The 57,671-nt window shown below is 75.4% G+C and carries 24 protein-coding genes and 1 pseudogene (1 of these 25 running past the window's edge); 12 read left to right on the top strand and 13 right to left on the bottom strand.

The window, feature by feature from the left end; genetic code table 11:
- The 7 genes from ACGF5G_RS27345 to ACGF5G_RS27315 form a co-directional block, all read left to right on the top strand.
- A protein-coding gene (locus tag ACGF5G_RS27345) for a PucR family transcriptional regulator (RefSeq protein ID WP_393267822.1) crosses the window boundary here: on the top strand, positions 1-1,235 show its 3' portion. It extends 4 nt beyond the left edge of the window; 1,235 of the gene's 1,239 nt are visible here — the last part of the coding sequence; its start codon lies off the left edge, out of view; the stop codon is at positions 1,233-1,235.
- A gap of 286 nt (positions 1,236-1,521) precedes the next feature.
- Positions 1,522-2,907: a hypothetical protein gene (locus ACGF5G_RS27340; RefSeq protein WP_393267819.1), complete on the top strand. Its 1,386-nt coding sequence runs from the start codon at positions 1,522-1,524 to the stop codon at positions 2,905-2,907.
- A 50-nt stretch (positions 2,908-2,957) separates the two neighbouring features.
- Positions 2,958-3,995 (top strand): transporter substrate-binding domain-containing protein, encoded by a 1,038-nt coding sequence (locus tag ACGF5G_RS27335; RefSeq protein WP_393267817.1) that lies wholly within the window; start codon positions 2,958-2,960, stop codon positions 3,993-3,995.
- A gap of 13 nt (positions 3,996-4,008) precedes the next feature.
- Positions 4,009-4,878 carry a hypothetical protein gene (locus ACGF5G_RS27330; protein ID WP_393267816.1) on the top strand — a complete coding sequence of 290 codons (870 nt, stop codon included), beginning with the start codon at positions 4,009-4,011 and terminating at the stop codon, positions 4,876-4,878.
- Entirely contained in the window at positions 4,875-7,043 is a 2,169-nt protein-coding gene (locus tag ACGF5G_RS27325; protein WP_393267813.1) for a tetratricopeptide repeat protein, read from the top strand. Before ACGF5G_RS27330 ends, ACGF5G_RS27325 begins: the two co-directional genes overlap by 4 nt.
- Positions 7,044-7,078: 35 nt before the next feature.
- Positions 7,079-8,530 carry a VWA domain-containing protein gene (locus ACGF5G_RS27320; RefSeq protein ID WP_393267811.1) on the top strand — a complete coding sequence of 484 codons (1,452 nt, stop codon included), beginning with the start codon at positions 7,079-7,081 and terminating at the stop codon, positions 8,528-8,530.
- 5 nt (positions 8,531-8,535) lie between these two features.
- A complete protein-coding gene (locus ACGF5G_RS27315) occupies positions 8,536-10,257 on the top strand; it encodes a hypothetical protein (protein WP_393267809.1) in 1,722 nt (573 codons plus the stop codon).
- A 121-nt stretch (positions 10,258-10,378) separates the two neighbouring features.
- Here the strand turns inward: ACGF5G_RS27315 and ACGF5G_RS27310 are convergent, their stop codons facing one another.
- The 5 genes from ACGF5G_RS27310 to ACGF5G_RS27290 all read right to left on the bottom strand — a co-directional run bounded on the left by ACGF5G_RS27310 (position 10,379) and on the right by ACGF5G_RS27290 (position 13,905).
- Positions 10,379-10,750, bottom strand: coding sequence for a VOC family protein (locus tag ACGF5G_RS27310; RefSeq protein ID WP_393267806.1), 372 nt, complete (start codon positions 10,748-10,750; stop codon positions 10,379-10,381).
- Positions 10,751-10,770: 20 nt separating this feature from the next.
- Positions 10,771-11,016 carry a DUF5988 family protein gene (locus ACGF5G_RS27305; protein ID WP_393267804.1) on the bottom strand — a complete coding sequence of 82 codons (246 nt, stop codon included), beginning with the start codon at positions 11,014-11,016 and terminating at the stop codon, positions 10,771-10,773.
- A gap of 260 nt (positions 11,017-11,276) precedes the next feature.
- The gene (locus ACGF5G_RS27300) at positions 11,277-12,014 is read right to left on the bottom strand and encodes an ABC transporter permease (protein ID WP_393267801.1); all 738 of its coding nucleotides are present in this window, start codon (positions 12,012-12,014) and stop codon (positions 11,277-11,279) included.
- Positions 12,011-12,952, bottom strand: coding sequence for an ATP-binding cassette domain-containing protein (locus tag ACGF5G_RS27295; RefSeq protein WP_393267799.1), 942 nt, complete (start codon positions 12,950-12,952; stop codon positions 12,011-12,013). The genes ACGF5G_RS27300 and ACGF5G_RS27295 overlap by 4 nt, the downstream gene beginning before the upstream one ends.
- A gap of 248 nt (positions 12,953-13,200) precedes the next feature.
- Complete coding sequence (locus ACGF5G_RS27290; RefSeq protein ID WP_393267796.1) at positions 13,201-13,905, bottom strand: HAD-IA family hydrolase; 705 nt, start codon at positions 13,903-13,905, stop codon at positions 13,201-13,203.
- 257 nt (positions 13,906-14,162) lie between these two features.
- Between ACGF5G_RS27290 and ACGF5G_RS27285 the strand changes: the two genes are divergently transcribed.
- A complete protein-coding gene (locus tag ACGF5G_RS27285; protein ID WP_393267794.1) occupies positions 14,163-15,572 on the top strand; it encodes an acyl-CoA synthetase in 1,410 nt (469 codons plus the stop codon).
- A 33-nt stretch (positions 15,573-15,605) separates the two neighbouring features.
- Here the strand turns inward: ACGF5G_RS27285 and ACGF5G_RS27280 are convergent, their stop codons facing one another.
- Positions 15,606-16,265, bottom strand: a complete 660-nt coding sequence (locus ACGF5G_RS27280; protein ID WP_393267791.1) for a 4'-phosphopantetheinyl transferase — start codon at positions 16,263-16,265, stop codon at positions 15,606-15,608.
- A 168-nt stretch (positions 16,266-16,433) separates the two neighbouring features.
- Between ACGF5G_RS27280 and ACGF5G_RS27275 the strand changes: the two genes are divergently transcribed.
- Entirely contained in the window at positions 16,434-16,886 is a 453-nt protein-coding gene (locus ACGF5G_RS27275; protein WP_393267790.1) for a cold-shock protein, read from the top strand.
- Positions 16,887-17,012: 126 nt separating this feature from the next.
- Here the strand turns inward: ACGF5G_RS27275 and ACGF5G_RS27270 are convergent, their stop codons facing one another.
- Entirely contained in the window at positions 17,013-18,395 is a 1,383-nt protein-coding gene (locus ACGF5G_RS27270) for an AMP-binding protein (protein ID WP_393267787.1), read from the bottom strand.
- Positions 18,396-19,816: 1,421 nt separating this feature from the next.
- On the opposite strand from ACGF5G_RS27270, the gene ACGF5G_RS27265 reads away from it, so the two are divergent.
- From ACGF5G_RS27265 to ACGF5G_RS27255, 3 genes are all read left to right on the top strand, one after another.
- Positions 19,817-22,663: an AAA family ATPase gene (locus tag ACGF5G_RS27265; RefSeq protein ID WP_393267786.1), complete on the top strand. Its 2,847-nt coding sequence runs from the start codon at positions 19,817-19,819 to the stop codon at positions 22,661-22,663.
- Positions 22,664-23,206: 543 nt separating this feature from the next.
- Positions 23,207-26,029 carry an AAA family ATPase gene (locus ACGF5G_RS27260; RefSeq protein WP_393267784.1) on the top strand — a complete coding sequence of 941 codons (2,823 nt, stop codon included), beginning with the start codon at positions 23,207-23,209 and terminating at the stop codon, positions 26,027-26,029.
- Positions 26,030-26,296: 267 nt separating this feature from the next.
- Entirely contained in the window at positions 26,297-27,379 is a 1,083-nt protein-coding gene (locus ACGF5G_RS27255; RefSeq protein ID WP_393267782.1) for a hypothetical protein, read from the top strand.
- On the opposite strand, the gene ACGF5G_RS27250 is transcribed toward ACGF5G_RS27255, so the two are convergent.
- From ACGF5G_RS27250 to ACGF5G_RS27225, 6 genes and pseudogenes are all read right to left on the bottom strand, one after another.
- On the bottom strand, positions 27,357-28,196 hold the full coding sequence (locus ACGF5G_RS27250) for an ABC transporter permease (RefSeq protein WP_393267780.1): 840 nt from the start codon (positions 28,194-28,196) through the stop codon (positions 27,357-27,359). The genes ACGF5G_RS27255 and ACGF5G_RS27250 overlap by 23 nt on opposite strands.
- Complete coding sequence (locus ACGF5G_RS27245) at positions 28,193-29,245, bottom strand: ABC transporter ATP-binding protein (RefSeq protein ID WP_393267777.1); 1,053 nt, start codon at positions 29,243-29,245, stop codon at positions 28,193-28,195. The genes ACGF5G_RS27250 and ACGF5G_RS27245 overlap by 4 nt, the downstream gene beginning before the upstream one ends.
- 85 nt (positions 29,246-29,330) lie before the next feature.
- Positions 29,331-34,796: pseudogene (locus ACGF5G_RS27240) on the bottom strand (type I polyketide synthase); the annotation flags it as partial.
- A gap of 25 nt (positions 34,797-34,821) precedes the next feature.
- Positions 34,822-44,265, bottom strand: a complete 9,444-nt coding sequence (locus ACGF5G_RS27235) for a type I polyketide synthase (RefSeq protein WP_393267774.1) — start codon at positions 44,263-44,265, stop codon at positions 34,822-34,824.
- 47 nt (positions 44,266-44,312) lie between these two features.
- Positions 44,313-49,292: a type I polyketide synthase gene (locus ACGF5G_RS27230; protein ID WP_393267772.1), complete on the bottom strand. Its 4,980-nt coding sequence runs from the start codon at positions 49,290-49,292 to the stop codon at positions 44,313-44,315.
- A gap of 36 nt (positions 49,293-49,328) precedes the next feature.
- A partial coding sequence (locus ACGF5G_RS27225; protein WP_393267771.1) for an SDR family NAD(P)-dependent oxidoreductase occupies positions 49,329-57,671 on the bottom strand: 8,343 nt, incomplete at its 5' end.

The following is a 57,671-nucleotide window of genomic DNA, read 5'->3' as shown; positions in this document are numbered from 1 at the left end:
CGGAACGCTCCGAGGCCGCCCGGCGCGTGGCCCGCCTCGAACTGGACGCGCGGGTCGCCGGCGCGCTGCGCGACCAGTTGCCGCTGCTCGCCGAGCGGACGGTGACCGCGATCACCGCCGAGGTGCCGAGCTACTCCGGCGCCCTCACCGGCCAGATGCGCGAGAAGATCGAGAACGCGGTGCAGATCGCGCTCGGCACGTTCCTCCAACTCGTCGAGCAGTCCCAGTCCGCCGACCCGAGCACGCCGCTGGTCGGCGCCCTGGAGGCCGCGTACGCCCTGGGCAGCGGCGAGGCGCGCTCCGGCCGGAGCGCGGACGCCCTGCTGGCCGCGTACCGGGTGGGTGCCCGCGTCTCGTGGCGGGAGATGTCGGCCACCACCGTGCAGGGCGGGCTGTCGGCGGCCACCGTCGCGGAGTTCGCCGAGCTGATGTTCGCGTACATCGACGAGCTCTCCGCCGCCAGCGTGGCCGGGCACGCCGACGAGCTGGCCAGCGTGGGCCGGGCCCGGCGCCGCAACCTGGAACGGCTCACCCAGCGGCTGCTCGCCGGCGAGCCCGAGGAGGTGCTGCTGCGCAGCGCCGACCGAGCCGACTGGCCGCCGCCGCAGACCCTCACCGTCGTGCTGCTGCCGCGGGCCAACCTCCGGGCGGCGCTCGCGCTGCTGCCCTCGCACACCCTCGAGAGCGGCGACGACCTGCCGGCGGCCGGGGCGGGCGAGGACCTGGCGGTGCTGCTGGTGCCCGACACGCACGGCGACCGGCGACGGCAGCTCGCCCGGGTGCTGCGCGGGCGGCGCGCGGTGCTGGGCCCCGCCCGCCCGTGGACCCGGGTCGCCGCCTCCTACCAGCGCGCGATCCGGGCCCTGTCGCTCGGCCTCCACCCGCCCCACGACGGTCCGGCGCTGGACACCGAGGAGCACCTCGCCGAGCTGGTGCTGAGCACGGACCCGGAGGGGCTCGCCGACCTGCGCGCCCGGGTCCTGGCGCCGCTGGCGTCGCTGCCGTCCGCCACCGCCGACCGCCTCGTCGAGACGCTGCGCTCCTGGCTGCTGCACCACGGCCGGCGCGACGACGTCGCCGCCGACCTCTTCGTGCACCCGCAGACCGTGCGCTACCGGATGGGCAAGCTCCGCGAGCTGTACGGCGACCGGCTGACCGATCCGGGGACCGTCCTCGACCTCACCCTCGCCCTGGCCTTCCCACCCCGCGACGGGGCCGGCGACCCACCGTCCTGATCGGACCGTCGGCCCTCGTGGACGCGGCCCCGCCCCCGCACCGTGATCGGCGACGGGACGCGCACCGAGCGCGCCGCGTGGGAACGATCAGGTCAGATACCGGACATACCCGTATCGCCGGCCGACTTCGTCTGGCACCCTGGTCCCTCCTCGCCCACGATCACCACGTCGGCCGCCGGCAAGGCCGGTGGTCGCCGCGCGGCGGGGCGGAACGGGGCTGCTTCCGACACCGCGCCACCCGCACCAGGAGGGCCGTCGGGCGGGGCCGGCGAGCGAGAGGACGTGCATGGCGCCGCACACGGGGGACGGACACGGGGCCGACCGGTCGGCCCCGGCCACCCGACGGAGACGTCGCGCGGGCCGGCTCCGCGACGCCCTGCGGACGACCCCGGCGCTGATCGTGGTCGGCGGCGCCGTGCTGGTCGCCGCGCTCGCCGCGACCGCCGCCGTCGCCGTGCAGTCCCGGGCGTCCGCCACCACGCTCGGCGAGCGGTCCGCCGAGACCGCCGTGCGCACCAGCACGACCGCCCGGGAGATCTACCAGGGCCTCGCCGACGCCGACGTCGCCGCCAGCGCCGTCTTCCTGCTCCCGCCCACCGAGGACCGGCGCGTCTCGCTCGTCGGCGCGTACGACGCGGCGGTGCACGAGGTGGAGCGCACGCTGACCGACTCGATGGGCAACGCCGTCGACGACCCCGACCGGCTGACCAGGCTGGCGACGATCGCCGCGCGGCTGAAGGTCTACCGGGACGTGGTGTGCGCCGCGCTGCGGGTGGCCGGCCCCCTCCCCACGCTTCCCGGCGCGGAGCAGCGCCGCCCCTGCATGGCGGAGACGACGGCGGAGACCGGGGCGGAGGACGCGGCGGCCCGCGCCGTACTCGCCTCGGCCTACGCCCGCGAGGCGTCGCACTACATGTCCACCGAGCTGCTCACCGCGGCGCAGGGCCTGTGGAACTACGACACCCGGCGGCTGCTCGAGGCCCGCGCCGACGCGCGGCCGTGGCTCGCCGCGTCCGTGCTGGTGCCGCTGGGCACCCTCGCCGCCCTGGTGGTGGTGCAGGTGTGGCTGCGCCGGCGGACCCGGCGCCGGCTGAACGCCGGCCTGCTGCTGGCCTCGCTGGGCACCGCGGCCGTGCTGGCCATGCTGGTCTCGTCGTGGTGGCACTGGCCGGACGCCGACCGGAGGTTCCCCGAGCTGGAACGGGCGATCGACGCGCAGAGCGCCACCCAGCAGCGACTCGGCACCCTGCTGGCCGGCCGCGCCGACGTCTACCTCGGGCTCGGGGCGAGCGTCGACCCGGCGGGGCACAAGGCCGACTTCGACCGGCGGGACCTCTGCGCCGATCCCGCCGGGCAGGAGCCCCCGAGGGACCGGATCGACTGCACCGCCCTGACGGAGGCGGTCTGGCCGGCCCGGCAGAGCCGGACGCCCAACGCGTTCCGCGACGCTGTCGACACCGTGCTCAGCGAGGGTTCGGCGGGCCGGGCGTTCGTCACCGCGGAGGGCCATCTCCTCGCCGACCTGACCGCCCGCAACGAGGAGGTCTCCCGGATGGTGGCCGACCTGCCCGAGGCGCCACGCCATCTCGGCGGCACGGCCGCCTGGGTCACGCTGCTCGCCGCCGCCGGGGTGGTCGCCGGGCTGCGCCAGCGCTACCTGGAGTACCAGTGAACGCGCCCCGGAGGGCTCCGACGACGACGCGACGCGGTGGCCGCGGGGCGATGCTCGCCGCGCTCCTGACCGCCCTGGCCGGGTGCACCGCGCCGACGGCGCCGCCCCCCGCGCCCCCGGCGCGGCCGCAGGGCGTGGCGACGGTCCCGACGACCGACGGGGCGGACGCGATCTGCCCGGTGCGCCGCAGCCTTCCCGCGAACCCGACCCCGCCGTCCCGGATCCTCGACCGGGGCGAGCTGGTGGTGGGCGTCGACCCGTCCGACGCCACGATGAGCCACTGGGACGCCCGCACCCAGCGGTTCGAGGGCTTCAACATCGAGCTGATGCTGGCGGTCGCCCGGGCCGTCTGGCCGACGGAGGACCCGCGCGAGCGGCTCACCTTCAAGGTGGTGCCGCCCGGCCAGGGCGCCTTCACCATGATCGAGAGCGGCGACATCGACGTCGTGGCCACCTCCCTGACGGCGACGTGCCAACGCGCCCGGCGGGTCGTCTTCTCCAACGACTACCTCGACTCCGGTCAGAGCGTGCTGGTCCGCGAACGCGCCGAGGGGGTGCCGGAGTACGCCGGCATGGAGCAGCTCGGGGGCAAGCGGGTCTGCGCCGGCGCGAACACGACCTCGCTCGCGATGATCTCCAGCTACCGCACCCTCGCGGGCGAGCGGCTCGTGCCGGTGCAGGCCGTCCACTCGGTCGACTGCCTCGTCATGCTGCGCCAGGGCCAGGTCGACGGCGTCAGCACCGACGAGAACATCCTGCTGGGCTTCGCCCAGATGGCCCCGGACACGATGCTGGTGACCGAGCCGCCGCGCCGCGACCGGCAGTTCTGCGCGTACCACCAGGACTCCGACTGCACCTGGTTCACCGACGAGCCGCACGCCTTCGCGTTCCACCTCGACCACGGCCGGGAGCTGGCCGCGTACGTGAACCACGTGCTGGCGTCGCCGCGCACCGCGACGGTGTGGCGGCAGGCCCACGACCGGTGGATCCCCGGGCACCGGGACAGGGGCATGCCGTCGCCCGAGCCGCCGACCACGGTGTGGCCGCCCCCCGACCCGCCGCCGGTCACGCCGCGGCCGACCGACTGACGGGCGGCACCTGATGTCCGACCGGGAACGCCTCGACGCCACCCTGGCGGCGCACGCCTGGGTGTGCGAGAGCCTGCTCGAGGTGCAGCAACTCGTCACCGACGCCTTCCGGCAGCCGACCGGCCCCGCCGCGGCGTCCGCGCAGGAGGCCCGGGACCTGCTGCACCGGCTCGGCTGCCTGTCGCTGGCCCTGGACCGCCTGGTCGACGACCTCGACGGCGTCGACCGGTCCACGCCCGCCGGTGCGGACGCGCTGGCCCGGCTGCTGGCCGGCCCCTGCCGGGTCCGATTCACCGCGGCGACCGGCGAGCCGGTCCGCCTGGAGGAGATGACCGTCGAGCAGGTCGTGGTGGCGGCCCGCGAGCACGTGGCCCGGATCCGCCGGATCGTCGACGCGCACGGCCGCGACCGGCTGGCGGTCCGGGCGCAGCGGCTGCGCTCCTCCGTGGAGCGGCTCCGGCGGCTCGCCGCGGACGCCGCCGCCGAGGGCCTGGGCGACGGGGCCGACCCCGTGGCCGGGCTCGCGGTCGACGGGCTGCTGGAGCAGGTCGCCGCCGCCGAGGCGGCGGGCCGGGGGCGGTGGCTGCGCGGCGACGCCGGGCCGGACGGGGACGACGGGACGCTGTCCGAAGCCGTCGACCGGGCGGTCGAGCTGACCGACGCCGCGCGGCGCCGGCTGCGCCGCCGGTGCCACCTGGAGCTCACGGGGCGGCTGGAGGCGTACCGGCAGAAGGCCGCCGACGTGGGCCGGGCCGAGCATCCAGACGTCGAGGAGAGCTACCGGGACGCCCGGGCCGCGCTGCGCCCCGACGTCTTCGACGTGACCGGCGCCAGCCGGGCGGTCCGGGCCTACCAGCAGGCCGTGAACGGGGGGACGCGATGACGGCGGTCAGCCGCGGCTGCGCGGAGCGCAACTGCCCCGGCAGGGTGGACTCCGACGGGTTCTGCCGGCTGTGGGGGCACGAATGCGCCGGAGCCGGGGCCGGCGCCGCCACCGGCACGGGGCCGAGCCCCGACCCCGACCTCGACCGACGCCCGGCGCGGACGGCGTCCCGGCCGTGGGAGCAGCCGGCCGTGCTGCCCACCGCCCGGCCCCACGACCCACTGTCGGCGCTGGTGTCGCAGCCGGTCGTCCCCGAGCACTCCCGCTACTGCGCGAAGACGACCTGCCGGCGCCGGCTGCCCCGGGTCGCCGGATACTGCCCGGACTGCGGCACCCGGTACTCCTTCACCCCGCCGCTGGCCAACGGCGACCTGCGGGCCAGGCGCTACCGGATCGAGGGCTGCCTGGGCAACGGCGGGGTCGGCTGGGTGTTCCTCGCCCGGGACGAGGACATGGACGGCGCGTGGCGGGTGCTGAAGGGGCAGCGCAACCCGGAGGACCGGGAGGCCGTCGCGGCGTTCGTCGCCGAACGGCAGGCGCTGATCGCGCTGAACCACCCGCACATCGTCACGATCACCCACGCGCTGCGGCCCGAGTCCGACCGGGACGCCGGCTACCTGGTGATGGAGTACGTCAACGGGGGCACCCTCGAGGAGGCGCGCAGCGCGGCCGGGCCGGGCGGCGGTTCCTGCGCCGTCGACGTGGCGCAGGCGCTCGGGTACGGCGTGCAGATCCTCGACGCCTTCGAGTACCTGCACGACCAGGGCTGGCTGTACTGCGACCTGAAGCCCGAGAACGTGATGCGGGTCGGCGGCCAGGGCGCCAACGACCCGATCAAGCTCGTCGACTTCGGTGCCGCCCGCCGGATCGACAACACGGTGAGCCCGGCCTGGGGCACCGCGGGCTTCACCGCCCCGGAGGTGGAACGCCTGGGGCCGGCCGGCCCGAGCGTACGGTCGGACCTCTACACCGTCGGCCGGACCCTCGCGGCGCTGACCCTGGTGCCCCGGTCCGTCGACGTGACCCGGATCCCGCCCGGACAGGACCTGCTGCGGTTGCCCGTGCCGGCGCGGCTCGACCCGTTCCTGCGGTTGCTGGCCCGCGCCACCGCCGCCGAGCCGGACGACCGGTTCGCCTCCGCCGCCGAGATGCGCGAGCAGGTCCGGGGGGTCCGGCGGCAGGTCGCGTCGGCGGGCGACGGTATGCCCCGGCCGACCCGGTCCACCCTGTTCAGTCCCTCCGCGTGCGCGTTCGGCCTGCACACCGACGGGGACGCGCTCGACGTCGTGGAGATCACGCTCGGTCTGCCCGCGCCCCTGGTCGACGGCGCCGACCCGGCCGCCGGTTTCCTCGCCTCGCTCGGCCCGGCCGACCCGGCGGAGCTCATCGAGCTGCTGAGGACCGCCCCGGAGCGGACGGCGCAGGTCACCTACCGCGCCGTCCGGGCACACCTCGCCGCCGGCCGGGCGGACGAGGCGGGGCCGCTGCTCGCCGAGTTCCCCGAGGAGCTGCGGGACTGGTCGCTGTGGTGGCACCGCGGCCTGGTGGCCCTGGTGGGCCGGGACTTCGGCACCGCCCGCCGCCGGTTCGCGCAGGTCTACGGGTGGCTGCCGGGCGAGGTCTCCACCCGGCTCGCGTACGCGGTGGCCTGCGAGCTCGACGGCGATGCGCGCACGGCCGCCGACCACTACCGGGGGGTGTGGGACACCGACCCGGGCGTGGTGGGCGCGGCCTTCGGGCTGGCCCGCTGCCTGCTGGCGACAGCCGACGCGCGCAGCGCCGCCGACGCCCTGCTGAAGGTGCCGGAGTCGTCCCGGGCCTCGACGGTGGCGGTGACCTGCGCGGTGCGGATCCTGCTCGACGCGCCGGACGACGGGCACCGGCTCGACGCCGCGCTCGACGCCGCGGCAATGGTCGACAAGCTGCCCCCGTTCGACGAACGCGAGCAGGTCGAGGCGCACATCCTGCGGATCGCGCTGGACTGCGACCTGGCCGCCGGGCGCCACGCCGGGCGGCGACTGTTCGGCCACCCGCTGGAGGAGGACGCCCTGCGCGGCGCGTTCGAGCGCCGCTGCCGGTCCCGCGCCCGGCGCACCGCCGACCGGCGCGAGCGGATCGCGCTCGTCGACCTTGCCAACGCGTACCGGCCGGTGACGTGGTGGTGAGCCCGGCCGCCGGCCCCGACGGAAAGAGGTCACCCGTGCCCCCCGCCAACGGTCTGCCGCTGCGCCTGAGCGTGCACCACACCGAGTACGTGCCCGCCGACGGAGCGGTCGTCGACGTCGTCGCCACCGTGCAGGGCGTGGAGCCGGAGGAGGGGGAGGTCCGCCACGACGGCCTGGCCGAGGTGATCCTGCTCGACTCCTCGGGCTCGATGGGGGCGCCGCAGGCCAAGATGCGGGCCGCCCGGCAGGCGACCGCCGCCGCCATCGACGCCCTGCCGGACGGGGTCGCGTTCGCGGTGGTGGCCGGCACCGCCAACGCGACGATGGTCTACCCGCGCGACCGGCGGCTGGCGGTCGCCGACGAGAGCACCCGCGCCTCCGCCCGCGACGCGCTGCGGCACGTGGCGCCGCACGGCGGCACCGCCATCGGCACGTGGCTGCTGCTGGCCCGCCGGCTGCTCGCCACGCGGCCCGACACGATCGGGCACGTCATCCTGCTCACCGACGGCCGCAACGAGTCCCAGCGCCCGGCCGACCTGCGGGCGGCGGTGGACGACTGCGTGGGGCGCTTCACCGTCGACTGCCGCGCCATCGGCTCCGCCGACGGCGTGCACGACTGGGACGCGGCGGAGCTGCTGGGCATCGCGGAGGCGTTGGGAGCCAACCCCGTCGTGCCGGTGGAGGACCTCGCCGGGCTCGCCGACGAGTTCCGGGCGGTGCTGACGCGCGCGATGTCCCGCCGGGTCGCCGACGTGCGGCTCCGGGTGCGCACCACCGGGCTGACCCGGGTCCGCTTCGTCAAGCAGGTACACCCGGCGATCGCCGACCTCACGGGGCGCGGCGAGCCGGCCGGCGAGCTGACCACCGACTACCCGGTCGGCGCGTGGAGCCCGCACGACCAGCGGGACTACCACGTCGCCCTGGAGGTCGACGCGATGGCGCCGGGGGCGCGGCGGCGGGTCGGCTGGGTGAGCGTCCACGCCGACGCGGACGGCGAGCCGGCCGAGGCGCCGATCACCGTGGAGTGGACCGAGGACGCCCTGCGGTACTCGGAGATCAACGAGAGCGTCGCCCACTACACCCGGCAGCAGGACTACGCGGCGGCGGTCCAGCGCGGGCTGACGGCCGCCCGGGCGGGCCGGACCACCGAGGCGGAGGAGCACCTGGGCCGCGCGGTGGCGCTCGCCCACGCCGCGGGCCGCGACGACGACGTGGTCCTGCTCGCCCGGGTGGTGGACGTCCTGGACGCCGCCGGCGGCCGGGTCCGCCTCAAGCCCGACGTGGACGCCCGGCTGACCCAGTCCTCCCTGGTCGTGTCCCACCACACCTCCCGGTGGGGGCCGCAGGAGCCGCCGGCGCAGCGGTCCGCGCCGGCCGGCCCGCCCGCGCCGTGGCGGCACTGCGGCGAGGCGCAGACCGGCGCCTACTGCGAGGGATGCGGGGCCCACCACCTGGCGGCGGACCGGCCCGGCGCCGGCCGGCCCTGACGCCGATGGACCTGGAGATCCCCAACCAGGTCGCCGGCGTCGTCAGCGGCACGCTGGCGCTCGCCGGCGCGGTCCTCGCCGTCCGCCGGTACACCCGGGACCGGGACCGGCGCGGCTGGTGGTCCGCGCTGAGCCCGGTCTGGAAGCGGGAGGCGGACGCCGGCATCGTGCACCCGCACCGGTTCGGCGGGTACGTGAAGCCGCTGTCCGAGGTGTACGTGCCGCGCCGGGTGGTGCCCCGGCTCGCCCCGGCCGGCGACGGCGTCGACGTGGCGGACCTGCTCACCGGTGCCGGCAACGTGCTGCTGATCGGTGAGCCGGGCAGCGGCAAGACGGCGCTCGTCCGCTACGAGAGCGCCCGGTCGGCGCAGCGCTGGCTCGCCGGACGCGGCCGGCGGCGACGGTCCCCGCCCGGTCCGGTGCTGGTGAGCCTGCCGGCCACCGCCCTGGTGCACCAGCCGCTGCCCGCCGCGCTCGCCGAGGCGTACCCGCGGGAGGGCGCCCCGCTCGACGTGGAGCAGCCGCCCGCTCCCGGGCGGCGGTGGCTGGTCTGCGTCGACGGGGTCGACGCCGTCGCCGACCCGGACGAGCGGGCCGTCGTGCTCAACCGCCTCGCCACCCTGGCCCGCTCCCCCGGCCCGGCCGCGGCGCCGAAGCCGTGGCGCCTCCTGGTGACCACGCGGCACCTGGCCGAGGACGAGTTGGCCGTGCTGAGCGACGGCTACGCGGCGTACCACCTGGCGCACTTCACCGACGCCGACGTCGCGCTGCTGGCCGCCCGGTGGTTCCCGGACGACGCCACGGCGCGCGGGTTCCTGGACTGGGCCCACGCCCAGCGCATCACCGGCCCGGTGCACAACCCGCTGACCGCCACCATCGCCGTGCTGGTGTGGGAGGGCGGGCAGGCGGAAACGGCCCCGCAGCCCGGCCCGGCGGCCCTGCTCGACGAGTTCGTCCGCGCCCTGCTGCGCGGCGGCCGGGACAGCCTGGACGCCGCCTGCGAGGCGCTGCTGCGCTGCCCGCCCGAGGGCGAGTCGATCGCCGCCTGGCTGGTGGCGCGGCACACCGAACTCGTCGAGGTGGCGGCGACCGCCGCGGTCATCGGGGGCGATCCGGTGGCGGCGGTCGTGGACTGGTCGGCGGCGCACGCGCCGGCTCCCCCGGCCCGGGCGCTGCCCGACTGGCCCACCCACGTACGGCAGATCCTGCTCGCCACGAACCTCTTCCGGGCCGACCGGCACACCCTGGCCTCGGTCTGGCCCAGCCTGGTGGAATACCTGGCGGCGGGGCCGCTGGCCCGGGACTGGCGGCCCGACGAGTGGGTGACGCTGATGAACACCCGCTCGACGCGGTTCGTCGCGTTGCAGGCGATCAGCCGGGCCGCCGTCGCGCCGGCCTTCCTGCGGGACCGCCTGGCGGAGCCGGACGGCGCGATCGCCGCCGGTCACCTGCTCGCCGGCCGCGCCGGGACGGGCGGGGCCGGCGCACTCCCGTTCCGGGCGGACGTGCTCGCGGCGCTGCTGACGCACTGGGCCGGCGGCGCGGACCGCCCCGCCGGCCGGGACGCCGCACGGGAGTGCTTCTCGCTGCTCATGACGCTGGCCGCGGACCGGGCCGACCGGGACCTGCTGCACGACGTCGCCACGGATCCGCGTCGGCCGGGCGACGTCCGCCGGGCCGCGGCGCTCTTCTTCGCCGTACGCAAGCGCAACGCCCGCCCCCGATGAGCGCTGGCTCCCGACCCCGGCTGCCCCGGACGCGCACGGCGGCAGCCGTGCCACCGCAGAGGCCCACGCTCGGACGAGCGTGGGCCTCCTGTCACGTCGCCCGACGGGCGGCGGTGTTCGCCTACGCCGGCTGCGGCCCGACGACGGTCCAGCACAGGCCGGCGGGATCGCGCAGGGTCGGCTGCTGCGCCGGACCCGCCGGCGGTTCGACGCGGGCACCGGCGGCCAGCGCCCGCCGCAGCACCGCGTCGGGGTCGGTCCGCTCGATGGTCAGCACGTCGTCCCGGCCCTCGGCCGGCGACCCCGCCTCGGCCCACTCGCTGACGGTCAGCCGGTGCCCATCGACGGCCAGTTCCGCCTGCAGGACGCGGCCGTCGAGCAGGCACTCCCGCTGGAGCTGGACGGCGTCGAGGACGTCCGTGTAGAAGGCGACGACCTCGGCCGTGTCGCTGACCGAGAGGTGGGGCCCCGGCCCGTCGTTCGCTGACCTCATGCGACTCGTGCCCCCTTCCGCTACTCGGCGATCCGGGTCCGACCGGTCCAGCGGAACACCACGGGCACGTCGGCCGTCTCCGGGGCGTTGCCCCGCTCGAAGTGCTCGTACCCTCCGTAGTGCCGGACCTTGATCTTCTCCGCCGCCCGCGCCACCCGGTGACTGCGCAGGTCGGCCGGCAGATCGGCCGGGCCGCCCTCCAGGACGGCATCGATGACGCCGGCGACGTCCCGGGCGACCGGATCAGCTTGCGAAAAGTCCTTCATGGCACGACCTCCGTCGCATTCCGCACACCTCGGACGGGCCCGCCGCTGGCCGGCGGACGCGTCCACACAGGTCTGACGACACCCGTTGCCGGGGTGAACGGACGCTCCGGGTCGAACGTCGTTGTTCCGGTGGCCGGCCGCCCGTTCCGCAGCGAACGTAATCCAGGTCACATCCGCCCGAACACCCTTAGCGGACCCCTAGGACCCGCCCTGGGCAGCGACGATGCTTCCGCACGCCCGGGCGCCGGCCACCGGCCGGCTCACTCCCAGCGGAAGAAGCGGGTCGCCAACACGGAGCCGAGCACGGCCGTCACGGCCAGGGCGAGCAGCTGCCCCCACTGCGGGCTGGCACCCGCCCACGCCGCGCCGATGGTGTCCACCGTGGCGCCCAGCGGCGAGTAGTCGGCGATGAGGGCCAGGGCGGCCGGCATCCGGTCCCGGGGCAGCCAGGCGCCGGCGAGGAAGAGCAGCGGGAAGAACAGCGCGGGGCCGATCGACTGCGCCGCCCGGGCGGACGGCGCCAGCGCCGCGATCAGCAGCCCGACGGCGAAGAGGCAGGCCACCCCGAGCAGGAACGCCAGCACGAAGCCGGGGATATTGGCCGGCGCCGGCTGGTCCAGCAGGAACCGTACGGCGATCGAGGTGATCACCGCGCCGAGGACGCCCGCCACAAGGTTGACCACGACCTGGGCCACCAGCAGGAGGGCGGGCTGCACCGGGGTGGTCGCCAGGCGGCGCAGGACCCGGCGCTCACGGTAGATGCCGAGTGCCATCGGCAGGGTGAAGAGCGCGAGCATACCGATAGTCAGTGACAGCGCCAGGGACGGCAGGAAGGTCTGCTCGGCGTGCTGCCCGGTGGCGGCGGCCGTGCCGCCGCGTTGCGGCAACCCGAAGACGAGCATCAGGCCGATCGGCAGGGCGAAGACGAAGAACAGCGACACCGGCTCCCGGAGGAACAGCTTCGTCTCGACGGCGACCAGCTTGGTCAGGGCGCTCACGATGACCTCCGGTCGGTCGGGGACTGCGTGGCGGTCCGGCCGGCACGGCCGGTGAGGGACACGAACGCGTCGTCGAGGCTGGGCTGCTCGACCCGGAGCGCGGTGTAGCGGATGCCGGCCCCGTTGAGCGCGGACAGGACCGACTGGAGCACGTCCGCCGTGCCGGTCACCGTCACCTCCGCGCCGTCGCGGGACACCCCGGTCACGTCGGGCAATCCGAGCAGCAGCGCGTCCTGGACCGGCTCGTCGGGCCGGAAGTGCACCCGGTGCTCGGTACCCACCCGGTTGAGCAGACCGGAGGGGCTGTCGATCGCCACCACCCGCCCCTGGTCGATGATCGCGAGCCGGTCGCAGAGGCGTTCCGCCTCCTCCATGAAGTGGGTGACCAGCACGACCGTGACGCCCCGGTCGCGGATCCGCTCGACCAGGTCCCAGGTGTCCCGGCGACCCTGCGGGTCGAGCCCCGTGGTCAGCTCGTCGAGGATGGCGACCTCGGGCCGCCCGACCAGGGACAACGCCACCGACAGCCGCTGCTTCTGCCCGCCGGAGAGCTTCTGGAAGTAGGTGTTGCGCTGCTCGGCCAGGCCGAGGCCGGTCAGCAGCTCGTCGATGTCGGCCCGGTTGCGGTAGAAGGACCGGTACAGGTCCAGCGCCTCCCACACCCGCACCTTGTCGGGCAGTTGGCTCTCCTGGAGCTGGGCGCCGACGCGCTGGCACACCTCGGCGCGGTCGCGGATCGGGTCGAGCCCGAGCACCCGGATGGTGCCGCCGTCGGGCCGGCGCAGCCCCTGCACGCACTCGACGGTGGTGGTCTTGCCCGCCCCGTTGGGGCCCAGCACGCCGAAGATCTCGCCCTGCTCGACGGTGAAGGAGACGTCCGCGACGGCGACCTTCTCCCCGTACCGTTTCTGCAGATGATCGACTTCGATGACCGGCATGGGCGTGGTCCTCCTTCACGTGCGGGCGGCCGTCAGGGCGGGCGGGACCCCCGGCTGATCGCGGCGTCGGCTGCGGTGACGTGCCAGCGCCGGCCCGCCCGCGAGGCCGGCCGACGCCCGACATCATCCGTCCAACGGAGGTACGAATCAATCGATCAGTTGACGAATCGGGGGTTTCGAACGGGATACGACCCGGGGACAGGGGTGTCGACCGGCGAGCCGGGCGCGGCGACAGGGGTGTTGGCCGGTTACCGCGCGTGTCCGTCGACACGGTGGGGTGGGCCGGGCGCCGGGCAGAGGGGCAGCAGCTCGTCCAGCCGGGTCAGCACGACGTCGGGGCCGGCGGCGCGCAGGGCCTCCTCGTCGGACTCGCCCCACAGCGCGGCCACCGCGACCACCCCGGCCGCCCGCGCGCTGAGCAGGTCGCTCGGTGCGTCACCGACCATGAGCGCCTCCGCCGGCCGGGCCCCGAGCAGCCGCAGCGCCTGCCGCACGATGTCCGGTGCGGGCTTGGGCCGGGGCACCTCGTCCGAGCCCACCACGTGGTCGACGAGCGGCAACAGGTCGAGTCGGCCGAGCAGGTCCCGGGCCCGTACGCCGCTGCGGCCGGTCGCCACGGCCAGGCCGATCCCCCTCCGCCGCAGCGTGCCGAGCAGCTCCGTCACCCCGTCGACGGGGGTGACCCGGTGCGCGAGGCGGTTGCTCTCCCGGACGAACGGCTCGGCCAGCGCCGCCGGCAGGCCCATCAGCTCCAGCACCTCCGGCAGGTACCGGCCCGGATGGCGGCAGTACTCCTCGACCGGGGCGACGCCGTCGCCGACCACCTCCCCGTACGCGAGGGCGAACGCCTCCCTGGCCACCGCGAGGCTGTCGACCAGCACCCCGTCGAGGTCGAGCACCACGGCCCGGACGCTCGCGGGCACCGACACCCGTTCCGTCGTCTCCCCGGCCACCGACGCCACCTCCCGCCCGTCCGACCTCGCCGGCCGGTAGGGGTGGCAGGCCGGGGGACGCCCCGACTACGGTCGGGATCGTCGTCCCGGGCCTGCCGGCCGGGCGTACGCACCCGCCCGGAACCACCGGCGCACCGTCGACCCTACCGGCGTCCCGGGCCCCCGGTCCGGCACCGGGTCACGCCCGGCCGCTCCGGCCCGGGTCACGGCCCGGCCGCTCCGACGCCGGGCCCGAGCCGCTGGAGAAGGGTCGCACCATGCCGCTGCTGAGCTGGCTCTCGGAAGGCACCGACGAGCGCCCGGACGCGATCCGCGTCGACGACCGGGCGGTGTCCGGGGTGGAGCTGCGCCGCCTGGCCGCGGCGGTCGCGGACGAGCTGCGCGGCGTCGACCGGGTGGCGATCGAGGCGACCGCGACCCTGGAGACGGTGGTCGGGGTGGTCGGCGCGCTGACCGCCGGGGCGGCGGTCGTGCCGGTGCCGCCGGACGCCGGGCCGATGGAACGCGACCACATCCTGCGCGACTCGGGGTCGACGGCGCTGCTGGTCTCGGCCGGCGCGGAGCGCCCGGCCGACGGCACGGGCCCAGCCGTCGTCCCGATCGACCTGACCCGGCGCTCGGACACCACGCACCCCGAGCCGGACCCGGCCCGCACCGCGCTGATCCTCTACACCAGCGGCACCACCGGCGCGCCGAAGGGCGCGGTCATCTCCCGCCGCGCGGTCGCCGCGTGCCTGGACGGCCTGGCCGACGCCTGGGCCTGGACGCCGGACGACCTGCTGGTCCACGGCCTGCCGCTGTTCCACGTGCACGGGCTGGTGCTCGGTGTGCTCGGGCCGCTGCGGCTGGGCAGCCGGCTGCACCACGTCGGCCGGCCGCGTCCGGAGCGCTACGCGGCCGCCGAGGGCTCGATGTACTTCGGCGTACCCACGGTGTGGTCCCGGGTCGCCGCCGACCCCGACGCGGCGCGGGCCCTGCGCCCGGCGCGGCTGCTCGTCTCGGGCAGCGCGGCGCTGCCGGCGGCGGTCTTCGCGGACCTCGCCGCGCTCACCGGCCACCGGGTCGTCGAGCGGTACGGGATGACCGAGACCCTGATCACGGTGAGCGCCCGGGCGGACGGCCCGCGCCGGCCGGGCACCGTCGGGCTGCCGCTGCCCGGAGTGCGGACGCGGCTGGTCGACGAGCAGGGCGCGACGCTGCCGGCCGACGGGGCGGTGATGGGCGAGCTCCAGGTCAGCGGCCCCACCCTCTTCGACGGGTACCTCAACCGTCCGGACGCCGACGCGGCGAGCAGCACCCCGGACGGCTGGTTCCGCACGGGCGACGTCGCCACCGTCGACCCCGACGGCTGGCACCGGATCGTCGGGCGGGCGTCCACCGACCTGATCAAGAGCGGCGGCTACCGGATCGGCGCGGGCGAGGTGGAGGACGCCCTGCTCGCGCACCCGGGAGTCCGGGAGGCCGCCGTGGTGGGGATCCCGCACCCGGACCTCGGCCAGCAGGTCACCGCGTACGTGGTGGGCGACGGGGTGGACGGGCCGGAGCTGGTGGACTTCGTGGCCCGGCACCTGTCCGCGCACAAGCGGCCGCGCGAGGTGCGCCTGGTCGACGCGCTGCCCCGCAACGCCCTCGGGAAGGTGCAGAAGAACCGGCTGCTGGCGGACTGACCGGTCGGCCACGGCGACCCCGGTGCGGGCGGGTCAGGCGACCGCCGGGATGCTGATCGCGGTGACCACCAGGCCCCGGCCGACCAGGAACCGGCCGGCGAAGGCGGTCACCGGCACCCCGCCGAGCACCGGGCCGGGCACCAGCAGGTGGGCGGTGAACGTCCCGGCCGGATCGAGCACGATGTCCGCCTCGGCGAAGTCCAGCCACCGGCCGGTGAGCGGAAACCACGCCTTGTAGACCGACTCCTTCGCGCTGAACAGCAGGCGGTCCCAGCAGACCGACGGGTCGGCGGCGGTGAGCGCCGCGGTGCGGGCGCGCTCGGCCGGCAGGGCGATCGCGTCGAGCACCCCGTCGGGCAGCGGCGCGTGCGGCTCGGCGTCCACCCCGAGGGTGGCGAAGGCCGCCGTACGACCGAGGACGGCCGCCCGGTAGCCCTCGCAGTGCGTCATGCTGCCGACCACGCCGTCCGGCCAGACCGGGGCGCCCCGCACTCCGGACAGGATCGGCACCGGGGGGAAGCCCAGCTCGCCGAGCGCCCGGCGGGCGCAGTGCCGCACGGTGGTGAACTCCCGGCGGCGCTTCTCCACCGACGCGGCGACCAGCGCCTCCTCCTCGGGGAACAGGGTCAGGCCGGCGGGGTCGGCGAACGACTCGGCCACCGCCACGGTGGAGGGCAGGATCTGCTCGATCACGGTCGCCGATGCTAGGCGCTGCGGCGGCCGGCACTGCCCCGACGCCGGCCGTAGGGTGCACCATAGGGGTCGGGTACGGGTGCCGGGCCGCGCGGGCGGCTGCCAGTCTGGGGGGTGCCCCGACCCACGGGTGGGACAGCGGATCGGTCGGATGGATGCGGGAAAGCGATGCTCACTGGCAAGGTGGTGCGGTTCGACGAGGTGCGGGGCTACGGGTTCATCGCCCCGGACGACGGCAGCGACGACGTGTTCGTGCACGCGAACATGCTGGACGGTGACAAGTGGGCGCTGACGCCCGGTGTCCCGGTGGAGTACGACGCGGTGGAGACCGACCGCGGCCCCAAGGCCGTGCTGGTGCGGGTGGTCGGCGCGGCACCGGCAGTGGAGCGGGCCGGGACGGCCCGGGCCGGCGTGCCGGTTGCCGGCGGGCGGGGTCGGGAGAGCGGGCAGGTCGCGGACGACGAGGACGGCCTGTGCGACGTGCTCTCCGAGCGGGCGTTCTCCGCGGAGACCACGGAGGCGCTGGTGACCTCCGTGCCGGACCTGACCGGGGCGCAGATCGTGGCGGTGCGTGCCCGGATGCTGGCCCTGGCCCGACGGCACGGCTGGGTGGAGGGCTGACCGCAGCCCGCCTCGTCGCGGAACCACCGGCACGGCGCGGACCAGCCGCACAGGGAGCGTCTGCACGGGGAGCCGGCGCGGACCAGCCTGCCGCGACCCGGCCGGGCATGGTGCCGACCGGCCGGGTCAGCCGGCGGCGACCAGCAGGGACTTCCTGATCCGACCGAGCGCGGTGCGGGGCAACTCGTCGACGAAGTGCACCCGGCGGGGGCGTTGGGCGGCCGAGAGGTGCCGCCCGACGTGGTCGATCAGCACCTGCGCGGTCAGGTCCTCGGTGGCGACGACGTAGGCCGTGACCTGTTCGCCGAGCGTGGGGTGCGGCGTGCCGACGACGGCGGCGTCCCGGACGCCGGGGTGGTTCATCAACGTCTCCTCGACCTGGCCGGCGTGCACCCGCCGGCCGCGGCTGTGCACCACGTCGAGCCCTCGGCGTCCGATGATCCGGTGTGACCCGTCGGCGGCCACGGTTGCCAGGTCACCGGTGGCGTGCCAGGGACCGGCCGCGCTCCGCCCGCCGCCGTCGACGTAGCCGCTGAACAGCGTCGGCCCGCGGACGCTCAGCTCGCCCACCGCCTCGCCGTCGGCCGGCACGGGCCGGTCCTCGCGGTCCAGCACCCGGGTCTCCACGCCCGGGAGGGGGCTGCCGACGGCTCCGTCGACCGGTGGGTCGCCGGCCCGACCGGTCATCGCGACGAGGGTCTCGGTCGTGCCGTACGCCTGGACCGGTGCGTGCGAGGTGAGCAGCCGGAGCCGCTCGGCCACGGCGGTGGCCAGCGGGGCGTCCGCGGAGATCAGGATCCGCGCCGCGGCCAGCGACCGGGCCAGCGGGCCGTTCCGCGCGATCCTCGCCCACTGCGCGGGCAGCGCCAGGTACATGGTGCCGGTCGGGCCCGCGCAGGCGTTCCGGTCGAGGTGGACGAAGCGGCTGCCGGCCCGCAGCGCGCCGAGCAGACCGACGACCAGGCCGTACGCCCGGAACAGCGGCGCGCCCTGGACCACGACGTCCTCCCCGCTCCAGCGCCAGGCGTCGGCCAGCAGGTCGAGGTCGGCGGCGATGGCGCGACGCGAGATGCGCACCCCGCGCGACGGCCCAGCGGCTCCTCCGGTGTAGAGGATGACCGCGTCGGCGCCCGGCTCGGGCTCGGGATGGTGCGTCGAGGAACGCTGACGCAGGTCGACGGGAACCGTGGGCAGCCGGTCGCCGCCGGGCTGGCGCGCTCCGAGGACCACCGTCGTCCCGGACTGCCGCAGGATGCGGTTCCGCTCATGCTGCTCGGCGTCGGGCGGCAGTGGCACGAGCGGAACGCCCGCGTGGACGGCGCCGAGCATGCCCACGACCGTCTCCAGGGTCGGCGTGGCGTCGACCGCGACCACGCCGGCGTCCCTGATCCGGTCGGCGACCGCGGTGACGCAGCCGAGCAGGGCCTCACTGGAGAGCGTGCCGCCGGCCACCCTGACCGCATCGGCCCGGTCCGCGCCCGATCCCCGCAGCGCCGGCAGCAGTGTCATCCCCGTTATCCCCTGCCAGGGACGTGCACGAGTCGCGGCAGCAACTGGGACATCACGACGGCCACAGGACCCTTCACGTCATGGGGTTCGAGCAGCCCCATATCCGGCCATCCCGCCATCGACGCGGGGTGTCCCGAAATTAGGCTGCGCAATGGTCGGACACAACCCCTAGCCACCCGGCCAGGTCCCCTGCCGACGATGGCGGGCCAGGTCGGACGCGATGTGGCCCCGCCTTTGGCAACGGCCGGCAGGACCGTTCTGGTGCCCGTGCGACTCTGTGGGGAGAATACCGTCCGGCAGAAGCGGTGAGCAATGGACTCCGATCGACGGTGGAATTGTCGGCCGGCCACCGGACGAAACGACGGAAAATCGATTCCACGAGCCAATCTCTTTCAATTTTCAACGGGCTCGGCACCGCCCGCGGTGCCCGCTCCCGACAGCGCTGGGAGCATAATTCATTTTTAACAACATAATCGCTTAATGTTCCCAAAGGTCCGAATCGGGCAGGCCTGGGACGATGCCGCGACGCAAGCCCCTTCCCATCCGGCCGACGCGGCCACGGAGGGGTCACGCCATCGGCGCGGGGAACGCATTACCTCGCAGCAAACAGAGGATCTCTCACAATTCCGCCGGCCCGCCCGACATCCGGCGCCTCCCGGAAACCGAACCGGGACGGGCGGGCCGACCACCGCCGGCGACGCGACCAGCACCCTGAGCGCGGGGCGCCGGACGCCATCCGCCGGGCGGGGGCAGACGCTCGCCCCAGCCCGGCCGTCACCACCGGGCCGACCGGGCTGAACTGCCCGCATCCGACCGGCGCCAGCCTCCGCCCACCCCTCCGACGACTGACCGGACAGGCCCCGATTGGCATGCGACACGGCCAGCCGGGCCGGGCGGGGACGAACACTCGCTCGCGGCCCCGCGGGCGGCTCGCGCACGCCTAGCACGGGGAAGGCGCGACAACCAATGGCCGCATCGCCATAAAAAAGCAACCTCGACGACCGGCGCAACACCTGGTCACGTTGCGGGATCAGGCGGCGACTTTCTGTTGTGAATCCCGCGCCCGACGCGTGATGTCGGCGGCAAGGACACCCGAGCCGATGTTTGCCCATCCTTTACAAACCTCGGCTTGCCGCCCAATTGCCGAACTGCCATACTCCCACCATCACGGCGGTCGATAGGGGGAGACCGGCCAAGAGGAGCTGGGGAATTATCGCCGACACTGGCGGGCTGCAACTCGGAGCCGCCAGTCGGTCAAGTCGGTCGATGGCTGCCCGTCACTCCTCGACGGCGATCTATATAACCAAAACTGGAATGGGTCGAGAATTGCCGGTCTCCGATTTCGTCGAGCTCCAGGGCCGCGCAGGGCAGGTGGCGTGTCCGGTGACCGCGGGCCGCCCGCTCCTCCGGAGGCCGCGTCGATGGAGCTGACCGAGCGGTCGTGCCAGCTCGACCTGCTGGAACGCCGGCTCGCGGACCTGATCGCCACCGGCGGCACCCTCACCGGCCGGACGGTGACCGTGCTGACCGGCCCGGTCGGCTCCGGCAAGACCGCGCTGTTGCAGACCTTCGCCCGGCGGGCCGGCGAGGCCGGGGCGCGCGTCCTCGGCGCGAGCGCGTCCCGCGCCGAACGCACCGTCCCGCTGGAGGTCGTCCGCCAACTCGTCCGGGCCGCGTCGTTGGATCCGGACGACCGGGCCCGCGTCGGGCGGTTGCTGGACGCGGGCTCCCTAGCCTGGGCCGACGTCGACGGCGCCGAGGACGAGGACACGGCCCGCAGCACCGCCGCGATCGGCGGGGCCCTGCTCGAGCTGACCGCCCGGGGCCCGCTCGTCGTCGCGGTCGACGACGTCCACCACGCCGACACGGCGTCGCTGCGGTGCCTCGACTACATGGCCCGGCGGATCGCCGGCCTGCCCGTGCTGGTCCTGCTGACCGAGGCGCCGCGCACCAGGCCGTGGCGCCCCGAGGTCTACGCCGAGCTGCTGCAACCCGCACGGCTGCACCGCATCCGACTCCCGCTGCTCACCGTCGAGGGGACGTTCCAGGTGCTCGCCCACCGCCTCGGCGTCCCGGTCGCCCGGACCATCGCCGAGGAGAGCCACCGGATCAGTGGCGGCAGTCCACTGCTGGTGCACGCGCTCGCCGACGACCAGGCCGCCGCGCCCCGGTCCGCGGACCACCCCGTCGCCGGCGAATCGTTCCGGGAAGCCGTGCTGAGCTGCCTGTACCGCTGCGACCATCCGGTGCTCGAGGCCGCCCGGGTGCTCGCCGTGACCGGCGATTCCCTGCACGGCAACCTGCTGCCCCAGCTCGTCGGCGCCCGGTCGCGGTCCGCGCTGGGCGCCGTCGACGGATCGACCAGCGCCGGGCTGGTCACCGAGGCGGGGCTGCGGCATCCGGCGGTGGGTCAGGCGGTGCTCGACGGGATGACCGCCGAGGAACGCGCCCGGCTGCACCTGGAGGCGGCCTGCCTGCTGCACGACGAGGGCGCGCCGCCGGCACGGATCGCGCCGCACCTGGCCAAGGTCGACGAGCTGACCGAGCCCTGGATGGCGCACAGCCTGCTGGACGCCGGCGAGCAGGCGTTGGTCGACGGCGAGGTGGAGACCGCCCGGCGGTATCTGCGCCGGGCGAACCGGAACGCCGTCGGCGACTGCCTGCGGGCGCGGATCCGCTCCGCGCTGGCCCGCGCCGAGTGGCAGCTCGACCCGCAGGCGGCGGTCCCCCACCTGATCGGCGTCGCCACCGCCGTCCGCGCCGGGCACCTGGGCAGCCAGCAGGCGGCGGGGCCGATCCAGTACCTGCTCTGGCACGGTGATGTCGACAAGGCCGTCGAACTCGTCCAGCACCTGAGCGACCGGGCCGACAGCGCGGATCCGCGGTCCGCGGCCGAACTGCTCGTCACCACCGGCTGGATGTCCACTCTCTATCCCGGGGTCACGGTCGGCCGGCCCAAGCCCACCGCCGCCGCCCGGGACCCGTTCACCCTGGCCAAGGTCAAGCGTGGGCTCGAGGGAGCCACCCTGCTGTCCGCCGTGCTCGAACGCGGTGACGCCACGGTGGTCGAGGCCGCCGAGCGGGCTCTGTCCACTGGCGGGCTGGACGACGAGCCGAGCATGTGGACCAGCGTCTGCGCCATCATCGCCATGATCTACGCCGACCGGCTGGACCTGGCCGGCGACTGGTGCGACCGGTTGGGGCGCAGTCCGGCCGCCCGACGCCATCCCTCGCCATCGGCGGCCCTCGCGGTCCTCCGGGCGTCCGTCAGCGGCCGACTCGGCGATCTGCCCCGCGCGGAGCGGCTCGCGGACGAGGCGCTGGGCCAGCTCTCGCCGAAGGGTTGGGGGGTGGCGATCGGGATGCCGCTCGCCGTCCGCCTGCGGGCCCTCACCTTCATGCACGAGCTCGACGCGGCGGCCGCCTGCCTCCAGGTGCCGGTCCCGCCGGCGATGTTCAAGACCCCGATCGGGCTGCACTACCTGCATGCCCGCGGGACGCACGCTCTCGCCGCGGGAAGCCCCGAGGGCGCGCTGGCCGACTTCCAGCTCTGCGGGCAGTTGATGACCTCGTGGCGGCTGGACCACTCCGGTCTGGTCCCGTGGCGGACGGAGTCGGCCCGGGCGCTGCTCCGGATGGGCCGCCGCCAACAGGCCGGGAAGTTGGTCCGGGAGGAGCTGGCCCGGCTGCGGCCGGTCCAGGTGCGCTACCGGGCCGCCGCGCTGCGGGTGCTGGCCGCCGCGGAGGACGGGCCGGACCGGATCACCCACCTGCGCAGCGCCGTCCGGCTGCTGCGGCAGTGCGGCGACCGGGTGGAGCTGGCGCACAACCTGACCGACCTCGGCCACGCCTACCAGCAGGCCGGCGACCGGCGGGAGGCCCGGGCCGCGGCCCGGGCGGCCCGGGTCCTCGCCGAGGAGTGCGGCATCCCGCTGCTGAGGGCCAGCACGGCCACCGCCGGCTCCGGTTCGGCCGAGGGCCCCGCCGGCACGGCGGTGGTGGTCGACGGTCTCAACGACGCGGAGTCCCAGGTGGCCACCCTGGCCGCCCAGGGCCACACCAACCGCGAGATCGCCGAGAAGCTCTTCCTGACGGTCAGCGCCATCGAACAGCGGCTGACCCGGATCTACCGGAAGCTGAACGTCAACTCGCGCAACGAACTGGCCGCCCGGCTGCGGCTGCACCGGCCCGGCGCGACCCCGCTGCACCCGCCATCGCCGGGCCAGGGCGAACCCGGGGGCCGTCCCCCCGGACCACGGTTCCGCTGACCGTCACCCGCCGTCCACCGGCGCCGTCCGCCCGCGCCGTCCCGGCCTGACCACCTCCCGCCGACCCGGTCCCGCCGGCGGGCGGCCGCCGCCCACCAACCGAGGGCGGCTGTTCGTCGGGTCACACTCCGTCCGCCGGGCATGCGCGCGGGAACGCGGTATGGCAACGTCGAGGCGTACCGCGGAAACCCTTCGTTCACGGTGTCGTCATCTCCGGCCGTCCGGCCAGACTCGACACCCCTTGCGGCGCATCGCGCAACCCCTATTGACGGACAAGATCCGCAGGCTTGTGCGCGAAACGATGGGGTCTCGCGCCCGTTGTCGCACAACCCCCCCGGTGCCAGACTCGCCTGGGCACACGGACCGTCCGGTGATCGGCATGGTTCGGCGAAGAATTTCCAGGTCCACCCGGCACGGCGGCCCGGTGCGCTCCACCCCTACCCCCGATGGGCGCGGTGGAGGGGCGGCTGTCCGGCAGGGGGGGGCGGTGTCGGGCAGCGCCGGGGTTCCGGCTCCGCACCGCGTACGAGAAGGGCTGACACGGTGTTGGTGCAGCAGGAGGAGCAGACGACCCGCCTCCGGCGGGCATTCCGCGCGTGCGAGGAGCAGCAGCGAGGACACGTCGCGCTGGTCACCGGCGCGGTGGGGAGCGGCAAGACCAGTCTGCTGGAGGCGTTCGGCGAGTGGGCGGCCGCCAACGGCGGGCAGGTGATGAGCGCTGCGGGCTCGCGGGCGGAGCGCGGGCTCTATCTGGGAGTGATCGGGCAACTGTTCCACAGTGCACGGCTCGCGCCCGACGCGGCGGCCCGGGTCGAGAAGCTGATGGGCGACGCCACCTTCGCCACGTCCCTGCCCGAGCCCGGCGGTGAGGCGGCCGAGGGCGACCGGGCCTGGGCTCCCCTGCTGCACGGCCTCTTCGCCACCCTGCTCGACCTGACCGGCACCGGGCCCCTGGTCCTCGTCGTCGACGACGTGCACCACTCGGACCCGGCCTCGTTGCACTGCCTTCTCTACGTGACCCGCCGACTGCGCCACGCCCGGATCATGGTCGTGCTCGCCGAGGCGTCGACGCTGCGCCCGCCGCACCCGCTGTTCCGGGCCGAGTTGCTCAGCCAGCCGCACTTCGCCCGGATCACCCTGCCGCCGCTGACCGTGGACGCCGTCGCCCGGCTCGTCGGGGGCGACCCCGATTCCGCCGACGCCCGGGAGACGGCGGAACGCTGCCTGGACATGACCGGCGGCAACCCGTTGCTCACCCGGGCGCTGCTCGAGGAGCGGGCCGGCGGCGGGACGGGCGACGGCGCCGGCCCGGCCGTCGGCGACGCGTTCGACCAGGCCGTGCTCGGCTGCCTCTACCGGCACGAGCCCGGGGTCCGCCGGGTGGCGCAGGCACTGGCGGTGCTCGACCGGCCCGCCCCGACCGAGCTGCTCGGTCACCTCCTCGACGTGGCACCCGAGTCCACGGTCCCGGCGGTGCGGGTGCTGCGCACCTCCGGCCTGATGCAGGCCGACCAGTTGCGCCACCCGCGCATCCTGCACTCGATCCTCGGCGACATGTCGCCCGACGAGCGGCGCGGCCTGCACCAGCGGGCCGCCGAGGTGCTGCACGACCACGGCGCCGAGCCGAGCGTGGTCGCCGAGCATCTGGTGGCCGCCGGCTGGGCGGACGCGCCGTGGGTGGTGCCGGTGCTGCAGGACGCCGCCGGACACGCCCTGGCCTCGGGCCGCCCCGACGTGGCCGCCGCCTGCCTGCGCCTGGCCTCCCGCGTGTGCGTGGACGAGCGGCAGCGGGCCGCCACCACCGAGATGCTGGTGAGCGCCCGCTGGCAGGTCAACCCGCTGGCCGTGAACGGGCAGCTCGGCGAGCTGGTGGAGACGGCGCGGGCCGCCGGGCCGTCCAGCGACGTCGGCCTGTCCGCCGTGCCCTACCTGCTCTGGCAGGGTCGCGTGGAGGAGGCCACCGAGGCCGTCAGCGGTTTCTCCGCCGAGGATGAGCACGGCCCGGGCGGCGTGGCCGCGCGGCTGCGGACGATGCAGCTGCTGGTCGCCCTGTCCCACCCCGACCACCTGGCCACGGTACGGGAGACCCCGAGCGCGTGGGCCCGGGCGGCGAGCGCGCCGACCACGGTCAGCCCGCTGCTGCAGGCGGTGACGGTGCTGCACACCGCGCTGACGCCGATCGCCGAGAACGACACCGTGGCGACCGCCGAGCAGCTCCTCCAACGCCACCACACGGACGACGGCTCGCTGGGCATGCTGACCGCTCCCCTGCTGGCGCTGCTGTGGGCGGGCCGGTCCGACCGGGCCGCGGCCTGGGGGGACGTCCTGCTCGGCCGGCCGGCCGCCCGGCACGCCCCGGTGTGGCGGGCCGTCATCCGGGCGATCCGGGCCGAGGCGGCGCTGCGCGTCGGTGACCTGCCCGGCGCCGAGCACCACGCCCGCACGGCGCTGGAGGACATCCCCGCCCCGGCGTGGGGCGTGGCGGTCGCGGGCCCGCTGGCCACGCTGGTCGCCTGCGCGACCGAGGCGGCCCGGTTGTCCGAGGCCGACCGGTGGCTCGCCCACCCGGTTCCGCCCGGCATGTTCCGCACCCCGCTGGGCCTGCACTACCTGGCCGCCCGTGCCCGGCACCACCTGGCCGTACGGCGGCCCCACGCCGCGATCACCGACCTGCGGCGGTGCGGCGAACTGATGCGCACCTGGGGCGTCGACGCGGCCGGGCTGGTGCCGTGGCGGCTGGAGCTGGCCCGGGTGCAGCTTAGCGTCGGCAACAAGGCACAGGCCACGCAGCTCCTCCAGGAGCAGCTGCGGGTGCCGCACGGGGTCGACGACCGGACGCGGGGTCGGACGCTGCGGCTGCTCGCCACCACCGCCGCCCCGGACCACCGGCGGAAGCTGCTCTCCGAGGCGGTCAACCTGTTGCAGGCCTGCGGCGACCGGCTGGAGTTGGTGCGGGCGCTCGGCGACACCGGCCAGACGTTGCAGCGGGCGGGTGACTCGGCGCGGGCCCGGCTGCTGGTCCGCCGGGCGTACCAACTGGCCCAGGACTGCGGGGCGTCGGTGCTGGCCCAGCGGCTCATCCGGCGGGAGCCGGGCGAGGTGCTGCCGGCGTACCCGGCCGGCGCCGAGACGCAGGAGCCGGACGACGGGCTGAGCGAGGCCGAGCGCCGGGTGGCCGCGCTGGCCGCCCAGGGCCACACCAACCGCCAGATCTCCAGCAAGCTGTTCATCACGGTGAGCACCGTCGAGCAGCATCTGACGAGGGTGTACCGCAAGCTCGACGTGAAGCGACGCACGGACCTGCCGGCCCGGCTCGTGGCACACGCCGATCCGCTGCCCGAGGACGCGCGGGTCGAGGCGTCCTGACGGTGCGGGCGGTACGGGCCACGACGTGCCGCCCACTCCCGTGGACCCGCCGACGCACTCCCGGCGTGTCCACGGCCCCGCACCCGAAAGGTTTTCATTTACGCTCGTCGAACAGATACCAGGTTTGGCCAGGCCTGATGAATGCGGGAAGACCCACCTCGCCTCTGGACTTAACTCCTCGCCGTCGGTAGGTTCAAGCCCGACGGCGAGCTTCAATGAATGGGGCCGGTCGGTCGTCGAACCGGCTGCGCGGGAAGCGGGGCGGCAATGACGCTAACCTTCATCGTCGGGACCGGACGTTGCGGATCCACACTCCTGTCAACGATCCTGCACACCCATCCCGCGATATCGAGCCTCAGCGAATTCTTCGCCACGGTTCGACTTCGCGCATTCCCGCCGCGGCCGATCAACGGACTCCAGTTCTGGCAACTGTTGGCAAGACCCGACCCGAACCTGGACGGAATGGTGGGCAACGGGCTGCGCGTCCCGGAGCACCTCTACCCCTACGGCTCCGGTCGCTTCCGCCCGCAGACCGGCGTACCGGCGATCTGCCACATGACCCTGCCGATGTTGACGAACGACCCCGACGGGCTGCACGACGAACTGGCCGGGGAGGTGCGGCGCTGGCCGCGCCGGCCGGTGGTCGAGCACTACCGGCAACTGTTCGCGTGGTTGCGCGACAGATTCGGCCGGACGGTGACCGTGGAACGCTCCGGCCTCTCACTGCCGCTGGTGGGCCAGCTTCGGGAGACATTTCCGGAAGCACGATTCATCCACATGTACCGCGACGGGCCGGACTGCGCGTTGTCGATGAGCCGGCACGCCGGATTTCGCATGATCATGCTCGCCATCGAGGCCGCACGGCTCGCTGGCGCGCCCCCCAAGGAATTCAACGGCGAATACGTTCCGCTGCCGCCGCGACAACTCCGACTACTGCCCCCGGATTTCGCCAAGATGTTCATGGGGAAACTGGACCCGGATTTCATCATGGGCACCGATCTTCCGTTGCCGGAATTCGGTCGGCTGTGGTCGTCGCTGATCCAGCAGGGGGTGGAAAGTCTGTCGCACGTTCCACCCCAGTCGCGGATGTCACTGCGCTACGAAACACTGCTGGCCGATCCGGTGCCACAGCTGACCATGCTGGCGGAGTTCATCGGCGTGGAGGCCGAGCAGAGCTGGTTGGACGAGGCGTGCCGCCGCCTCGACCTGTCCCGTGCCGGGAGTGCCACGAGGCTCGACCCGGCGGTCCTGGCCGATCTGCGCACCGCCTGCTCGCCTGGCGAGCAGGCGCTGAGCGCGGCGGCGGCGTCGCCCCGTCCCGTGCCGGTCAGTCCATCGCCCGGCGCATGAAACCGCGGATGCCGATCGCCGTGAACACCACGAACACCCCGGCGAGAACGAGCAGGTCGAGCCAGAGCGGCACCGACTCCACCCCGGACGGGCCGACCAGCGACCGGGTGGCCTCGCTGACGTAGGTGAGCGGGTTGAGCGAACAGATCACCTGGTACCAGCGCAGCGAGTCCAGGCCGAGCAGCGGGAACTGGGTCGCGCCGGTGAACATCAGCGGGGTCATCACCACGGTGAACATGATCTGGATGTGCTGCGTCGGGACCAGGGTGCCGAAGGTCAGGCCCAGCGCCGCGCCCACCAGCGCGCCGACCGCCAGCACCCCGATCACCTTGAGCACCACCGCCCAGGGCCAGGTGACGTCGAGCATGAGCATGCCGACCGGGATCAGCACCACGCCGGCGATCAGCCCGCGGATGCCGCCGAAGACGATCTTCTCCAGGGCCACCAGCGGGATCGCCATGGGCGACAGGAGACGGTCCTCGATCTCCCGGGTGAAGGAGAAGTCCATCACCATCGGCAGCGCGGTGTTCTCCAGCCCGATCAGGAAGGCGTTCAGCGCGATCACGCCGGGCAGCAGCACGTTGGTGAAGTCGTCGCTGGCGTACCCCAGGTCGCCGAGCACCTTGCCGAAGATCAGCAGCATGAACAGCGGCTGGATGAAGACCTGGAGCAGGAAGCCCACCAGCTCCCGGCCGGTGACGAACAGGTCCCGCGAGAGCACCGCGCGGAACGTGGCGAACTGGTCCATCGCGCGCACCGGCGGCGGCACCGCGGCCGGCGACGGCGCGGACGGGGTGGCGGGGGCGGTGACGCTCACCGAAGTTCCCTTCCGGTCAGGTGGATGAAGACGTCTTCCAGGCTGGGCTGGCCGATGTTGAGGTCGCGGACCTCGCAGCCCAGGTCGGCGAGGATCTTCAGCGCCATCGGGATGGCGTTGGCCGGCTGGGTGCCGGTGTAGACCCGGAAGGAGAGCGTGCCGTCGGGGTCGGCGGGCGCCTCGGGCGCCGGCGCGGGCATCGGCATCGGCGGCATGCCGGGGAACGCCGGCGCCGCGGCGGCGGCTCCCGCGCTCGCCTTGAAGTGCTCCACCCGCTCCACGTCGGGTATGGCGTCGAGCGCGGCCCGCACCTCCTCGGCGGGGGCGCCGGCGGCCACCACGAGGGTCAGCGTGCTGCTGCCTGGCAGGGTACGGGTCAGCGCGGCGGGGGTGTCCAGCGTGAGCAGCTTGCCGTGGTCGACGATGCCGACCCGGTCGCAGAGCTTCTCCGCCTCGTCCATGTCGTGGGTGGTCACCACGACGGTGACGCCGGCCTGCTTCAGCTCGGCGACCCGGTCGTGCACGAAGAGCCGGGACTGCGGGTCGAGGCCGCTGGACGGCTCGTCGAGGAACAGCACGCGGGGCGAGTGCATGAGCGCCCGGGCGATCATGGTGCGCTGCGCGAGGCCCCCGGAGAGGAAGTCCGTGCGGGAATTGGCGAACTCCTTGAGCCCCATCTGCTCCAGCAGTTCGTCGGCGCGCCTGGCCCGCTGTGCCCGGGGCACCCGGTGGTACGCCGCGTGGAACAGCAGGTTCTGCCGAACGGTCAGCGCCCGGTCCAGGTTCACCCGCTGCGGCACGACCGCCAGCAACTGCCGGGCCACGGCCGGCGCGCGCGCGACGTCCGCCCCGCAGACGGTGGCCCGCCCGGAGGTGGCGCGCACCCGCGTCGTCAGCACACCGATCGTCGTGGTCTTGCCCGCGCCGTTCGGCCCGAGCAGACCGAAGACCTCGCCCGCGGCGACGGTGAAGCTCAGCCCGTCCACCGCCGCCGGCATGTTGGGCTGGTACTGCTTGACCAGCTCCTCGACCACCACTGCCTCGTCCACGTCGCCATGCTCCCGTTCTGGTCACCGCTACGACAGATGTCGATAGTCGAGTTAGGGGGTGCTAGGGGCTGCCCGGGGGCCGCTCCTAGAGGCCACGCCCGGACAGCCACTCCTGCACGCCGGCCGCCAGCTCCGGGCCCCGCTCGCCGACCATCGTGAAGTGGTCGCCGGCCGCGTCCACCGCCTCGTGCGGGTACGGCCACACCGACCGCCAGCCGTCGGGCTCCCCGCTCCACTCCCCCAGCGGTTCGCCGGCCCGGACCAGCAGGGTCGCCGACGCCATCGGGGCCGGCTTCCAGTCCAGGAACAGCGGCAGGTACCCGGCCCAGGCCGTGGCCCGGTAGTCGTCCATCGGGGTGTACGCGCTGTCCCGCTCGACCATCCCGTCGAGCAGCTGCGACGTCCAACCGCCGAGCACCTCGCTGTTCGCCGGGTAGGTGTCCATCAGCACCACCGCGGCCGGCGGCCGGCCCTGGCGTTCCAGCTCGCGGGCCAGCACGTTGGCCACCATCGCGCCGCCGGAGTGGCCGGCCAGCACGTACGGGCCGCCGCCGACGGTCCGCAGCACGGTGTCGGCGTGCACCCGCAGCAGCGCGTCCAGGTCGGCGGGCAGCTCCTCGCCCACTCCGAAGCCGGGGTTGGGCAGCGCCCAGACGTCCCGCAGGCCGCGGAAGCCGGCGGCGATCCGGGCGTACTCGTGCGCCCCGGACAGCAGCGACATCGTGCAGCAGCAGACCAGCGGGGCGCCCGCGCCACCCTCGGCCAGCCGGAGGATCCCGGCCGGGCGGGTGAGCTGCGCCGGCTCGGTGAAGCTGGGCCGGAACTGGGCCAGCTTGACCAGCAGTTCGGCGTACCCGGCAGCGTCGGCGCGCGCCTTCGGCTGGCGGAACAGCCCGCCGAGGATCCCGCCCGCGCCCTCCGGGGTGCCCGCGCCCTCGGCCGGCGCTTCGCCGGCCGCGTCCGCGCCGAGGATCTGGCCGAGCAGGTGACGGGCCAACGCCGTCGGGCTGGGGTGGTCGAACAGCAGGGTGGCGGACAGCTCCGCCCCCGTCTCCTGGCGCAGCGCGTCCCGCAGCTCCAGCGCCGTCAGCGAGTCGAAGCCCAGCTCCAGGAAGTCCCGATCGGCCTCGATCGCCCCCGGCGAGGCGTGCCCGAGCACCGTGGCCACCTGCGCCCGAACCAGGTCCAGCAGGATCCGGTGCCGGTCGGCGGCGGAGGCGGTCAGCCGGTCGCGCAGCGCCCCCGCCGGGTCGACGACGGCGCCGCCGGCCGGCCCGGCCGCGCCGACGACGGCGGCGGCCTCCGGCACGCTGCGTAGCAGCGGGCTGCGGCGCACCGCGGTGAACGCCGGCACGAACACGGGCCAGTCGATGTCCGCCACGGCGAGCAGGTCGTCGCCGCGCCCGACGGCCTGCTGCAAGGCGGCCAGGGCCAGCTCGGCGGAGAGCGGCCGGACGCCCCGGCGGCGCAGCTGCCCCGGCTCGGCGACCTCGTCGGCCCACGGCACCCAGGCCAGGACCGTGGCCGGCCGGCCGGCGGACCGGCGGCGGGCGGCCAGGGCCTCCAGGCCGGCGCCGGTGGCGGCGGCGATGGCGGCCCCGCCGCTGCCCCAGGTGGCGGCGGTCGAGCAGAAGACGACGAACTCGTCGACCGGCCGGCTGGCGACGGCGGCGTCGAGCAGCTCCACGGCGGCGGTGCCGGCGGCGACCGCGGCGGCCAGCCAGGCCGGGTCGAGAGCGGTGACCGGCTCGCCGGCCCCGCCGGAGTCGGCGACGTGGATGACGGTGCGCACCGGCGTCCCGGCGGCGGCGAGTCGGTCCAGCTCCGGCGGCAGCGCGGTCGGGTCGGCGACCGTCGTGACGTGGACACCGGCCGGCGCGGTGGGCGCCGCCGCGCCGGCGAGGACGAGGTGGGTCGCGCCGCGGTCGGCCAGCCAGCGCAGCACGTGCGCCTGCCGTACCCCCGCCGGGCCGTGGACCAGCACCGCGCCGCGGGGCCGCCAGTCCTCGTCTCCGGCGGTCGGGCCGGTCGGAGCGCGTTCCAGCCGCCGCGCGTACACCCCGGCGGCGCGGACCGCCACCTGGTCCTCCGCGCCGCCGGCGGCGACAACACGGGCCAGCGCGGCGAGGGCCCCGTCGTCGGGGGCGGCCGGCAGGTCCACCAACCCGCCCCACAGCCGCGGCTGTTCCAGCGCGAGCACCCGCCCCAGGCCCCACACGTACGCCCCGGCGACGGCCGGCGCGGGTTCGTCGCCGTCCACGGCGACCGCCCCCCGGGTCACGCACCACACCCGGACGCCGCCCACGTCGGCGAGGGCCCGGACCAGCGCGGCCGTGCCGGCCAGCGGGCCGGTCCCGACGACGCCGTCCGGCTCCCCTGCCGCGAGCAGCGAGACCACCACCGACGGGGCGTCCCCGGCGGGCAGGGCGAGGTCCCCCGGGTCGTCGCCCACGGTGACGAGCACCGGCGACAGGCCCTCGGCTCGGAGCGCGGCCAGCACCGGCCCGGCCGGATCCCCGGCGCGGGCGACCACCAGGCAGGGGCCGGTCGGCGGGGTACCGCCGGGCGGCGGGTCGAGGCGCACCCAGCCGGTGCGGTACCGCAGGCCGTCCAGCTCGGACCGCCGGCGCTGCCGCCCCCGGTACGCGGCGAGGGCGGGCAGTAGCTCGGTCAGCGCGTCCCGCCGGTCGGCGTCGAGGCCGAGGACGGCGGCGAGCGCGGCCGGCTGGTCCTCCTCGACGGCGGCCCAGAACTTCCCGTCCGCGGCGGCCTGCGCCCGCCGGACGCCGAAGCCGAGTTGCGTGGGGTCGGGCCAGTACCGCTCGTGGTGGAAGGCGTAGGTGGGCAACTCGACCCGGGCGGCGTCGGTGCCGGCGAACAGGGCCGCCCAGTCGACCCCGGCCCCGCGCAGGTCCACGGCGGCGAGCGCGGCGAGCAGGCCGGCCGCCTCGGCCTGGTCCCGGCGGATCACCGGCACGAAGGCGGCGGCGTCCAGGTCGGGCAGGCACTCCCGGCCCAGCGCGGTGAGCGCGGCGTCCGGGCCCAGCTCCAGGAACGTCCCGGTCCCGGCGGCGGCGAGCGTGACGATCCCGTCGCGGAAGCGCACGGTGTCCCGCACGTGGTCGACCCAGTACCCGGGGTCGGTGGCCTGCGCGGCGGTGAGCAGGGCCCCGGTGCGGTCGGAGACCACCGGCAGGGTCGGCGGGTGCCAGGTGACCTTCTCGGCGACCACCCGGAAGTCGGCCAGCACGGCCTCCATGCGCGCGGAGTGGAAGGCGTGGCTGACCTGCAGCCGGCGGGTCCGCCGGCCCTGGGCGGCGAGCCGTTCGCCGGCGGCTAGCACGGCGTCGACGTCGCCGGAGAGCACCACGGACGCGGGGCCGTTCACGGCGGCCAGGGACACCCGCTCGTCGAGCAGCGGGGCGACCTCGGCCTCGGTCGCCCGTACGGCGAGCATCGCCCCGCCCTCGGGCAGGGCCTGCATGAGCCGGCCCCGGGCGGCGACCAGGGCCGCCGCGTCGGCCAGCGACAGCACCCCGGCGACGTGCGCGGCGGCCAGCTCGCCGACCGAGTGGCCGAGCAGGTGGTGCGGGCGCAGCCCCCACGCGGTGACGAGCCGGTACGCGGCCACCTCGTACGCGAACAGCGCCGGCTGGGTGAACTCGGTGTGGTCCAGCAGCGCCGCCTCGGGCGAACCGGGGGCGGCGAACACCACCTCGCGCAGCGGGCGGCTCAGGTGCCGGTCGAGTTCGGCGGCGACCTCGTCGAAGGCGGCGGCGAAGGCGGGGAACCGGCGGTGCAGTTCGGCGCCCATGCCGGGACGCTGGGCGCCCTGGCCGGTGAAGAGGAGGGCGAGCTTGCCCGCGGGACGGGCCACGCCACGCACCACCCCGGGCGCGGGGCGGTCCTCGGCGACCGCGCGCAGGCCGGCCAGCAGGTCGGCGCGGTCGGCGCCGGTCACGGCGGCCCGGTGCGGCAGCGCCGCCCGGGTGGTGACCAGGGAGTACGCCACGTCGGCCGGGGACAGGTCGGGGTGGGCGGCCAGGTGGTCCAGCAGCCGGCGGGCCTGCCCGGCGAGGGCCGGCGCGGAACGGGCGGAGACGATCCACGGGGCCGGCGGCGGGGGCGTACCGGCGGGCCGGTCGGCCGCGGCGTCCTCGGGGGCGGCCTGCTCGATGATGGTGTGGGCGTTGGTGCCGCTGACGCCGAAGGCGGAGATCCCGGCGCGGCGAGGTTGGCCGGTCTCGGGCCACGGCGTGGGCTCGGTGAGCAGGGTGACCGCCCCGGCCGACCAGTCGACGTGCGGGGTGGGCTCGTCGACGTGCAGGGTGCGCGGCAGCACGCCGTGCCGCATCGCGAGGACCATCTTGATGATCCCGGCGACGCCGGCGGCGGCCTGGGTGTGGCCGATGTTCGACTTGACCGAGCCGAGCCACAGCGGACGGTCGGCGGGACGCTGCTTCCCGTACGTGGCCAGCAACGCCTGCGCCTCGATCGGGTCGCCGAGCGTGGTGCCGGTGCCGTGCGCCTCGACCACGTCGACCTGGTCGGCGGTCAGCCCGGCGTTGGCCAGGGCCGCCCGGATGACCCGGCGCTGGGAGGGGCCGTTCGGCGCGGTCAGGCCGCTGCTCGCCCCGTCCTGGTTGACGGCGCTGCCGCGTACCACGGCCAGCACCCGGTGGCCGTTGCGGCGGGCGTCGGAGAGCCGTTCGAGCAGCAGCATGCCCACGCCCTCGGACCAGCCGGTGCCGTCGGCGGCGGCCGCGAACGCCTTGCACCGGCCGTCCGTGGACAGCCCCCGCTGGCGGGAGAACTCGACGAAGACGGTGGGGGTGGCCATCACCGACACCCCGCCGGCCAGCGCGAGGGTGCACTCCCCCAGCCGCAGCGCCTGGCACGCCAGGTGCAGCGCGACCAGCGACGACGAGCAGGCGGTGTCCACGGTGACCGCCGGCCCCTCCAGGCCGAGGGCGTACGAGATCCGGCCGCTGGCCACGGCGGCGGCGCTGCCCGTGCCCAGGTATCCCTCGACGCCGCCGCCGACGCCGGTCAGCAGGGCCGCGTAGTCGCCCTGGCTGCTGATCGACGCGTACACGCCGGTCGGTGCCCCGCGCAGCGCCGTCGGGTCGATCCCGGCCCGCTCGAACGCCTCCCACGCCGACTCCAGCAGCAGCCGCTGCTGGGGGTCCATGGCGAGGGCCTCGCGGGGGCTGATGCCGAAGAACGCCGGGTCGAAGTGGCCTGCCTCGTGCAGGAAGCCGCCCTCCCGCACGTACGAGGTGCCCCGGCTGTCCGGGTCGGTGTCGTAGAGCGCGTCGAGGTCCCAGCCCCGGTCGTCGGGGAACGCCGACATCGCGTCGGTGCCCGCCGCGACCAGGTCCCACAGCTGCTCGGGGGAGGAGACGCCGCCGGGAAAGCGGCAGCTCATCCCGATGATCGCGACGGGTTCGCTCAGCGCGGCGGTGAGCTGCTGGTTCTGCTGCTTGAGCTTCTGGTTGTCCAGCAGGGAGGCGCGCAGCGCGCTGACGACCTCGTCCAGTGAGACGCTCATCGGGGGCTCCTTGCGGCCAGCCGGGTCACGAGTCGGTGCCTTCCAGGGCCATCCGGACCAGGCCGGCGACGTCGAGTTCGCGGATCTCGTCCTCGGGCGCGGCCGGCGCGGCCGCGACGGCGGCCACCGGGGCGGCCGGGGCCGAGCCGGCGACCGTGGGGGCCAGCCGGAGGAGCTGGTCGAGCAGGCCGGCCTGGCGCAGCTGGTCCAGCGGGATCGCGGCGAGGACCCGGCGCACCGACTCCTCGTCGCCGCCGTCGCCGGCGTCCGCCCCGGCGTCGGGGAACAGTTCCTCGTACAGGTGGTCGGCCAGGCCGGCCGGGGTCGGGTAGTCGAAGACGACCGTGGTGGGCAGCTCGTGCCCGGTCGCCGCGGTAAGCAGGTTGCGCAGCTCCACGGCGGTGAGCGAGTCGAAGCCGAGGTCGAGGAAGCCCCGGTCGGTGTCGATCGCGTCCCCGGACTGGTGGCCGAGCACCTTGGCCGCGTCCACCCGCACCATGTCCAGCAGCGCGGCGCGCCGCTCCTCGGCCGGGAGCCCGCGCAGCTCCACCAGCAGGTCCCGGTGGACCGGCGCGGCCGGGTCGGGCGCGGCGGCGGGGGCGGCGGCCAGCGCCCGTACGGCCGGCAGGCCGGCCAGCAGCGGGCTGGGCCGCAGCGCGGTGAACAGCGGGTGGAACGTGGCCCAGTCGACGTCGGCGACGGTCACGCAGGTGTCCCCGACGGCCAGGGCGTGCCGCAGCCCGGCCATCGCCACGCCGGGCGGCATCACCCGCAGGCCCCGGCGGCGCAGCTGCTCCGGCGCGCCGTCGGTGAACATGCCGGACTCGGTCCACGGCCCCCAGGCCACGGAGGTGGCCGGCAGGCCCCGGGCGTGCCGCCGCTCGGCGAGCGCGTCCAGGTAGGCGTTGCCGGCCGCGTAGGCACCCTGGCCGCCGCTGCCCCACACGGCCGCGATGGACGAGAACAGCACGAATGCGTCCAGCTCGACGCCGTCGAGCAGCTCGTCGAGCAGCTCGGCGCCGGCCAGCTTCGGGGCGATGACGTACGCCAGGTCCTCCAGCGTGCTGTCGGCCAGCGGCACCACCTCGCTGACCCCGGCGGCGTGCACCACCGCGCGCAGCGGCGGGCCCTCCCGGCGCAGCTCGGCCAGCAGGCCGGTCATCGCGGCGCGGTCGGCGGCGTCGCACCGGGCCACCCGGCACTCGACGCCGAGGGCGGCCAGCTCGGCCAGCAGCTCGGCGGCGCCGGGGGTGTCCGCGCCACGCCGGCTGGTCAGCACGATCCGCTCGGCGCCCGCGCCGGCGACCCAGCGGGCGACGTGCCCGCCCAGCGCCCCGCTACCGCCGGTGATCAGCACGGTGCCGCGGGGCCGCCACGGCGCGGGGTCGGCGGCGGTGACCGCCGGAGCGAGCCGGCGGACGAACACGCCGGACTCGCGGACGGCGAGCTGGTCCTCCGCGCCGCCACCGGTGAGCACGGCCCCAAGGCGGGCCGCGGTCCAGCTGTCGATGCTGGTGGGCAGGTCGACCAGCCCGGCCCAGCGGCCGGTCTGCTCCAGGGCGGCGACCCGACCCAGCCCCCACAGCATGGCCTGCCGGGGGTTCTCCGGGGCGTCGCCGCCGACGCCGACCGCGGCCTGGGTGACGCACCACAGCCGGGCCGGGGCGTCGGTGTCGGCGAGCTCCTGGAGCAGCCGCACGGTGGCGGCGAGCCCCCGCGGCAGCGCCGGGTACTCGGCGTGCGGGGCGTCGTCCAGGCCGAGGAAGGACAGGATCGACAGCGGCCCGTCGCCGGCCGCGTCGGCGACCACCTCGGCCAGCCGCGCGGCCAGGTCGTCGGGGTCGAGGGCGGTGTCCACCGGCACCGACGTGACGTCCGCGCCGAGGCTCCAGGTGCACGACTCCAGGGCGAGGTCGTCGGCCCGGTCGGCGGGCAGCAGCACCAGCCAACGGCCGGTGGCCTCCGGCGCGGGCGGCTCGGCCACCGGCTCCCACACCACCCGGTACCGGCTGCCGTCCACCAGGGAACGTTCCCGGCCGCGCCGCCGCCACGCGGACAGCGCCGGCAGCACCGCCCCGAACGGCTGGTCGCGGTGCACGTCCAACTCGTGGACGAGGGTGTCGAAGTCCTCGGCCTCCACCGCGGCCCAGAACCGGCGCTCGACCGCGGTGGCCTCGTCGGGGGCGTCCGCCGTGATCCACCGGGGCGGCTCCGGCCAGTAGCGCTGCCGCTCGAAGAGATAGGTGGGCAGGTCGACGCGCCGGGCCCCGGTGCCGGCGTACACGGCGGTCCAGTCCGGGGAGACGCCGTGGGTGTGCAGCGCGGCGACGGCCCGCATCAGGGTGGCCGGCTCCGGGCGGTCCCTGCGCAGGGTGGGCACCACCAGCGGGGCCCGGCCGCCGTCGGCGAGGACGGCCTGGGCGAGGGCGGTGAGCACCCCGTCCGGGCCGACTTCGACGTACGCGGTGACGCCCTGCTCCCGCAGCGCCGCGACGGCGTCGGCGAAGCGCACCGCGTCGCGGGCGTGCCGGACCCAGTAGGCCGGGGTGCCGATCCGCGCCACGTCGACCGGCGCACCGGTGACCGTGGAGACCATCGGAACGGTCGGGGCCTGGTAGCGCAGCCGGGCGGCGACGGCGGCGAAGTCGTCGAGCACCGGGTCCATCAGGGGACTGTGGAACGCGTGGCTGACCGTCAGCCGCTTGACCCGTACGCCCCGGGCGGTCCACTCGGCGGCCAGTTCCTCGACGGCGTCGCCGGCTCCGGAGACCACCACGGCGGTCGGGCCGTTGACGGCGGCGACGGAGACCCGGTCGACGCGGTCGCCGAGCGAGGCGGCCACCTCGTCCTCGGCGGCGGCGATGGCGAGCATCGCCCCGCCGTACGGCAGCGCCTGCATCAGCCGGCCCCGGGCGGCGACCAGCTCGGCGGCGTCGGCCAGGGACAGCACGCCGGCGGCGTGGGCGGCGGCGAACTCGCCGATGGAGTGCCCGGCGACGGCGGCGGGGCGTACGCCCCACGCCTGGAGGAGGCGGTACAGGGCCACCTCGACGGCGAACAGCGCCGGCTGGGTGAACTCGGTGCGGTCCAGCAGCTCCGCGTCGGGGGTGCCGGCGTCGGCGAAGAGCACCGGCTTCAGCGGGCGGGGCAGGTGCGGGTCGAGGGCGGCGCAGACCTCGTCGAGCGCGGCGGCGAAGACCGGGTACGCCTCGGCCAGCTCGCGGCCCATGCCGGCCCGCTGCGCGCCCTGCCCGGAGAACAGGTACGCCACCTTCGGCCGGGACGCCACGGCGCCGGTGACCAGCAGCGGCGAGTCGTCGCCGGAGCCGAGGGCGCGCAGCTCGTCGCGCAGGGTGTCCGGGTCGGTGGCCAGGACGACGGCCCGGTGCTCCAGGGCGGCCCGGGACACCACCGACGACCAGCCGACGTCGACCGTCGACGGGGCCTGCGGCCCGGTGAGCCGGTCGGCCCACGGGGCGGCCTGGGCGGCCAGCGCGGACGCGCTACGCGCCGACAGCAGCACCGGCACGACCGGCAGCCGGCCGTCCTCGCCCGCCGGCGAGGCCGGCGCGGCGGACTCCAGGGCCTGCTCCAGGATGACGTGCGCGTTGGTGCCGCTGATCCCGAACGAGGAGACGGCGGCACGGCGCGGGTGGTCGGTCACCGGCCAGGGCCGGCCCTCGGTGAGCAGTTCGACGGCGCCGACGTTCCAGTCCACCTGGTTGGTCGGCTCATCCACGTGCAGGGTCCGCGGCAGGTACTCGTGCTGGAGGGCCAGCACCATCTTGATGATGCCCGCGACGCCGGCGGCGGCCTGCGTGTGGCCGATGTTGGACTTGATCGACCCGAGCCAGAGTGGCTGGTCCGCCGGCCGGTCCTGCCCGTACGTGGCGAGCAGCGCCTGCGCCTCGATCGGGTCGCCCAGCCGGGTGCCGGTGCCGTGCGCCTCCACGGCGTCCACGTCGGCGGCGGCGAGGCCGGCGTTGGCCAGGGCCTGCCGGATCACCCGCTGCTGCGACGGACCGTTCGGGGCCGTCAGGCCGTTGCTGGCGCCGTCCTGGTTGACGGCGCTGCCCCGGATCACCGCGAGGACCCGGTGGCCGTTTCGGCGGGCGTCGCTCAGCCGCTCGACCAGCAGCACGCCGAGGCCCTCGCCCCAGCTCGTGCCGTCGGCGGCAGAGGCGAACGCCTTCACCCGGCTGTCCGGGGCCAGGCCCCGCTGCCGGCTGAAGCCCACGAACACCCCGGGGGTGGCCATCACGGTGACCCCGCCGACCAGGGCGAGGGAGCACTCCGCCTGGCGCAGCGCCTGGCAGGCCCAGTGCAGCGCGACCAGCGACGAGGAGCAGGCGGTGTCCACCGAGACGGCGGGCCCCTCCAGGCCGAGGGTGTACGACACCCGGCCGGAGAGGACGCTGGCGGCGTTGCCGGTCATCAGGTGCCCCTCGGCACCCTCGGCGGCGAACATCAGGTTGCGGTAGTCCTGGTAGTTGGTGCCGACGAAGACGCCCGTGGGGCTGCCGCGCAGCGCCTGCGGGTCGATCCCGGCCCGCTCGATCGCCTCCCAGGACGCCTCCAGCAGCAGCCGCTGCTGCGGGTCCATGGCCAGGGCCTCCCGGGGGCTGATGCCGAAGAACCCGGCGTCGAAGTCGGCGACCCCGGTGACGAACGCGCCCTCCCGGGCGTAGCTGGTGCCCTCGTGCTCCGGGTCGGGGTCGAAGAGCCGGTCGAGGTCCCAGCCCCGGTCGGTGGGGAACTCGCCGATCGCGTCCCCGCCTGCGGCGAGCAGCTGCCACAGCAGCTCCGGGTTGTCCGCCCCGCCGGGGAAGCGGCAGCTCATCGACACGATGGCGATCGGTTCGTCGTCGGCTCGGGTGGCGGCCGGGGCCGGGGCGGACGCGGCCGGCGCGACGCCGGTGAGCAGCTCGTCGAGGTGCCCGGCGAGAGCCGTCGGGTTGGGGTAGTCGAAGGCGAGCGTCGTGGGCAGCCGCAGGTCGGTGGCGGTGGCGAGCAGGTTTCGCATGTCCACCGCGGTCAGCGAGTCCAGGCCCAGGTCCCGGAAGGGCCGGGTGGCCGGCACGTCGTCCGGCGAGCCGTAGCCGAGGGCGGTCGCCGCGCACTGACGGACCAGTTCCAGCAGCGCCTCGGTGCGCTCCACCGGGGACAGCCCGCCGAGCCGCCGGGCCAGCGCCGACGATACGTCCGTCTCCTCCTCGGCGGTCTGCTGCGCGAGCTGCCGGGCCGCCTCGCGCACCTCGGGCAGGTCGCCGATCAGCGGGCTGCGCCGGACCAGGGCGAACGCGGGGGCGAACCGGGGCCAGTCGATGTCGGCGATCAGGGTGGTGGCGTCGCCGCGACGCAGCGCCCGCGCGAGCGCCTCGACGGCCAGCTCCGGATCCATGCCGACCATGCCGCCCCGGCGCAGCCGCTGCTGCGCCCGCTCGTTGTCGGCGGGCAGGCCCGCGCCGCTCCAGGCGCCCCAGGCGACGGAGAGTGCCGGCAGGCCCTCGGCCTGGCGCCGCTCGGCGAGGGCGTCGAGGAAGGCGTTCGCCGCCCCGTACGCGCCCTGCCCGGCGTTGCCGGTGGTGCCGGCGACCGAGGAGAACAGCACGAACGCGTCCAGGTCGAGGTCGCGGGTCAGCTCGTCCAGGTGGACGGCGGCGGCGCACTTGGGTGCGGCGACGGTGTGCAGGCGCTGCGGGGTCACCGTGTCCACGATGCTGTCGTCGAGCACGGCGGCGGTGTGCAGCACGGCGGTCAGCGGGGCGTCGGCGGGCGCGGCGGCCAGCAGGCCGGCGACCTGGTCGCGGTCGGTGACGTCGCAGCGGGCCACCGTGACCCGTACGCCGAGCCCGGTCAGCTCCGCCTCCAGTTCGGCGGCGCCCGGCGCGTCCGGACCGCTCCGGCTGGCCAGCAGGACGTGCTGCGCGCCCGCGCGGGCCGCCCAGCGGGCCATGTGCCCGCCGAGCCCGCCGGTGCCGCCGGTGATGAGCACGGTGCCGCGCATCCGCCAGCCGTCGTCCTCCGTCCCGCCCGTGGACGTGGCCGGCTCGGCGTCGGTGATCCGGGTGAGCCGGCGGACGAAGACACCCGAGTCGCGGACGGCGATCTGGTCCTCGCCGCCGGTGTCGCCGAGCACCGCGCAGAGCCGCGCACCGGTGAAGGGGTCGAGGGTGTCCGGCAGGTCCACGAGACCGGCCCAGCGGTCGGGGTGCTCCAGGGCGACCGCCCGACCGAGGCCCCAGACGGCGGCAGCCGCCGGGTGCGGCGGCGGGTCGCCGGCACCGACCGTGACGGCCCGCCGGGTCGCGCACCACAGCGGCGCCTCGACGCCGAGCGCGCCGAGCGCCTGCACCAGCAGGACGGTCCCGGTCACGCCGAGCGAGGTCGCGGGGTGCTCCGGGTGCGCGCGCTCGTCCAGCCCGAGCAGCGAGAGCACGGCTCCGGGTCCGTCGCCGGCGGGGAACACGGCCCGCAGCCGGTCGGCCAGCTCCGGCTCGTCGCCGGCCGCGTCCACCTCGACGGATACGACGTCCGCGCCGACGCTCGCGAGCGCGCCGAGCACGTCGGCAACCAGCGGGTCCTCCGCCATTCCGGCGGGAACCGGAACCAGCCAGGCGCCGGTGAGCCGGGTGAGCGGCAGGTCCGACAGGGCGGGCCAGGTGATCCGGTACCGCCAGCGGTCGATGTCCGGGGCGCCCGCGGAGTCTCTGGGGAAGACGGGCGGCGCGGGCCAGTACCTGCGGTGGTCGAAGGCGTACGTGGGCAGGTCGACGGTCGGCGTCTTCGCCAGGACCTTCGTCAGGTCGACGGGCAGGCCGATCGCGTGCGCGGTGGCCAGGTTGGTCAGCAGGCGGGTCGGGTCGTCGTCACCCCGACGCAGGCTGCCCAGCGTGTACCCGGCCGTGCCGGTGTCGTCCAGGATCGCCGTCACCGGCATCGTCAACACCGGGTGCGGGGAGATCTCCACGAACGTGCTGTGCCCCGCCGCGACCGCGACCCGCACGGCCGCATCGAACTGGACCGTCCGCCGCAGATTGTCGTACCAGTAGTCCGCCGTCATGCTCTCCGGCTGCACCCAGTCACCGGTCAACGTCGACACCAGACGGGTGTGACCGGCCTGCGGGGCGATGCCGGCCAGGTCGGCACGCAACCGCTCGGCGACCTCCTGCACAGATGGCGAATGCGACGCGTAGTCCACCGGAATCAACCGCGCCCGCACACCCTCGGCCTGACACGCCTCCACCAGATCGGCCACCGGCCGCGGCGGCCCCGACACCACCACCGTCGACGGACCGTTCACCGCGGCGATCCCCACACCGGGGAAGACGTCCAGTCGGGCGGCAACCGCCTCGGCGGACAGGTCCACCGACGCCATCGTCCCCGTCCCCCGCAGCACCGCCAGGGCCCGCGACCGCAACGCCACCGTCCTGGCGGCGTCCTCCAACGACAGAATCCCGGCGACACACGCCGCACCGATCTCACCCTGCGAGTGACCGACCACCGCCTGCGGCACCACACCCACGTGCCGCCACACCGCCGCCAGAGCGACACCCACCGCCCACAGCACCGGCTGCACGACCTCGACCCGGTCCAGCCACGACTCGTCCTCACCCGTCAACACCGACACCACATCGACATCGAGATACGGGGCAAGCGCCCGCTGGCACTCCGCGAGACGGTCGTCGAACACCGGCGTACGACCCACCAGACCGGCCGCCATCCGCGCCGACTGCGCCCCCTGACCGGGGAACACGAACACGGGACCGGCACCGGAACCGGTCGCCGTACCGGAGACGACGTTGCCGGCCGGAGACCCGGCAGCCAGCGCGTCCAGCCCGGCCAGCAACTCCTCCACGCCCGCGCCGACCACCACCGCCCGCTGGTCCAACGTCGACCGGGTCGTGACCAACGACCAGCCGACCGCCGCCACATCGACGTCACCACGCTCGCGGACGTGCGCGGCGAGCCGCGCCGCCTGACCCGCCAGCGCCCCCTTCGACCGCGCCGACACCGGCCAGACGAGGACATCGGAGTCGACCAGACCGGGGGCCGGGTCGGGCTGGGCCGTGGCCGTCTCCGGCTCGTCCGGCTGCTCGATGATGACGTGGGCGTTGGTGCCGGAGATGCCGAACGAGGAGACGGCTGCCCGGCGCACCCGGCCCGTCTCGGGCCACGGCCGTGCCTCGGTCGTCAGCTCGATGGCGCCCGCCGACCAGTCGACGTGCGGGGTCGGCTCGTCCACGTGCAGCGTCGCCGGCACGACCCCGTGCCGCATCGCCAGCACCATCTTGATCACGCTGGCCACGCCCGCAGCGGCCTGCGCGTGGCCGATGTTGGACTTCAGCGAGCCGAGGAGCAGCGGCGCGGCGTCCTCCCGGTCCTGCCCGTACGTCGCCAGCAGCGCCTGCGCCTCGATCGGGTCACCGAGCGTCGTGCCGGTGCCGTGCGCCTCCACCACGTCGACGTCGGCCGTGGACAGCCGGGCGCTCGTGAGTGCCTGGCTGATCACCCGCTGCTGGGCGGGGCCGTTCGGGGCGCTCAGGCCGTTGGAGGCGCCGTCCTGGTTCACGGCGGAGCCGCGTACCACGGCGAGGATCCGGTGGCCGTTGCGGCGGGCGTCGGACAGCCGCTCGACCAGCAGCCAGCCGACGCCCTCGGAGAACCCGGCACCGTCGGCGGAGGCGGCGAAGGACTTGCACCGGCCGTCCGGGGAGAGGGCCCGCTGCCGGCTCGACCCGACGTACAGGCCCGGGGTGGCCATCACGGTCACGCCCCCGGCCAGGGCCAGGTCACACTCCCCCGCCCGCAGTGCCTGCACGGCGAGGTGCAGGGCCACCAGGGATGAGGAGCAGGCCGTGTCGATCGATACGGCCGGCCCCTCCAGCCCGAGGGTGTACGACACGCGACCGGACGCGACGGCCGCCGCGCCCCCGGTCATCGAGTGTCCCTCGTCGCCGTCCGGCGACATCATCAGCAGGGTGGCGTAGTCCTGCCCGTTGGTGCCGACGAACACCCCGGTCCGGCTGCCGCGCAGCGAGGCCGGGTCGATGCCGGCGGCCTCGACCGCCTCCCAGGAGGTCTCCAGCAGCAGCCGCTGCTGGGGGTCCATGGCGAGCGCCTCGCGGGGCGAGATGCCGAAGAAGGCGGCGTCGAAGTCCCCGGCGCCGTCGACGAACCCGCCCTCCCGGGCGTACGAGGTGCCCGGGTGGTCGGGGTCGGGGTGGTAGAGCCGCTCCAGGTTCCAGCCCCGGTCGTCGGGGAAGGGCGCCACGGCGTCCCGGCCGTCCCGCAGCAACTCCCACAGGTCGTCGGGGTTGCGCACCCCGCCGGGCAGGCGGCAGCTCATCGCCACGATCGCCACCGGCTCCAGTTCCTGGGACTGCACCTCACTGAGCCGGCGGCGGGTGTCGTGGAGATCAGCCATGACCCGCTTGAGGTAGTCGCGGAGCTTGTCTTCATTGGCCATCGGAGTGCCGCTTCCTGAGCAGGGACGAAGGGGAGCCGGAGCTGGGGTCAGGAGATGCCGAGGTCCTTGTCCACCATGGCGAACAGTTCGTCGTCGGTGGCGTCGTCGAGGTGCCGGCCGATGTCGCCGCCACCGCTCTCCTGGCCGAGCCGGGAGAGCATCGCCTGGAGGCGCACGGTGGCCCGCACCCGCGCCGCCTCGTCCCGCGCCACCACGTCGAGACTGTCGGCGATCCGGTCGAGGTCGTCGAGCAGAGCGGTGGGGGTGACCACGTCGTCCTGGGCGACCTCGGCGAACAGGTACTCGGCCAGGGTCGTCGGCGTCGGGTAGTCGAACACCAGGGTGACGGGTAGGCCCACGCCGGTGGCCGTGCCGAGCCGGTTGCGCAGCTCGACCGCGGTGACGGAGTCGAAGCCCAGCTCCCGGAACGCCCGGTGCTCGTCCACCGACTCGGCGGACGGGTAGTTCAGGACGGCGGCGACCTGGCTGCGGACGACGGCGAGCAGCACGGCGAGCCGTTCGGCCGCGGGGAGCCCGGCGAGGTGGTCCTGCAACGAGTCGGGGCTGCCGGCGGCCTCAAGGGTGGCGGTCCGCTCGGCCGTCTGCAGCCGGCGTACGTCCGGCAGGTCGCTGATCAGCGCACCGGGGCGGGTGGCGGTGAAGGCCACGGAGAACCGTTCCCAGGCGATGTCGGCGATGGTGAGGAACGCCTCGCCGTGGTCCACGGCCTGGTGCAGGGCGGTGATCGCCGCCTCGGGGGCCATCTCCGGTACGCCGTGGCGGTGCAGCAACTCACCGAACGGGCCCTCGGCCATGCCGCCGCCGGCCCAGGCGCCCCACGCGACCGAGGTGCCGGGCAGCCCGAGGCCGCGTCGGTGCTGGGCGAGCGCGTCGAGGAACGCGTTGCTCGGCGCGTAGTTGCCGACGCCCGAGCTGGCGACGCTGCCGGCGAAGGAGGAGAACATGATGAAGGCGGACAGGTCCAGGTCCAGCGTCAGCTCGTGCAGGTTGTACGCGACGTCGACCTTGGCCTGGAGCACCCGTTCGATCTGCTCCAGCCGGATGTCGTTGATCATGGCGTCGTCGAGTACGGCGGACGCGTGCACGACCGTGGTGAGCGGGTACTCCGCCGGGATCGCCTCGATCAGCGCGGCGAGCGCGTCCCGGTCCGAGGCGTCGCACTCGGCCACGGTGACCTGAACGCCCAGCCCGGTGATGTCGTCGACGAGTTGCTGCGCGCCGGGCGCGGCCATGCCCCGCCGGCTGACGACGACGATGTTCTGTGCGCCGCAGCGGGCCAGCCACCGGGCGGCGTGCCCGCCCAACGCGCCGGTGCCGCCGGTGACCAGCGCCGTGCCGGACGGCTTCCACGGGTTGGCCGGCTGGCTGTCGCCGAGCGGGACCCGGGTGAGCCGGCGGGCCAGCAGGCCGCCGGGGCGTACCGCGATCTGGTCCTCCTCGCCGGCGGCGGTGAGGGCCGCGACGAGCAGGCCCGCGCAGTGCTCGTCCACGGCCTCGGGCAGGTCCACGAGGCCGCCCCAGCGCTGCGGGTGTTCGAGCGCGGCGACCCGACCGAAGCCCCAGACCAGCGACTGCACCGGGGAGCGCAGCAGGTCGGTCAGGCCGACCGAGGCCGCGCCGGAGGTGACGCTCCACATGGGCGCGCGCAGGCCGATGTCGCCGAGGGCCTGGAAGAGCGCGACGGTGGCCGCGAAGCCGCCCGGCACGGACGGGTGCAGCGGGTGGGCCAGCTCGTCGAAGGCGAGCAGCGACACCACGCCGGCGACGTCGACCGTCCCGTCGCCCTGCCCGGGCACGGCGGCGAGCGCCTCCCGCACCAGCTTGGCGAGCAGGTCGCGGCCGGCGTCGGCGGTGGAGACCGGGACGGGGACCAGGGTCGCTCCCGCGTCCGCGAACGCCTCGACGCAGGCATCCTGCCACGGCTCGACGATGTCGCCGGTCGGCAGCACCACGATCCAGGTGCCCGCCATGCCGCAGTTGTGCACGCCGGTCAGCGGCTTCCAGGTGTCCTGGTAGCGCCAGCTGTCGATGTCGGACTGGCGGCGGCGCTTCCGCCGCCACGAGGTGAGCAGGGGCAGGGCGGGGCGCAGCGCGTCGAGGGCCTCGTCCGGGAGGGTGTCCTCCGTGGCGACGGTCTCGGCGAGCGCGGTCAGGTCCCCGCGTTCCACGGCCGCCCAGAAGCTGGCGTCACCCGGGTCGGCCGCCCCCTGGAGCAGGCTCTCCAGGTCGGGGCCGCCGCTGCCGTCCAGCCACAACCGCTGGTGGTCGAACGCGTACGTGGGCAGCGCCGTCACGTCCGTCTCGGCGAGCACCGTCGTCAGGTCGACGGGCAGGCCGATCGCGTGCGCGGTGGCCAGGTTGGTCAGCAGGCGGGTCGGGTCGTCGTCACCCCGACGCAGGCTGCCCAGCGTGTGCCCGGCCGTGCCGGTGTCGTCCAGGATCGCCGTCACCGGCATCGTCAACACCGGGTGCGGGGAGATCTCCACGAACGTCGTGTGCCCCGCCGCGACCGCGACCCGCACGGCCGCGTCGAACTGGACCGTCTGCCGCAGGTTGTCGTACCAGTAGTCCGCCGTCATGCTCTCCGGCTGCACCCAGTCGCCGGTCAACGTCGACACCAGACGGGTGTGACCGGCCTGCGGGGCGATGTCGGACAGGTCGGCACGCAACCGCTCGGCGACCTCCTGCACAGATGGCGAGTGCGACGCGTAGTCCACCGGAATCAACCGCGCCCGCACACCCTCGGCCTGGCAGGACTCCACCAGATCGGCCACCGGCTGCGGCGGCCCCGACACCACCACCGTCGACGGACCGTTCACCGCGGCGATCCCCACGCCGGGGAAGGCGTCGAGTCGGGCGGCGACCGCCTCGGCGGACAGGTCCACCGACGCCATCGTCCCCGTCCCCCGCAGCACGGCGAGGGCCCGCGACCGCAACGCCACCGTCTTCGCCGCATCATCGAGGGACAGGATCCCGGCGACACACGCCGCACCGATCTCACCCTGCGAGTGGCCGATCGCCACGTCCGGGACCACGCCGGCCGCGCGCCAGACGGCGGCCAGGGCCATGCCCACCGCCCACAGCACCGGCTGCACGACCTCGACCCGGTCCAGCCACGACTCGTCGTCCCCCGTGAGGACGGAGACGAGGTCCACGTCCAGGTACGGCGCAAGCGCCCGCTGGCACTCCGCGAGACGGTCGTCGAACACCGGCGTACGACCCACCAGACCCGCCGCCATCCGCGCCGACTGCGCCCCCTGACCGGGGAACACGAACACGGGACCGGCACCGGAACCGGTCGCCGTACCGGAGACGACGTTGCCGGCCGGAGACCCGGCAGCCAGCGCGTCCAGCCCGGCCAGCAACTCCTCCACGCCCGCGCCGACCACCACCGCCCGCTGGTCCAACGTCGACCGGGTCGTGACCAACGACCAGCCGACCGCCGCCACATCGACGTCACCACGCTCGCGGACGTGCGCGGCGAGCCGCGCCGCCTGACCCGCCAGCGCCGCCTTCGACCGCGCCGACACCGGCCAGACGGTCACGTCCGAGGCGATCAGGCCGGGCCGGCGGGCCGGCTCGACGGCCGCCTCCCCGTCCACGCTCTCGGGGCCGGCGACGCCGGGCCGGTACTCCTCCACGATCACGTGCGCGTTCGTGCCGCTCACCCCGAACGAGGACACGCCGCCACGGCGCGGCCGGCCCAGCTCCGGCCACGGCCGGGCCTCGGTGAGCAGGGACACCGCGCCCGCGGACCAGTCCACGTGCGGGGACGGCTCGTCGATGTGCAGGGTCTCCGGCATGACGCCGTTGCGCACCGCCATCACCATCTTGACCATGCCCGCGACGCCGGCCGCGCTCTGGGTGTGGCCGATGTTCGACTTCACCGAGCCGAGCCACAGCGGCCGGTCGGCGGGGCGGTCCTGCCCGTACGTGGCGATGAGCGCCTGCGCCTCGATGGGGTCGCCGAGGGTGGTGCCGGTGCCGTGCGCCTCGACCATGTCGACGTCGGCGCTGCCGAGCCGGGCGTTGGTGAGGGCCTGCCGGATGACCCGCTGCTGGGATGGGCCGTTCGGGGCGGTGAGGCCGTTGGAGGCGCCGTCCTGGTTGAGGGCGCTGCCCCGGATGACGGCGAGGATCGGGTGGCCGTTGCGCTCGGCGTCGGCGAGCCGCTCCACGACGAGCACGCCGCCGCCCTCGCCCCAGCCGGTGCCGTCCGCGCCGGCCGCGAACGCCCTGCACCGTCCGTCGACGGACATGCCGCGCTGCCGGGAGAAGACGATGAAGACGCCGGGGGTGGCCATCACGGTGACGCCGCCGGCGATGGCCATGTCGCACTCGCGGCGGCGCAGCGCGTTCGCCGCCAGGTGCAGCGCCACCAGGGACGACGAGCAGGCGGTGTCGACGGTGACGGCCGGCCCGTTGAGGCCGAGCGTGAACGAGATCCGGCCGGACGCGACGCTGGTGGTGTTGCCGGTGCCGAGGTACATGTCGACGCCCTCGGGCACGTACGACAGGCCCATCCCGTAGTTGGAGGTGCTCAGCCCGACGAAGACGCCGGTCTGGCTGCCGCGCAGCGACAGCGGGTCGATGCCGGCCCGCTCGATGGCCTCCCAGGACGTCTCCAGCAGCAGCCGCTGCTGCGGGTCCATCGCCAGTGCCTCGCGGGGGCTGATGCCGAACAGGGACGGGTCGAAGTCGCCGGCCCCGTCGAGGAAGCCGCCGACCCGGGTGTAGCTCTTGCCCGGCTTGTTGGGGTCGGGGTCGTAGAGGCCCTCCAGGTCCCAGCCCCGGTCGTCCGGGAACTCGGTGAGGGCGTCCCGGCCGTCGGCGACCAACTCCCAGAGGTCCTCCGGCGACCGGACGCCGCCGGGGAAGCGGCAGCTCATCGAGACGATGGCCAGGGGTTCCTGGTCGCGCGCCTCGACGGTCTGCAGCTTCCGCTTGGTGTCGTGCAGGTCGGCGGTCACCCGCTTGAGGAAGTACCGAAGCTTGTCGTCGCTCATCGGGTGGCACCTTCCTCGATCCAGAAGTCGGTCATCTCAGGAGATTCCAAACTCTTTGCTGATGAAGTCGAAGATCTCGTCGTCGCTGGCCGACTCGAGGTCGGGCCGGTCCTCCTCGACGGCGGGCCCGGCGGCCAGGTCGGACGCCTTGGCCAGCAGGTCCCGCATCCGGGCCGTGAACCGGTCCCGGGCCGCCACGTCGAGCGGAATCGTGGTGAGCAGGCTCTCCACCGCGTCGATGCCCTGGAAGATGGGCTGGGTGGAGGGCGCCGCGTCGGCGGCGATCTCGCTGGTCAGCTTCTCGGCGAGCGCCGTCGGTGTCGGGTAGTCGAAGACCAGCGTCGCCGGCAGCCGCAGCCCGGAGAGACCGTTGAGCCGGTTGCGCAGGTCGACGGCGGTGAGCGAGTCGAAACCCAGGTCGGTGAAGAGGCGGCCGGGGTCGATCGCGTCGGCGCCGGCGTGGCCGAGGACCGCGGCGATGTTCGCCCGGACCACGTCGAGGACCACCTTGAGCCGTTCCGGCCCGGCCAGGCCGGCCAGTCGCTGGCTAAGCGGCACCCCGCCGGTGCGGCCACCGGCCGCGTCGACGGAGCGCCGCAGCGGCACCCGGACCAGAGCCCGGAGCATCGGGCCGAGGGACCCGGACTCGGCCTGCGTCCGCAGCGTCCCGACGTCCAGCCGCATCGGCACGACGGCCGCCGCGTCCAGCCGCCACGCCGCGTCGAAGAGGTCCAGCGCCTGCTCGGTGGAGAGGCCGGCGGCGCCCTGCTCGGCCATCCGCCGCACGTCCGCGTCGCCCAGGTGACCGGTCATGCCGCTGGCCTGCTCCCACAGGCCCCACGCCAGGGAGATGCCCGCAAGCCCCCGGGCCCGCCGGTGCGCGGCGAGGGCGTCGAGGAAGGCGTTCGCCGCCGCGTAGTTGGACTGGCCGGCGCTGCCCAGGGTGGCCGCCGCGGAGGAGAAGAGCACGAACGCCGCGAGGTCGATGCCCTCGGTGAGCCGGTGCAGGTGCCACGCCGCGTCGATCTTCGGCACGGCGACGGCGTCGAGGCGTTCGGGGGTCATCGACTCCAGCACCCCGTCGTCGAGGACGCCCGCGGCGTGCACGACGGCGGTGAGCGGGCGCTCGGCGGGCACCCCGGCGAGCAGCGCCGCCAGGGCGTCCGGGTCGGCGGCGTCGCAGGCGGCGACGGTCACCGCCGTACCGGCGGCGGCCAGCTCGGCGACGAGGTCGCCGATGCCCTCGGCGCTCGCGCCGCGCCGCCCGGCCAGCAGCAGGTGTTTCACGCCGTGGGCGGTGGCGAGGTGCCGGGCCAGGAGACGACCCAGCACGCCGGTGCCGCCGGTGATCAACACGGTGCCGTCCGGGTCGATGCCCCCGGGCAGCAGCTCCACCCCGGCCGGGACGCGCCCGAGGCGCGGCGTGCGGACCTGCCCGGCCCGCACGGCCAGCTGCGGCTCGCCCGAGGCGATCGCGGCGGCCAGCACCGCCGCGCTGTCCTGGTCGTCGTCGAGGTCCACCAGTTGCAGCCGGCCCAGGTGTTCGAGCTGGGCGGTGCGCAGCAGACCCCACACCGGGGCCTGGCGCAGGTTCACCGCGTCCTGCTCCCCCGCCGCGACCGCGTCGCGGGTGACCAGCACGAGGCGGGACTCGGCGAACCGGTCGTCGGCGAGCCAGGTCCGCAACCCCGCGAGCGTACGGTGCGTGGTGGCCCGCGCCTGACCGGCCAGCGCCGGGTCGGTCGGGTCGCCGGCCCCGCCGACGGGGACGATCACCGCCTCGGGCGCCGGCTCGCCCCCGGCGAGCAGGTCCCCGAGGGAGTCCAGGTCCACGTCGGTACGCACCCGCGCGCCGGCCGCCTCGCAGGCGGCGCTGAGGACGAGGTCGTCCCCGCCGAGCACCGCCCACCGGGTGGCCGCCGGCACCGGGCCGGTGGGCAGCGGCAGCGCCGGCCAGTCCACCTGGAACAGCGACTCGTGCCGGCCGGAGCGGGCCGCGCCGAGCGAGTCGCCGGAGACCCGGCGCATGATCAGCGAGTCGACGTGCATGACCGGGGCGCCGGTGGCGTCGGCCACCTGGAAGGACACCCCGACCTCGCCGGCCGCGGCGACGCGTACGCGCAGGGCGGTCGCCCCGGCGGCCAGCAGCGTGACCCCGGTCCAGGCGAACGGGAGCCGGGGGACGCTGGCGTCGGCGCCGTCGCCCATCCGGCCCAGGAAGCCGCCGATCGACATGGCCTGCAGGGCGCCGTCGAGCAGCGCGGGGTGCACGCCGAAACGGCCCGCCTCGCTGTGGTGGTCGGCCGGCAGCTCCACCTCCGCGAAGACCTCGTCACCCCGCGTCCACGCGGCGCGCAGGCCGCGGAACGCCGGGCCGTAGCCGAAGACGGTCGCCTCGATGCCGGCGTAGAAGCTGCCGGAGTCGACAGGGGTCGCGCCGGGCGGCGGCCACACCCCCAGGTCGAAGGCGGGCGCACCGCCGTCGGCCGGGTGGGGACCGAGCAGGCCGGTGGCGTGGCAGGTCCAGGCGACGTCGGCCAGGATCTCGTCCGAGCCGTCCCGGTACGGCCGGGAGTAGAGCTGGACGCCGCGCCGGCCGTCGTCGTCCCGGTCGCCGACCAGGAGCTGGACCTGGAGCGCGCCGAGCTCGGGCAGGACGAGCGGGGCGAGCAGGGTCAGTTCCTCCAGCCTCGGGCAGCCCGCCTGCTCCCCGGCGTACGTGGCCAGTTCCACGAAGGCGGTGCCGGGCAGCAGGATGTTGTCCATCACCCGGTGCTCGCCCAGCCACGGGTGGGTACGCACCGACAGCCGCCCGGTGAAGACCATCCGCTCGTTGTCCGGGAAGGTCAGCGCGGCGCTGAGCAGTGGGTGTCCGGCGTCCTGGAGGCCCGCGGAGGCGACGTCCTGCACCCGGTGCGCGGGCGCGTCGAGCCAGTACCGCTGGTGGTCGAAGGCGTACGTCGGCAGCGGCACGGTGTCGGTCCCCGTCAGGACCTTCGTCAGGTCGACGGGCAGGCCGATCGCGTGCGCGGTGGCCAGGTTGGTCAGCAGGCGGGTCGGGTCGTCGTCGCCCCGACGCAGGCTGCCCAGCGTGTGCCCGGCCGTGCCGGTGTCGTCCAGGATCGCCGTCACCGGCATGGTCAACACGGGGTGCGGGGAGATCTCCACGAACGTCGTGTGCCCCGCCGCGATCGCGACCCGCACGGCCGCGTCGAACTGGACCGTCCGCCGCAGGTTGTCGTACCAGTAGTCCGCCGTCATGCTCTCCGGCTGCACCCAGTCGCCGGTCAACGTCGACACCAGACGGGTGTGACCGGGCTGCGGGGCGATGTCGGACAGGTCGGCACGCAACCGCTCGGCGACCTCCTGCACAGATGGCGAGTGCGACGCGTAGTCCACCGGAATCAACCGCGCCCGCACACCCTCGGCCTGGCAGGACTCCACCAGATCGGCCACCGGCTGCGGCGGCCCCGACACCACCACCGTCGACGGGCCGTTCACCGCGGCGATCCCGACGCCGGGGAAGACGTCGAGTCGGGCGGCAACCGCCTCGGCGGACAGGTCCACCGACGCCATCGTCCCCGTCCCCCGCAGCACCGCCAGGGCCCGCGACCGCAACGCCACCGTCTTCGCCGCATCATCGAGGGACAGGATCCCCGCCACACAGGCCGCACCGATCTCACCCTGCGAGTGACCGACCACCGCCTGCGGCACCACACCCACGTGCCGCCACACCGCCGCCAGAGCGACACCCACCGCCCACAGCACCGGCTGCACGACCTCCACCCGCTCCAACCACGACTCGTCCTCACCCGTCAACACCGAGACGAGATCCACGTCGAGGTAGGCAGCCAGCGCCCGCTGGCACTCCGCGAGCCTGGCGTCGAACACCGGCGTCCGGCCGACCAGACCGGCAGCCATCCGCGCCGACTGCGCCCCCTGACCGGGGAACACGAACACCGGACCCGCGCCGTGACCCGACGCCGTGCCCGTGACCGCGTTGCCGGCCGGGGAACCCGCCGCGACGGCCTCCAGGCCGGCGAGCAGCTCCGCGACGCTCGCGCCGACGACGACGGCGCGCTGGTCGAGGATCGCGCGGGTCGTCGCCAGGGACCAGCCGACGGCCGCCGGGTCGAGGTCGCCGTGCTCCCGCGCGTACGCGGCGAGGCGGGCGGCCTGCCCGGCGAGGGCGGCCCGGGACCGGGCCGACAGCGGCCACACCACCGCGTCCGAGGCGACCAGCCCCGGGGCGGCGTCCACGGGCGCCTCGGTCTCGTCGGCCTGCTCGATGATGACGTGCGCGTTCGTGCCGGAGATGCCGAACGACGACACCGCCGCCCGGCGCGGGCGGTCCACCGCCGGCCAGGGCGTCGCCTCGGTGACGAGCGAGACCGCACCCGCCGACCAGTCGATGTGCGGCGACGGCTCGTCCACGTGCAGGCTTGCCGGCACGATCCCGTGCCGCATGGCCTGCACCATCTTGATCACTCCGGCGACGCCGGCGGCGGCCTGCGCGTGCCCGATGTTCGACTTGATCGACCCCAGCAGCAGCGGCAGGTCGGCGGGCCGGTCCTGCCCGTACGTGGCCAGCAGCGCCTGCGCCTCGATCGGGTCACCGAGGGTCGTGCCGGTGCCGTGCGCCTCCACCACGTCCACGTCGGCCGTGGAGAGCCGGGCGCTGGCGAGGGCCTGCCGGATGACCCGCTGCTGCGAGGGGCCGTTCGGCGCTGTCAGCCCGTTCGACGCCCCGTCCTGGTTGACCGCGGAGCCACGTACCACGGCGTAGACCTTGCGGCCCTGCCGGCGGGCGTCGGAGAGCCGCTGCACGAGCAGCATGCCGACACCCTCGGACCAGCCGGTGCCGTCGGCGGAGGCGGCGAACGACTTGCACCGCCCGTCGGCGGCCAGGCCGCGCTGCCGGGAGAACTCGATGAAGGCAGTCGGCGTGGCCATCACCATCACGCCGCCGGCGAGGGCCATGTCGCACTCGCCGCGCCGCAGCGCCTGCCCGGCCCAGTGCAGGGCCACCAGGGACGACGAGCAGGCGGTGTCGAGCGACACGGCCGGCCCCTCCAGCCCGAACGTGTACGCCACCCGGCCGGAGATGACGCTGCTGGTAAGCCCGGTCAGCGCGTAGCCCTCGGTGCCCTCCGGCGCGTACGCGAGCAGGTTGGCGTAGTCCTGTCCGCTGGTGCCGACGAACACGCCGGTGCTGCTGCCGCGCGCGGCGGCGGGGTCGATGCCGGCGGACTCGAAGGTCTCCCAGGTGGTCTCCAGCAGCAGCCGCTGCTGGGGGTCCATGGCCAGGGCCTCGCGCGGACTGATGCCGAAGAAGTCGGAGTCGAACCGGTCGACGCCGCTGAGGAAGCCACCGCCGCGGGCGTAGAACGTCCCGCTGGCGTCGGGGTCGGGGCTGTACAGCCCGTCCAGGTCCCAGCCCCGGTCGGTGGGCAGGTCGGTGATGGCGTCGACGCCGTCGGCGACGAGGCGCCACAGGTCGTCCGGGGACCACACCCCGCCGGGCAGCCGGCAGGCCATGCCGATGATCGCGAGGGGCTCGTCGTCGCCGACGGCGACGGTGGTGGTCGCGGGCCGGACCGGGACCGGGGTGCCGGCGATCTCGGTGCCCAGGAAGGCGGCCAGGTCGTGCGGGGTCGGGTAGTCGAAGACGAGGGTGGCCGGCAGCCGCATGCCGAACGCGTTGTTGAGCCGGTTGCGCATCTCGACGGCGGTGAGCGAGTCGAAGCCGAACTCGCTGAACGCTCGGCGCGGCTCGATCGCGGTCGGGTCGGGGTAGCCGAGCACGGCGGCGGCCTGGCCCCGGACGATCTCGACCAGCGCGGCGAGCCGGTCGGCGTCGCCGAGGGCGGCGAGCTGCTGGACGAGGGACGCGCCCGTGGTCACCGCGGCGGCGCGGGCGGGGGTGCGGATCAGCGCGCGGTACAGCGGCGGGACGCTGCCGCCGGCGAACTGCACCTTCATCGCGGCCAGGTCGAGGCGGGCCGGGACGAGCGCGGCGTCGGGGGTCCGGCAGGCGGCGTCGAAGAGCGCAAGGCCCTCCTCCGCCTCCATCGCCGCGACACCGGAGCGGGAGATCCGGTTGAGGTGGACGTCGTCCAGCTCGGTGGTCATGCCGCTGCGGTCGGCCCAGAGGCCCCAGGCGAGGGTGAGCGCGGCGAGGCCGTGCGCCTTGCGGTGGTGGGCCAGGCCGTCGAGGAACGCGTTGGCGGCGGCGTAGTTGCCCTGGCCGGGGCCGCCGGCGGTGGCGGCGAGGGACGAGTACGAGACGAACGCCCTCAGGTCGAGGTGGGCGGTCAGCTCGTGCAGGTTCCAGGCGGCGTCGACCTTGGGCCGCAGCACGGCGTCCATCCGCTCCGGGGTGAGCGAGGGGATGGTGCCGTCGTCGCGGACGCCGGCGGCGTGGATGACGGCGGTGAGCGGGTGTTCCGCCGGGATGCCGGCGAGCAGCTCGGCGACGGCGTTCCGGTCGGCGACGTCGCAGGCGGCGACGGTGACGGTCGCGCCGAGGGCCTCCAGGTCGGCGCAGAGTTCGGCGACCCCGGCGGCGGACCGGCCGCGCCGACTGGTGAGGATCAGGTGCCGGACGCCGTGGGTGGTGACCAGGTGCCGGCTCATGAGCTGGCCGAGGGTGCCGGTGGCGCCGGTGATCAGGACGCTCCCCTCGCCGTCGAACGGCGCGGCGGGCGGCTCGGCCTGGGCGGGAACCCGGGTGAGGCGGGCGCCGGCGGCGACGCCGGACCGGATGACGACCTGCGGCTCGTCGGTGGCGAGCGCCGGCACCAGCGCGGCGGCGGAGCCGGCCACGTCGTCGACGTCGACCAGCACGAACCGGTCGGGGTTCTCCGACTGGGCGGAGCGCAGCAGGCCGATCACGGCGGCGCCGGCCAGGTCGGTCAGGTCGCTGTCGTGGGCGGTGGCGACCGCGCCCCGGGTGAGCACCACGAGGCGGGAGGCCGTGTACCGGTCGTCGGCGAGGAACCGCTGGAGCGCGTCGAGCGCCCGGTGGGTGGTCTCGGCGACCGCGCGGGGCAGGTCGTCCGGTCCGGGTGGTTCGAGGAGGGGCACGACGAGCACGCCGGGGGCGTCCGCGCCGTCGTCCAGCGCCGCGGCCAGGGCGTCCAGGTCGGGGTACGCCACCGCGGCCGTCCCGCCGGCCACGAGCGCGTCGGTGAGGCCGGCGTCGGCGCCGACCACCGCCCAGCCGGCGGTCGCCGGGGCGGCGGTCGGGGCGAGCGGCGCCCACTCGATCCGGAACAGCGACTCGGTGCCGCCGCCTCCGGCCACCCGGAGCTGGTCGGCGGAGACGGGACGCAGGACGAGGGAGCCGACGGAGATGATCGGGGCGCCGGTGACGTCGGCCAGCAGCAGGGAGATGCTGTCGGTGCCGGTGTGCGTGACGCGGACCCGGGCCGCCGCCGCGCCGGCGGCGTGCAGGGCGACGTCGTTCCAGGAGAACGGCAGCCGTCCGTAGCCGGGCGGAATGTCCGCCCTCGACGGCTGGCCGGTGGCGGTGGTGAGCCCGAGGGTGTGCAGGGCCGCGTCGAGCAGCGCCGGGTGCAGGCCGTACCCGCCGGCCTCGGCGGCGGGGGTCTCGGGCAGCGTCAGCTCGGCGAACAGGTCCTCGCCGCGCCGCCAGGCGGAGCGCAGCGCGATGAAGGACGGGCCGTAGTCGTAGCCCTGGGCGGCGAGGTTCAGGTACAGGTCGTCGGTGGCGACCTCGGTCGCGCCGGGGGGCGGCCAGGCGGTGAGGTCGGACCAGCCGGGCGGCCCGCTGGGCACCGCCGGGCCGCTGGCCAGCACGCCGCTGGCGTTGCGGGTCCAGGCGCGTTCGCCGGGATTGTCGGTCGGCTCGCCGTCCGGGGCGGAGTGCAGCGACACCGAGCGGCAGCCGGTCTCGTCGGCCGGCCCGATCCAGAGCTGGATGTCGACGCCGCCCGTCTCGGGCAGGATCAGCGGCGACTCCAGGGTCAGTTCCCGGACGTGGTCCGCCCCGACGTGTGCGCCGGCCTGGAGCGCGAGTTCGACGAAGCCGGTGCCGGGCAGCAGCACGGTGTCGAACACGACATGGTCGGAGATCCACGGGTGGGTACGCCGGGCCAGCCGGCCGGTGAACAGGAAACCCTCGGCGTGTGCGACCCCGACGGCCGCGCCGAGCAGGGGGTGCTGGGCGGGGCGCAGGCCGACCGCGGTGACGTCCCCGGTCCACCCGGCGCCGGCCTCCGGCCAGTACCGCTGCCGCTGGAAGGCGTACGTGGGCAGGTCCACCCGGCTGGCGCCGGTGTCGGCGAACCACCGCGCCCAGGTGACCGGGACGCCGTGGACGTGCAGCTCGGCCAGGGCCGCCAGCAGGGCGTGCCC

The sequence above is a fragment of the Micromonospora sp. NPDC047730 genome (assembly GCF_043204765.1).
Taxonomy (GTDB): Bacteria; Actinomycetota; Actinomycetes; order Mycobacteriales; family Micromonosporaceae; genus Micromonospora.
This window is presented reverse-complemented; position numbering and strand designations above follow the sequence as displayed.

Bases quoted from the DNA above. Each gene is read 5' to 3' on its own strand.
- ACGF5G_RS27265 (WP_393267786.1), top strand. From the start codon at position 19,817: ATGGAGCTGACCGAGCGGTCGTGCCAGCTCGACCTGCTGGAACGCCGG.
- ACGF5G_RS27275 (WP_393267790.1), top strand. From the start codon at position 16,434: ATGCTCACTGGCAAGGTGGTGCGGTTCGACGAGGTGCGGGGCTACGGG.
- ACGF5G_RS27340 (WP_393267819.1), top strand. From the start codon at position 1,522: ATGGCGCCGCACACGGGGGACGGACACGGGGCCGACCGGTCGGCCCCG.
- ACGF5G_RS27325 (WP_393267813.1), top strand. From the start codon at position 4,875: ATGACGGCGGTCAGCCGCGGCTGCGCGGAGCGCAACTGCCCCGGCAGG.
- ACGF5G_RS27235 (WP_393267774.1), bottom strand. From the start codon at position 44,265: ATGGCCAATGAAGACAAGCTCCGCGACTACCTCAAGCGGGTCATGGCT.
- ACGF5G_RS27335 (WP_393267817.1), top strand. From the start codon at position 2,958: ATGCTCGCCGCGCTCCTGACCGCCCTGGCCGGGTGCACCGCGCCGACG.
- ACGF5G_RS27255 (WP_393267782.1), top strand. From the start codon at position 26,297: ATGACGCTAACCTTCATCGTCGGGACCGGACGTTGCGGATCCACACTC.
- ACGF5G_RS27310 (WP_393267806.1), bottom strand. From the start codon at position 10,750: ATGAGGTCAGCGAACGACGGGCCGGGGCCCCACCTCTCGGTCAGCGAC.
- ACGF5G_RS27285 (WP_393267794.1), top strand. From the start codon at position 14,163: ATGCCGCTGCTGAGCTGGCTCTCGGAAGGCACCGACGAGCGCCCGGAC.
- ACGF5G_RS27315 (WP_393267809.1), top strand. From the start codon at position 8,536: ATGGACCTGGAGATCCCCAACCAGGTCGCCGGCGTCGTCAGCGGCACG.
- ACGF5G_RS27230 (WP_393267772.1), bottom strand. From the start codon at position 49,292: ATGAGCGACGACAAGCTTCGGTACTTCCTCAAGCGGGTGACCGCCGAC.
- ACGF5G_RS27330 (WP_393267816.1), top strand. From the start codon at position 4,009: ATGTCCGACCGGGAACGCCTCGACGCCACCCTGGCGGCGCACGCCTGG.
- ACGF5G_RS27270 (WP_393267787.1), bottom strand. From the start codon at position 18,395: ATGACACTGCTGCCGGCGCTGCGGGGATCGGGCGCGGACCGGGCCGAT.
- ACGF5G_RS27305 (WP_393267804.1), bottom strand. From the start codon at position 11,016: ATGAAGGACTTTTCGCAAGCTGATCCGGTCGCCCGGGACGTCGCCGGC.
- ACGF5G_RS27295 (WP_393267799.1), bottom strand. From the start codon at position 12,952: ATGCCGGTCATCGAAGTCGATCATCTGCAGAAACGGTACGGGGAGAAG.